This window comes from Streptomyces sp. NPDC020489 (assembly GCF_044386545.1).
GTDB lineage: Bacteria > Actinomycetota > Actinomycetes > Streptomycetales > Streptomycetaceae > Streptomyces.
This window is the reverse complement of record NZ_JBIRUZ010000005.1, coordinates 622,700-679,784: the sequence shown is the minus strand read 5'-3', so window position 1 is coordinate 679,784 and position 57,085 is coordinate 622,700. Positions and strand designations below refer to the sequence as shown.

The 57,085-nt window shown below is 72.4% G+C and carries 48 protein-coding genes (2 of these 48 cut by a window edge); 28 read left to right on the top strand and 20 right to left on the bottom strand.

The genetic code is table 11. From position 1 onward, the window contains the following. A protein-coding gene (locus ACH41F_RS17010) for an SDR family oxidoreductase (RefSeq protein WP_391230644.1) crosses the window boundary here: on the top strand, positions 1 to 647 show its 3' portion. The gene continues 142 nt to the left of window position 1, outside the view; the window shows 647 of its 789 coding nt (coding positions 143-789); the start codon falls outside the window, past its left edge; the stop codon is at positions 645 to 647. 87 nt (positions 648 to 734) lie between these two features. Next, positions 735 to 869, top strand: coding sequence for a hypothetical protein (locus ACH41F_RS17005; protein ID WP_391230645.1), 135 nt, complete (start codon positions 735 to 737; stop codon positions 867 to 869). Here the strand turns inward: ACH41F_RS17005 and ACH41F_RS17000 are convergent. After that, positions 841 to 2,226 carry a pyridoxal phosphate-dependent decarboxylase family protein gene (locus tag ACH41F_RS17000; protein ID WP_398836318.1) on the bottom strand — a complete coding sequence of 462 codons (1,386 nt, stop codon included), beginning with the start codon at positions 2,224 to 2,226 and terminating at the stop codon, positions 841 to 843. The two genes, ACH41F_RS17005 and ACH41F_RS17000, sit on opposite strands and share 29 nt — an antisense overlap. Positions 2,227 to 2,288: 62 nt before the next feature. Here ACH41F_RS17000 and ACH41F_RS16995 point away from each other — a divergent pair, with 62 nt between their 5' ends. The 3 genes from ACH41F_RS16995 to ACH41F_RS16985 all read left to right on the top strand — a co-directional run bounded on the left by ACH41F_RS16995 (position 2,289) and on the right by ACH41F_RS16985 (position 4,865). Continuing rightward, positions 2,289 to 3,686 (top strand): PLP-dependent aminotransferase family protein, encoded by a 1,398-nt coding sequence (locus ACH41F_RS16995; RefSeq protein ID WP_398836315.1) that lies wholly within the window; start codon positions 2,289 to 2,291, stop codon positions 3,684 to 3,686. A gap of 83 nt (positions 3,687 to 3,769) precedes the next feature. Continuing rightward, positions 3,770 to 4,465: a L,D-transpeptidase family protein gene (locus ACH41F_RS16990; RefSeq protein ID WP_391230650.1), complete on the top strand. Its 696-nt coding sequence runs from the start codon at positions 3,770 to 3,772 to the stop codon at positions 4,463 to 4,465. A 244-nt stretch (positions 4,466 to 4,709) separates the two neighbouring features. After that, positions 4,710 to 4,865 (top strand): hypothetical protein, encoded by a 156-nt coding sequence (locus ACH41F_RS16985; protein WP_398836413.1) that lies wholly within the window; start codon positions 4,710 to 4,712, stop codon positions 4,863 to 4,865. A gap of 204 nt (positions 4,866 to 5,069) precedes the next feature. On the opposite strand, the gene ACH41F_RS16980 is transcribed toward ACH41F_RS16985, so the two are convergent. Further along, entirely contained in the window at positions 5,070 to 6,458 is a 1,389-nt protein-coding gene (locus ACH41F_RS16980; protein ID WP_398836311.1) for a S1 family peptidase, read from the bottom strand. Positions 6,459 to 6,730: 272 nt separating this feature from the next. On the opposite strand from ACH41F_RS16980, the gene ACH41F_RS16975 reads away from it, so the two are divergent. Next, positions 6,731 to 7,120 (top strand): PPOX class F420-dependent oxidoreductase, encoded by a 390-nt coding sequence (locus tag ACH41F_RS16975; protein ID WP_391230654.1) that lies wholly within the window; start codon positions 6,731 to 6,733, stop codon positions 7,118 to 7,120. A gap of 146 nt (positions 7,121 to 7,266) precedes the next feature. On the opposite strand, the gene ACH41F_RS16970 is transcribed toward ACH41F_RS16975, so the two are convergent. The 3 genes from ACH41F_RS16970 to ACH41F_RS16960 all read right to left on the bottom strand — a co-directional run bounded on the left by ACH41F_RS16970 (position 7,267) and on the right by ACH41F_RS16960 (position 11,937). Next, positions 7,267 to 10,035, bottom strand: coding sequence for a hypothetical protein (locus tag ACH41F_RS16970; RefSeq protein WP_398836308.1), 2,769 nt, complete (start codon positions 10,033 to 10,035; stop codon positions 7,267 to 7,269). Between the two features lie 566 nt (positions 10,036 to 10,601). Next, positions 10,602 to 11,012: a zinc ribbon domain-containing protein gene (locus tag ACH41F_RS16965; protein ID WP_391230658.1), complete on the bottom strand. Its 411-nt coding sequence runs from the start codon at positions 11,010 to 11,012 to the stop codon at positions 10,602 to 10,604. A 178-nt stretch (positions 11,013 to 11,190) separates the two neighbouring features. Next, positions 11,191 to 11,937 carry a TetR family transcriptional regulator gene (locus tag ACH41F_RS16960; protein ID WP_391230660.1) on the bottom strand — a complete coding sequence of 249 codons (747 nt, stop codon included), beginning with the start codon at positions 11,935 to 11,937 and terminating at the stop codon, positions 11,191 to 11,193. 220 nt (positions 11,938 to 12,157) lie between these two features. Between ACH41F_RS16960 and ACH41F_RS16955 the strand changes: the two genes are divergently transcribed. The 7 genes from ACH41F_RS16955 to ACH41F_RS16925 all read left to right on the top strand — a co-directional run bounded on the left by ACH41F_RS16955 (position 12,158) and on the right by ACH41F_RS16925 (position 20,676). Then, entirely contained in the window at positions 12,158 to 13,249 is a 1,092-nt protein-coding gene (locus ACH41F_RS16955) for a substrate-binding domain-containing protein (protein ID WP_398836304.1), read from the top strand. Positions 13,250 to 13,384: 135 nt separating this feature from the next. Continuing rightward, positions 13,385 to 14,692, top strand: a complete 1,308-nt coding sequence (locus ACH41F_RS16950) for an ABC transporter substrate-binding protein (protein ID WP_398836301.1) — start codon at positions 13,385 to 13,387, stop codon at positions 14,690 to 14,692. An 800-nt stretch (positions 14,693 to 15,492) separates the two neighbouring features. Continuing rightward, entirely contained in the window at positions 15,493 to 16,317 is an 825-nt protein-coding gene (locus ACH41F_RS16945) for an ABC transporter permease subunit (RefSeq protein ID WP_391231518.1), read from the top strand. Continuing rightward, positions 16,314 to 17,237, top strand: a complete 924-nt coding sequence (locus ACH41F_RS16940; protein ID WP_398836298.1) for a carbohydrate ABC transporter permease — start codon at positions 16,314 to 16,316, stop codon at positions 17,235 to 17,237. The genes ACH41F_RS16945 and ACH41F_RS16940 overlap by 4 nt, the downstream gene beginning before the upstream one ends. A 62-nt stretch (positions 17,238 to 17,299) precedes the next feature. Beyond that, positions 17,300 to 18,277, top strand: a complete 978-nt coding sequence (locus tag ACH41F_RS16935) for an NAD(P)-dependent oxidoreductase (RefSeq protein ID WP_391231519.1) — start codon at positions 17,300 to 17,302, stop codon at positions 18,275 to 18,277. A 48-nt stretch (positions 18,278 to 18,325) separates the two neighbouring features. Further along, entirely contained in the window at positions 18,326 to 19,771 is a 1,446-nt protein-coding gene (locus tag ACH41F_RS16930; RefSeq protein ID WP_398836295.1) for an HAD-IA family hydrolase, read from the top strand. A gap of 74 nt (positions 19,772 to 19,845) precedes the next feature. After that, positions 19,846 to 20,676, top strand: a complete 831-nt coding sequence (locus tag ACH41F_RS16925; protein ID WP_398836293.1) for a hypothetical protein — start codon at positions 19,846 to 19,848, stop codon at positions 20,674 to 20,676. On the opposite strand, the gene ACH41F_RS16920 is transcribed toward ACH41F_RS16925, so the two are convergent. Further along, positions 20,657 to 23,104, bottom strand: a complete 2,448-nt coding sequence (locus ACH41F_RS16920) for a polysaccharide lyase 8 family protein (protein WP_398836291.1) — start codon at positions 23,102 to 23,104, stop codon at positions 20,657 to 20,659. The two genes, ACH41F_RS16925 and ACH41F_RS16920, sit on opposite strands and share 20 nt — an antisense overlap. Positions 23,105 to 23,281: 177 nt before the next feature. Here ACH41F_RS16920 and ACH41F_RS16915 point away from each other — a divergent pair, with 177 nt between their 5' ends. Further along, positions 23,282 to 23,938 carry a peptidoglycan-binding protein gene (locus ACH41F_RS16915; RefSeq protein ID WP_398836288.1) on the top strand — a complete coding sequence of 219 codons (657 nt, stop codon included), beginning with the start codon at positions 23,282 to 23,284 and terminating at the stop codon, positions 23,936 to 23,938. Positions 23,939 to 24,038: 100 nt separating this feature from the next. Here ACH41F_RS16915 and ACH41F_RS16910 read toward each other — a convergent pair whose 3' ends face one another. The 6 genes from ACH41F_RS16910 to ACH41F_RS16885 all read right to left on the bottom strand — a co-directional run bounded on the left by ACH41F_RS16910 (position 24,039) and on the right by ACH41F_RS16885 (position 33,099). Further along, a complete protein-coding gene (locus ACH41F_RS16910) occupies positions 24,039 to 26,411 on the bottom strand; it encodes a SpoIIE family protein phosphatase (RefSeq protein WP_398836285.1) in 2,373 nt (790 codons plus the stop codon). Between the two features lie 76 nt (positions 26,412 to 26,487). Next, positions 26,488 to 26,868, bottom strand: coding sequence for a hypothetical protein (locus tag ACH41F_RS16905; protein ID WP_391230680.1), 381 nt, complete (start codon positions 26,866 to 26,868; stop codon positions 26,488 to 26,490). A gap of 457 nt (positions 26,869 to 27,325) precedes the next feature. After that, positions 27,326 to 28,249, bottom strand: a complete 924-nt coding sequence (locus ACH41F_RS16900) for an SIS domain-containing protein (protein WP_391230682.1) — start codon at positions 28,247 to 28,249, stop codon at positions 27,326 to 27,328. 71 nt (positions 28,250 to 28,320) lie between these two features. Next, positions 28,321 to 29,994: a phospholipid carrier-dependent glycosyltransferase gene (locus ACH41F_RS16895; protein ID WP_398836280.1), complete on the bottom strand. Its 1,674-nt coding sequence runs from the start codon at positions 29,992 to 29,994 to the stop codon at positions 28,321 to 28,323. Between the two features lie 92 nt (positions 29,995 to 30,086). Next, complete coding sequence (locus ACH41F_RS16890) at positions 30,087 to 32,021, bottom strand: phosphatase PAP2 family protein (RefSeq protein ID WP_398836277.1); 1,935 nt, start codon at positions 32,019 to 32,021, stop codon at positions 30,087 to 30,089. A 178-nt stretch (positions 32,022 to 32,199) separates the two neighbouring features. Next, on the bottom strand, positions 32,200 to 33,099 hold the full coding sequence (locus tag ACH41F_RS16885; protein ID WP_398836274.1) for an N-acetylglucosamine kinase: 900 nt from the start codon (positions 33,097 to 33,099) through the stop codon (positions 32,200 to 32,202). Positions 33,100 to 33,395: 296 nt separating this feature from the next. Between ACH41F_RS16885 and ACH41F_RS16880 the strand changes: the two genes are divergently transcribed. The 6 genes from ACH41F_RS16880 (at position 33,396) to ACH41F_RS16855 (ending at position 41,667) form a co-directional block, all read left to right on the top strand. Beyond that, on the top strand, positions 33,396 to 34,529 hold the full coding sequence (locus ACH41F_RS16880; protein ID WP_398836271.1) for an ROK family protein: 1,134 nt from the start codon (positions 33,396 to 33,398) through the stop codon (positions 34,527 to 34,529). A gap of 274 nt (positions 34,530 to 34,803) precedes the next feature. Next, positions 34,804 to 36,126, top strand: coding sequence for an extracellular solute-binding protein (locus tag ACH41F_RS16875; RefSeq protein ID WP_391230687.1), 1,323 nt, complete (start codon positions 34,804 to 34,806; stop codon positions 36,124 to 36,126). A gap of 125 nt (positions 36,127 to 36,251) precedes the next feature. Beyond that, positions 36,252 to 37,172, top strand: a complete 921-nt coding sequence (locus ACH41F_RS16870; RefSeq protein ID WP_398836268.1) for a carbohydrate ABC transporter permease — start codon at positions 36,252 to 36,254, stop codon at positions 37,170 to 37,172. Next, complete coding sequence (locus ACH41F_RS16865) at positions 37,169 to 38,071, top strand: ABC transporter permease subunit (RefSeq protein ID WP_391230689.1); 903 nt, start codon at positions 37,169 to 37,171, stop codon at positions 38,069 to 38,071. The genes ACH41F_RS16870 and ACH41F_RS16865 overlap by 4 nt, the downstream gene beginning before the upstream one ends. A 2-nt stretch (positions 38,072 to 38,073) precedes the next feature. Then, complete coding sequence (locus tag ACH41F_RS16860) at positions 38,074 to 39,792, top strand: hypothetical protein (protein WP_391230690.1); 1,719 nt, start codon at positions 38,074 to 38,076, stop codon at positions 39,790 to 39,792. Between the two features lie 45 nt (positions 39,793 to 39,837). Beyond that, a complete protein-coding gene (locus ACH41F_RS16855) occupies positions 39,838 to 41,667 on the top strand; it encodes a hypothetical protein (protein ID WP_391230691.1) in 1,830 nt (609 codons plus the stop codon). 36 nt (positions 41,668 to 41,703) lie between these two features. On the opposite strand, the gene ACH41F_RS16850 is transcribed toward ACH41F_RS16855, so the two are convergent. Then, complete coding sequence (locus tag ACH41F_RS16850) at positions 41,704 to 42,549, bottom strand: NAD(P)H-binding protein (protein WP_391230692.1); 846 nt, start codon at positions 42,547 to 42,549, stop codon at positions 41,704 to 41,706. A 102-nt stretch (positions 42,550 to 42,651) separates the two neighbouring features. Between ACH41F_RS16850 and ACH41F_RS16845 the strand changes: the two genes are divergently transcribed. Then, a complete protein-coding gene (locus ACH41F_RS16845) occupies positions 42,652 to 43,020 on the top strand; it encodes a winged helix-turn-helix transcriptional regulator (RefSeq protein ID WP_391230693.1) in 369 nt (122 codons plus the stop codon). On the opposite strand, the gene ACH41F_RS16840 is transcribed toward ACH41F_RS16845, so the two are convergent. After that, positions 43,005 to 43,673: a nucleoside/nucleotide kinase family protein gene (locus ACH41F_RS16840; protein WP_398836263.1), complete on the bottom strand. Its 669-nt coding sequence runs from the start codon at positions 43,671 to 43,673 to the stop codon at positions 43,005 to 43,007. The genes ACH41F_RS16845 and ACH41F_RS16840 overlap by 16 nt on opposite strands. Before the next feature lie 259 nt (positions 43,674 to 43,932). Between ACH41F_RS16840 and ACH41F_RS16835 the strand changes: the two genes are divergently transcribed. The 3 genes from ACH41F_RS16835 (at position 43,933) to prcB (ending at position 47,265) form a co-directional block, all read left to right on the top strand. Further along, entirely contained in the window at positions 43,933 to 45,393 is a 1,461-nt protein-coding gene (locus ACH41F_RS16835; RefSeq protein ID WP_391230695.1) for a hypothetical protein, read from the top strand. A gap of 5 nt (positions 45,394 to 45,398) precedes the next feature. Next, positions 45,399 to 46,334 carry a lysylphosphatidylglycerol synthase domain-containing protein gene (locus tag ACH41F_RS16830; protein ID WP_391230696.1) on the top strand — a complete coding sequence of 312 codons (936 nt, stop codon included), beginning with the start codon at positions 45,399 to 45,401 and terminating at the stop codon, positions 46,332 to 46,334. Between the two features lie 76 nt (positions 46,335 to 46,410). Beyond that, positions 46,411 to 47,265 carry a proteasome subunit beta gene (gene prcB, locus ACH41F_RS16825; RefSeq protein WP_391230697.1) on the top strand — a complete coding sequence of 285 codons (855 nt, stop codon included), beginning with the start codon at positions 46,411 to 46,413 and terminating at the stop codon, positions 47,263 to 47,265. A gap of 199 nt (positions 47,266 to 47,464) precedes the next feature. Here prcB and ACH41F_RS16820 read toward each other — a convergent pair whose 3' ends face one another. The 5 genes from ACH41F_RS16820 to ACH41F_RS16800 all read right to left on the bottom strand — a co-directional run bounded on the left by ACH41F_RS16820 (position 47,465) and on the right by ACH41F_RS16800 (position 53,578). Then, a complete protein-coding gene (locus ACH41F_RS16820; RefSeq protein ID WP_391230698.1) occupies positions 47,465 to 48,424 on the bottom strand; it encodes a hypothetical protein in 960 nt (319 codons plus the stop codon). An 11-nt stretch (positions 48,425 to 48,435) separates the two neighbouring features. Then, on the bottom strand, positions 48,436 to 49,908 hold the full coding sequence (locus tag ACH41F_RS16815; RefSeq protein WP_398836259.1) for an APC family permease: 1,473 nt from the start codon (positions 49,906 to 49,908) through the stop codon (positions 48,436 to 48,438). A gap of 342 nt (positions 49,909 to 50,250) precedes the next feature. Beyond that, positions 50,251 to 51,654, bottom strand: coding sequence for a Si-specific NAD(P)(+) transhydrogenase (gene sthA / locus ACH41F_RS16810; RefSeq protein ID WP_398836256.1), 1,404 nt, complete (start codon positions 51,652 to 51,654; stop codon positions 50,251 to 50,253). Positions 51,655 to 52,045: 391 nt separating this feature from the next. After that, positions 52,046 to 52,252, bottom strand: coding sequence for a hypothetical protein (locus ACH41F_RS16805; protein WP_391230701.1), 207 nt, complete (start codon positions 52,250 to 52,252; stop codon positions 52,046 to 52,048). A gap of 237 nt (positions 52,253 to 52,489) precedes the next feature. Further along, positions 52,490 to 53,578, bottom strand: a complete 1,089-nt coding sequence (locus tag ACH41F_RS16800) for a PP2C family protein-serine/threonine phosphatase (RefSeq protein WP_398836254.1) — start codon at positions 53,576 to 53,578, stop codon at positions 52,490 to 52,492. 220 nt (positions 53,579 to 53,798) lie between these two features. Here ACH41F_RS16800 and ACH41F_RS16795 point away from each other — a divergent pair, with 220 nt between their 5' ends. The 3 genes from ACH41F_RS16795 to ACH41F_RS16785 all read left to right on the top strand — a co-directional run bounded on the left by ACH41F_RS16795 (position 53,799) and on the right by ACH41F_RS16785 (position 55,468). Continuing rightward, on the top strand, positions 53,799 to 54,698 hold the full coding sequence (locus ACH41F_RS16795; RefSeq protein WP_391230703.1) for a GNAT family N-acetyltransferase: 900 nt from the start codon (positions 53,799 to 53,801) through the stop codon (positions 54,696 to 54,698). 90 nt (positions 54,699 to 54,788) lie between these two features. Then, the gene (locus ACH41F_RS16790; protein ID WP_391230704.1) at positions 54,789 to 55,109 is read left to right on the top strand and encodes a hypothetical protein; all 321 of its coding nucleotides are present in this window, start codon (positions 54,789 to 54,791) and stop codon (positions 55,107 to 55,109) included. A 47-nt stretch (positions 55,110 to 55,156) separates the two neighbouring features. Next, positions 55,157 to 55,468: a hypothetical protein gene (locus ACH41F_RS16785; RefSeq protein ID WP_398836252.1), complete on the top strand. Its 312-nt coding sequence runs from the start codon at positions 55,157 to 55,159 to the stop codon at positions 55,466 to 55,468. 6 nt (positions 55,469 to 55,474) lie between these two features. On the opposite strand, the gene ACH41F_RS16780 is transcribed toward ACH41F_RS16785, so the two are convergent. Next, positions 55,475 to 56,368, bottom strand: coding sequence for a Gfo/Idh/MocA family protein (locus tag ACH41F_RS16780; RefSeq protein ID WP_398836250.1), 894 nt, complete (start codon positions 56,366 to 56,368; stop codon positions 55,475 to 55,477). Positions 56,369 to 56,691: 323 nt separating this feature from the next. Between ACH41F_RS16780 and ACH41F_RS16775 the strand changes: the two genes are divergently transcribed. Then, positions 56,692 to 57,085 carry the 5' portion of an aldo/keto reductase gene (locus tag ACH41F_RS16775; RefSeq protein WP_391230707.1) on the top strand. It continues 464 nt past the right edge of the window, so only the first 394 of its 858 coding nucleotides appear in the window; the start codon lies at positions 56,692 to 56,694; its stop codon lies beyond the right edge, outside the window.

Genomic DNA, 57,085 nt, shown 5'->3' with positions numbered 1-57,085 from the left:
GGACCGCCGGGGCTCTGCGTGAACGGGGCCTCATGGTACGGGCGTTCGGGTGTGACGTGGGGGACCGGGCGTCCGTCGAGGCGGCGGTCGGGCATGCCGTGGAGACCCTCGGCTCCCTCGACGTCCTCGTCAACAACGCCTGCCACTGCACCCCGGACGCCCCCCTCTTCGAGGACGAACCGGACGACGAGTGGGCCGCCGACCTCGACATCACCCTGACCGGCGCGTACCGCTGCTGCCGTGCTGCCCTCCCGCACCTGGCCGCCTCCGGTCACGGCGCCGTCGTCAACGTCGGTTCCGTCAACGGTCTCGCCGACTTCGGCAACCACGCCTACAGCGCCGCGAAGGCCGGTCTCGGCTCCCTGACCCGCACGCTAGCCGGGCACGCCGCCGCGCGTGGCGTCCGCGTCAACCTGGTGGCGCCCGGCACGGTCCGCACCACCGCCTGGGAGGGCCGCGAGGACCAACTCGCCACGATCCGCGGGCTCTACCCCCTGGGCCGGGTGGGCGAACCCGAGGACATCGCCGCGGCGATCACCTTCCTCGCCTCGCGCGACGCGTCCTGGATCACCGGCACGACCCTCGTCGTCGACGGCGGGATCACGGCGGTCGACACCGGCTTCCGTCAACTGCGCGGCAACGCCTGACCGGACGCCTGCCCTGGACAGCTCGGTGCGCCGGCCACCCTCAGCACGCCGGCGTTCCTGCGGCTCGGGCTGCCCGCCGGGTCCCGGGTGGACCGGGCGCTGATCGTGGTGGACCTGGCGCGCGCGGTCCTGTACGCCTTGGTCTTCCTCACCCCGGCCCGCACCCGGCGTGAACTGCCGCGGTACGCCCAGGTCACAGCGCCCGCGTCACTGCCCCGCTGATCCGGTCCACGTCGGCCGCGGACGTACGCCAGTTGCTGAAGGCGGCACGCAGACCGGGCGTCCCGCCGTACACGGTCGGCGTCACGAACGCCTCGCCGGTGGCCGCCACCGCCCGCGCGAGCGCGTCGACCCGTTCCTGCGTCGGATCGTCGGCCAGGGTGAAGCAGACGACGTTCAGCCGGACCGGGGTGAGCAGTCGCAACCCGGCCGTCGCGGCGAGACGCTCACCGAGCTCCCGGGCCAGCGCCACGTTCCGCTCGACGATCTCGCGATGTCCGTCACGGCCGTACGCCATGAGGGAGAACCACGCCGGAAGGGCCCGCAACCGCCGGGAGTTCTCGGGTGTCAGATGCACGAAGTCGGGTTCTCCGACCGGCAGTCCGAGGTACGGGGAAGCGTTGTGGAAGACCGCCACCTGAAGATCCCGGCGGCGAGTGAACTGGACGGCCGCGTCATAGGGCACGTTGAGCCACTTGTGCAGGTCCACACACACCGAGTCGGCGGCGTCAAGGCCATCGACGTAGGAGGCGTACGAGGGGGAGAGCGCGGCGAAGGCGCCGAACGCGGCGTCCACGTGCAGCCAGAAATCGTGCCGCTCCCGGAGCGCCGCGATCGCGCGCAGATCGTCGAAGTCGACCGTGTTCACGGTGCCGGCGTTCGCCACCACGATCGCCGGCCGGCCGTCCAGCGCGGTGAGCGCGGCGTCGAGCGCGGCGACGTCCACGGCCTCCCGGTTGCCGGGCAGCAGCGGCACCGCCCGCAGCCGGTCGCGGCCGATGCCGAGCACGGACAGGGCCTTGCCGATGCTGGAGTGCGGGCTGCCGGAGAGCACGGGCACCTCACCGAGCGCGGCGGCGCCGTCCCGTGACACGGACACGCCGAGCCGTTCGCCCAGCCACTCGCGGGCGACGGCGAGCCCCACGGTGTTGGACGCCGTCGCCCCGGTGACGAACGCCCCGCTGTGCGCCCCGCTCAGCCCGAACAACTCGCGCAGCCAGCCCACCGTCTCCCGCTCCAGCGCGGTCGCCCAGGACCCGACCGCCCCCGAGCCGTTCTGGTCGTAGGCGCTGGTCAGCCAGTCCCCGGCGACGGCGGCGGGCGTGGCGCCGCCGGTGACGAAGCCGAGGTAGCGCGGCCCGGCCGAGCCGGAGAACCCGGGCGCCCACCGCTCGGCGAACCGCGCGAGGGCTCCCTGCGCCCCGGCGCCCCCGCTCGGCAGGCCCTCGCGGTCGGGGGCCCGGTCGAGGCGGACGACCGGCCGCTCGGCCAACCCCGCCAGTTCACGGGCGGCCAGGTCGCGGGCGGACTGGAGGAGGTCGGGAAGCCGGGAGAGATCGTCGGCGAGAGAACGGTGCATGAGCCGCAGGGTAGGCGCGGACCGCCGTCCACGGCCTGGTCCACTTGAGCGAAACTGGATCGATGAGCACCGGATTCGCCGCCGCCCTCGGCCCCTGGCGCGAGCGGCGCGGGCCCCTGGCACGGACCCTGGCCGCGGCCGTCCGCGAGGCGGTCGTCGACGGCCGACTGCCCGCCGGGACCAGACTGCCGTCCGAGCGGGAGCTCGCCCGAGTCCTGGGCGTCAGCCGCGGCACGGTGGTCGCCGCCCTGACCCTGCTGCGGGACGACGGCTGGCTGCACACCCGGCACGGCAGCGGCAGTCTCGTACGGCTGCCTACCCGCCTCACCGAACGCACCACACCCTGGTCCCTGGACCGCGGCGGAGCCGGTGACGCGGACCTCGACCTCACCCTCGCCCTCACCGCCGCGCCCCACGAGGCCTACCTCGCCGCCCTCGCCCGCGCCGCCGGACGCAGCGCCGCCCTCCTCCTCGACTCCGGCACCGCCACGGCGGGCCTGCCGCGACTGCGGGAACTCCTGGCGGACCGGTACACACGCGCGGGCCTCGCGACCCGCCCGGAGCAGATCCTCGTCACCTCCGGCGCCCAGGCCGCCCTCACCCTGCTCCTCGACCACCTCCACACCGAGCGCGGCCGCCCCGTGGTGGTGGAGAGCCCCTGCTATCCGGGCGCCCTGGCGGTCCTGCGAGCCCGCAAGGCCCGTCTCCTACCCGTCCCCGTGACCTCGGACGCCGGCTGGGACACCGACCGCCTCACCACCGCCCTACGCACCCACGCTCCCCAACTGGCCTACCTCGTCCCGGACTTCCACAACCCCACCGGCGCCCACATGACCGCGCGGACCCGTGCCGGGATCGCCCGCCTCCCGCTCACCGTCATCGCCGACGAGACGATGCGCGACCTCGACCTGCGGACACCGCCCACCCCCGAGCCGCATCTGTCCGGACCCCGGGTGATCCAGATCGGTTCGGCGAGCAAGACCCTGTGGAGCGGACTGCGGGTCGGCTGGATCCGGGGCACCGCCGACCTCGTACGACAGCTGCGCCGGCGCCCGCTCCAGGCGCAGCTGTCGCCCCCGCCCCTGGAACAGCTCATCGCCGCCGAACTGCTCGGCGACGGTCTCGCGGAGGTGCTCGCGGACCGCCGGGCCAGGCTGCGCGCCCAGCGCGACCACCTCGCGAGCCTCCTCGACGGCACGGGATGGACGTACACCGTCCCGGCCGGCGGCCTGTCGCTGTGGCTGCACCTCGGCGCGACCACCTCGGCCACGGATCTCGCCGCCCGCGCGGCCCGCCTCGGCCTGGCGGTCACACCCGGCCCGCACTTCGCCGCCGACCGCACCACCCTCACCCACCACCTGCGGCTGCCGTTCACCGCGACACCGGATGTGCTGAGCCGCGCGACGCAGCTGCTGCGGCGCTGCGCCGGAACGGAAGTTCACCGTTTCGTCACAGCCTGATCCGGCGTACAACCGCAACCCCCGCGTACAGGTCTAGGAGGGCAGACCATAAAAGACATCATGTGCAAGGGGAAGGGCCGACCATGGGGGACATCCGCAGACGAGGGGCCATCGCCCTCGGAATCACCGGGCTGATCGCACCGCTCACCCTGACGCTGGGCGCCGCGCCCGCCCAGGCGGCCACCTGCACCACGCAGACCGGGCCGTACCAGAAGCAGGTCGAGAAGTTCCTCGGCCGCCCGGTCGACGGCAAGCAGTCCAGCGCCGACTGCAAGGCCATCCAAGCCTTCCAGACCAAGCACGGCATCAAGCCGAACGCCGGCTACGCGGGCTCCGTCACCTGGGGCGTGATGGACCTGATGAACAAGCAGAAGGCCGTCGGGAACAACCCCAACAAGGCCGGCAAGTGCCCGACGAACAAGGGCCGTATCGCCTGCGTCAACCTCACCCTCCAGCTGAGCTGGATCCAGGACGGCAAGGACCTCGTGTACGGCCCGGTGCCGGTCCGCACGGGCCGCGACGGCTACGAGACCCGCACCGGCCTGAAGAAGATCTACTGGCGCGACATCGACCACGTGTCGTCCATCTACAACGTCCCCATGCCTTACAGCCAGTTCTTCGACGGCGGCCAGGCCTTCCACTCCGTCGGCGTCAGCATGTGGAACCCGCCGGGCTCGCACGGCTGCACCAACATGACCACCAAGGACGCCAAGAAGTACTGGTCGCTGCTGAAGAAGGGCGACGACGTCTTCGTGTACGGCCGCAAGCCGGGCACGTGATCGGCGGCACCCGGCATCCGGCTCGTGGCGCGCGGTCAGCGCGTCACTTCCCGGTCCCGGTCCCGGTGTCGATGGCGGGGCTGGTGCCGGGCGTGGCGGAAGCGTGAGTTCCGCCACGGTCGGGGTGTCCGAACTGCCCCACCTGCCTTTACAGATGGACGTGATCAGCAACACGGTCCTTAATGTCCGAATTGCTCGTACTTACTCACGCGGCCTTCACCACTGCCGCCGTATGCTTCACATCATGTCCACCACTGTTGAACCCACCGTCAGAACGGCTGACGAGGTCAACGAGGAGATCCGGGCCCTGTGGCTCCGGTCGGGCGGGACACTGAGCGGCGAGCAGCGCGAGGAGTACCAGCGGCTCGTCCTGGAGTGGGCCGCCGCGGCCCCGCAGTAGGTCTGATCGCCCCGCACCTCGAAGGCTCCACCCATGGCACCCGCCCGCACGGGTGCCTTTTTCATGCCCGGACCGCCGCCCCCCGGCGGGTCCGACCACGCAGCTCGGGGGCACCGGCCGCCGCGCGGGGCTGCCGCGTCCGCAGCCGGACGTCGCCTCGCCCGCCCGCCGTCTCGGCCCCCCGCCGTCTCTGCGCGGCTCCCCTCAGCCCCAGGTCGCCGAGTAGTGCCGCTGGTACGCCTTGCGGTCCTGCTCGGCGCGGATGTACCGGGTCGCCACCAGCGCGATCAGGCTGCCCCCGATCACCAGCAGCCCCGGTCCGATGTTCCGGGTGTCCGTGAGCCGGGCCAGCAGCGTCCCGGCGGTCGTGCTGACGCCGCCCGCGGGAGCCGAGGACCCCGGCGAGGCCGCACCGGGGGCGACCGCGCCCTGTGTCGCCGCCGCGGACGGCGCCGGCGAGGCGCTCTGCTGCCCCGCCCCGGAACCCGCCTGCTGCCGCGCGACGATCATCTGGACCCCGAGGTCGGTCATCGCCTTGGTCACCGGCTGGAAGTACGTCGTCCCCCCGACCGTGCAGTCCCCGCTGCCGCCGGACGTCACCCCGAGCGCGATCCCCTCGGAGAACATCGGCCCCCCGCTGTCCCCGGGCTCGGCACACACGTTGGTCTCGATCAGCCCCGTGACCGTGCCCTCCGGGTAGTTGACCGTGGCGTTCAGCGCCGTGACGGTGCCGTCGCGCAGTCCGCTCGTGCTGCCGCTGCGGAACACCCGCTGCCCCACGGTGGGATCGGCGACGCCCGTGATCCGCACACCGTTGCCGTTCCCGATGGCGACGACCTCGGCACCGTCACCGGCCCGTCCGCTGTCGTAGCGCACCAGGGAGAAGTCGGCGCCGGGGAAGTTCTGTTCGACGGTCTTGCCGATCTGTGTCCGGCCCCGGTTGTCCGCGAACCAGACCGAACCGGTGGGACCGCAGTGACCGGCGGTGAGGATGAAGTCGGTCTGTCCGTCGGTGACGTTGAAGCCGGCCGAGCAGCGTCCGCCGGTCGAGAGGATCGGCTGCGCGCCGTTGACGCGCGTCGTGAAGGTGCCCTCGGTGCGCTCCATGCGGACGAAGCCGCCGATGCGCTCGGCCAGTTCGGTCATCCGGGACCAGTCGGCGGCCGAGACGGTGCTGTCGGCCCGTACCACCACCTCGTTGGTCCGGTAGTCCATGGCCCAGGACGTGCCCGCCACCCGGGGCGCCGAACGCAGCGTGCCCGTGGCCGACTTGAGGTCCTTCATGCTGTGCTCGACCATCTTCGCGGTGGCCCCCGCACGCTTCACCTGGGCGGCCGCCTTCTCGTCGGTGACGGCGACCACCGGACGTCCGTCGGCGCCGATCCAGGAGCCCGCCGTGCGGGCCGTGCCGAGGCGGGAGACCAGGTCGGAGCCGGTGTCGGCGGCCGACTGCGCGGTGGTGCGGGGCAGGGCGGAGGGGGCCGCGGGCTCGCTCGCCACGGCCTGCGTGACCATCGCCCCGCCCAGAAGGAGTCCGCCGACCGCGGCCAGCCGTGTCACTCGCCGGACCATCCGTCGTCGTGCGTGCCTCATGCATGGCTCCCGAACCCCGAACAGCACGGCATCAACACCGCGAGGCACTCCGGTAGTCGAGCACCCCCTTGTCATACGCGGCCAGCGGCGCCTTTGTTCACCACGCCGCCGTGTAGGGCCACCTTCCGTGGCTCGGCGCGGTGTTGGTGCCCGGGACGCCGGCGCGAGCAGGACACCACCCCCGGCTCCAGGAGGCCGAGCCCGTCGAAGAAGTGGGCCACCGCGAGGTGAGAGCCGCAAGGGACACACTCCCGCGGCACTAGACTCCCCGCATGGACGACACGGCACTGGACCGGCTCGGTGCCGGCAAATACCTGCTGATCACCAGCTACCGCAAGGACGGCTCTCCGGTGCCCACGCCGGTGTGGGTGGTGCGCGACGGGGACACCCTGGGGGTGTGGACCGTCGCCGACTCCTGGAAGGTCAAGCGGATCCGGGCCCGCGCCGACGTCCTCGTCGCCCCCTGCGACCTGCGCGGCAACCCGACCGGCGCCCCGGTCCCGGCGACCGCCGAGATCTGCGACCAACAGACCACCGCCCGCTACCGGCGCCTCCTCGCCCGCAAATACGGCCTGACAGGCCGCCTCACCCTCCTCGGCAGCCGGCTGCGGCGCGGCCTGGAGGGCACGGTGGGCATCCGCGTGACGTTGCGCGCGAGCTGAGGCGTTTCCTGCGCAGGAACTGAGACGCCCCCTTGCCGCGCGCAGTGACGTGTCACCTCGCGCGCGTTGGGCGCCTTGCGCCACGAGAAGGGGCACGAACCGGCCGGTCCGTGCCCCCTCGTTTGCGTACGCCTCACACGGGTCGGCTACGAGGCGTCCAGCACCGTCCCGGTCAACACCGGCCGGTCGGGCAGGGGTTCGGCCTCGTCGTCGGTGAGCGCGAGGCGCATCGACTCGGTCGGCTCGGCCAGTTGGTCCCGGATCGTCACGACGTCGAAGTCGACGCTCGTGCTTCCGGCGGGGACGTTGAGCCACACCCACAGGTTCGCCCGCGACAACGGCCGCTCCGGGTCCGGCACGTCACCGGCGTAGTCCATCAGCCACCGCGGGTCCACGTCCTTCGTGGACAGTTCGCGGCCCTGCGTCACCGGCAGCACCCGGACGGGCTGCCAGAGGTCCACGGCCGCCGGTTCGGCCAGCGACAGCCGCCACTTGAGCGTCTCGCCCTCGCTGACCCGATCGGTGACCGGCGCCAGCGTGACAACCGGCGCGGGGTCGTCGTTCTGCACGGTGATCCCGCCTCGGTGGGCTCCCACGACGGCGCCTCGCACCGCCTTCACCGCGATGTCCTGCTGCACGTCGTAGCCGAAGGCGGTGTCTCCCTTGACGACGACCGGCACGTCGATCGTGTCGCTGCCGGGCCGCACGGTGACCAGCTTCTGGGTGCCGGCACCGGTGTCCGGGTCGAGGACGTACACGCGGACCTGTCCGCTGCCCTGCCCGGAGACCCGTACCGGGACCCGGTAGGTGACGGTCCCGGAGTCGCCCTCCTTGACGATCGTGCGGCCCACGTCGACGCGCGGCAGTGCCGCCGCCTTGACGGCCGGGGTGCCCGGCGCCCAGCCCCAGGCATCCATCAGCCAGGCCTGTCCCGAGCCGGAACGCGGGGTCAGGGCAAGGGACTTGACGTGCCGGAGGTCGAGTCCTGCACGGGTGGCCGCGGTGAGCGGGACCCGTACCTCGCGCGCCCAGTAGGAGGCGGTGCGGTCGGTGCCCGGCAGACCGTCGACGGTGACACGGCCGAGGCCGACCCGGCGGCCCGAGGTGTCGGTGACGGACACGTCGAGCTTGGTGCCGCTGGTGTTCGGCGGGACGAAGACCCGCAACGCGAGTTTCTGCGCCCCGGCCAGCGAGAGCGGCTCGGCCGGGGTGATCCGGGCGGCCGAACCCGGCGCCGACCACTTCAGGTGCACCGCGCGGCGCCCGGTCTCCCGCTCGGTCTCCCACCAGGCGAAGTGCGGAGAGGAGCCGGGCGTCTCGGGCTTGAGGCAGGACACGGCGCGGTCGGGATCGATCGCCTCGCACAGCCGGGCGCCGGTCACCTTGACCGGGCCGTCCGGCAGGAAGCCGCCCGTGCGCCGGCCACCGACCGCGTGGGTCAGCACCCGGGCCGGGTCTGCGGACGGGGCCCGCTTGCCGGAGCCGTCGAGCAGCGGACGGACCCGGTCGTCACCGGCCAGGAACAGCCGGGCCGCGGCAGCGATGTAGGTGGCGCCCGCCCTGTGCTGCCGGTCGGCGGTCAGCCTGGTCGCGGTGCCCGGGTCGCACACCCGGTCGGGGCGCTCCTCGTCGGTGCCGAAGTCGTCCCAGGCGGGCGCCACGGCCTGGCCCGGGGTCCACTGGCTGTTGAAGTAGTTGTGGTTGGCGCCGACCATGTAGACCGCGCTGTGCAGGGCGCCGCCCTGGCTGATCCCGCGCGTCCCGTCGGCGTACACCTCGCCCTGGAGGTCCGACACGTCACCGTCGCAGCCCGGCAGGAGGGTCACGGACGGCACGTCCGCCACCGGGTTCTGGCCGAAGATCGTCGGTCCGATGAGCACGGTGCCCCGCACCTTCCAGCGCACCGGCCCTCGGTAGCCGTCCTGGTCGGCGGGCGGTGCGTAGAGGCTGTCCATCGCGGCCCGGTTGACGCCCTCGCCGCCGCGCGAGTGCCCGACGAGCAGAACCTTGGAGAGGTCGACCTTCGCCGTCTTGCGGACGACGGCCGGGGCGGTGCTCGGCCGGGCGCCCCAGGCGGCCCAGCGGGCGAGGTGCTGTCGCACCAGCGAGGAGCGCGCCTGGGCGCCCGCGTCGTCGGCGTCCGCGTCCTGGGCGTTGATGCCGTTCGCGGAGATGGACACCGTCACATAGCCCTGGGAGGCCAGCAGCCGCTGGTCGCGCTCGTACCCTCGGTGGCTGGGGATCGGCTTGTACCCGTTCGCGCAGGGCCAGTCGCCGGTCACGTCGTCCGCGGAGCCCGGCTTGTAGCAGGTGGCGTGACGGCCGTGCAGGAACAGCGCGAGCGGACGGGCACCGGTGGCGCCCTTGGGGGCGATGACCTCGGCCCGCATCTCGATGGGCTCCTTGTAGCCGGGCAGCCGCACCGGAGCCAGGTCGTACTCCCCGCTGACCGTGCGGTACGCACCGGGCTTGCCCGGGTCGACGGAGTTCGCCGGCAGCGCGGCCGACTGCTGCGGCGCGACCAGGGAGGGCTTGCCCTTCTCGTCGTCCCCGGCATCCAACCGGCGTCCTGCGGCAGTGACTTGAAGGTCCGTCAGCTCGTTGGTGGCGGTCTCCGACAGGTCCAGTCGGAAGGTCCTCCCGTCCTTGGCCGGCTGTGGTACGCCGAGCAGCCGCCCCCCGGTCCGGAACTCCACGCGCGCGTCACCCATGGGCACGGGCCTCGGAGCGCGCCAGATCAGCGCGCGCTCCGCCCCTTCCCCGTCGACCCGCCAGCCCGGCGGCAGTCCGTTTTCGTCGCCTGCGCTCAACACCCCCGCATCAGGCGGCTGTTGGGCTTGGACAGGTCCGGGCGAGCCCGCCAGGGCGGCCAGCACCACCACGGCGGTCACACCTATTCGCCGGGCACGGATCAAGGTTCTCTCCTCAAAACCCAAAACGCAGGCGTCCCGTCCGTCCCGGGAGCCTCTCGCGTCACAGAGGACGGGACGACAGGCCTGTGGGTTGTCTGTGAGCAGGAACGAATCGTGACCGCACGACACGATCAGGCCAGCCGGGCCCGCGCGGGAGTGGTACATCGTGCGAAGGGAAGGCCCCCACGATGAGCCGCCAACGAGCCCGCTCAACGAGCCGCTCAACGAGTCGCTCAACGTGCCTTGCGACGTACAGCGGACGAGCGGCCCGATGACCGGTCCGATGAGCCGAACTCCCCTTCACCGGACTGCCGTTGTGGGCACCGGTCAGCGTGCCCAGATGTACACCCGGGCCCGACCTGGTCAACTGGTGGCTCGCCGACCTGCCCCGCGAGGTCGGATCGCCGCCAACCGGTGCTTCGAGACAGGGCGGCCGGTGGCGGGGCGGGCGCTGGTCCGCGGGGTGTGGGACTGAGGGAGTGGGGGAGTGAAGGGCTTGGGGGGTGTGGGAGTGCGGGGTGAGCGAGGGGCGTACGAGTGCCCGGACGGGCGGGCTCGTGGTCCGGTCGTCAGGTCCAGGCGCGGTACTCGTCGAGCAGCTGGAAGACGGGCTCGCCGCGTACCGGGTCCTTGGCCGCGGACAGCCGCACCCGGTCGCCGCTGTGGATGCCGATGAGCGGGCCCATGACCCGGCCGCGCACGACGAAGCCCTCGGCCATCTCGATCATCGACACATTGCGCGCGGCGGGAGTGTTGCGGTGCACGACCGTGGAGTGGCGGATGACGCCCATGCCCTCACTGCGTTCCGTGCGCAGGTCGCTGCCCTGGCAGACCGGACACAGCAGCCGGTGGTACATCGCGGTGCCGCACCAGGTGCAGCGCTGGAAGAGCAGGGCGTCGGAGACGGGCGCCGACGGTTCGAGCAGGCCCGCTCCGGAGCCGAACCCCTGACGGGCAACGCTTGCTGAGTGGTGGTACACGCTGGTCAACTCCCTGCGCTCGGCCGGAATCCCACGTGCGCGGTCAGCTGTGCCACCGCGCACGGGCTCAGCGTATGGCACTCAGTGTCACTCGTAAAGGTACTGCGTACCCTCAATTTTTGCCGAGGGTTATAGGGGTCAGGGGGCATGAGGGGCGGGTGCTGAGCAGGCTGGCGTGCTACGAGGGCCGCTCGTCGCCGAGTGTGGCCTCGATCTCCTGCACTACCCGCCACAGCGGTGCCCCGCGCCGGGACACGAGGACCACCACGTCCTCGGGCTCCTCGGACCGGCCGGGATGGGCGCGGGAGGGGTCGAACGCGGACTGCACGTATCCGAGCGCGTGGTCCATCTCGGTGCCCACGTCGCCCTTGCCGTCCGATCGCAGCCAGGAGCGCAGCGCGTTGTTGTGCGCCGCCGCGACGGCCGCCGCGACCACATCGGCCCGCAGAGCCCCGTCGCGCCGCCCGTCGAGACGGCCGCGGAGGTACTCGGCGAAGGCGCGTTCGTAGCGCCACACCACCGACAGCTCGTAGGCGCGCAGCCCCGGGACCTGCTTGGTGAGCCGGTAGCGCTGCACCGAGAAGGCCGGGTTCTCGGTGTACATCCGCAGCACCAGCCGGACCGCCTCGCAGACCCGCCGCACCGGCTCGTCCGTGTCGTCGCCGGCGGCGAGGAACGCCGTCACGTCGGCCAGGCAGCCCTCGTGGTCGGGGAAGACCACGTCCTCCTTGGAGGGGAAGTAGCGGAAGAAGGACCGTCGTCCGACCCCGGCGAGCGCCACGATGTCGTCGACCGTGGTCTGCTCGTACCCCCGCTCCGTGAACAGCTGGAAAGCGGCCGCGATCAGGGCGTCCCGCATGGGCGGTTTGGCGGCCGCCGCTTCCGTCTTCTCGCCGCGACGGGGCGCCGCGTTGCTGGAGCTCATGGACGGGAACGTAGCACCGGAGCGGTACGGATGGCACTCAGTGCGTTCTCCTAGGGGACTGAGTGCTGCTACGGGTGGCCAGTGTTCCCGACGGGCTCAGGCCTCGATCGTATTGAGCGAAAGTGATCGATACGATGGTGGGCGTAGAGTGAGCGCTTCGGGATCACGCTCCGCGTCGGCCCGCAGATCGTTCGTCCGGACCTCGCCCCAGGGGGATTCCATGCGGCTCCATGTCGACCAGCGTCATGAGCGGGTGCTCGAACTAGTCCGGGAGCGGGGCAGCCTCCGGGTCGCCGAACTCGCCGCCGAACTCGGCGTCTCGGCGGTCACGCTGCGCCGCGACGTGGAGGCGCTGGCGGCACAGGGCCGGGTGCAGCGGCTGCACGGTGCGGTGGTGTGGCCGGGGGAGCGGGCGGTGGAGGCGCGGGAGCGGCCGGACGACTCCGAGGGTGTGGTGATCGGGATGATCGTCCCGACCACGAACTACATCTTCGCCGACATCGTCCGGGGTGCCCGGGAAGCCGTCGCCGCCCAGGGGGCCCGGCTCGTCCTCGGGGTGAGCGGATACGTGGACGCCGAGGACGCGGTGCAGGCCGAGCACCTGGTGGCCGGGGGTGCCGAGGGGCTGATCGTCGCGCCCAGCTGGTTCGGTGGCGTACCCGTGGACGGACAGGAGAAGTGGCTGCTGGCGCACGACGTGCCCGCCGTCCTGGTGGAGCGCTCGGCACCGCCCGCGAACCCGGCGGCGGTCCTGGACCGGGTGCGCACCGACCGGGCCCACGGGGGCGCGGTCGCGGTGAGCCACTTCGCCTCCCTCGGGCACCGCAAGGTCACCGCGGTGCTCCAGGAAGGGCCGCACGCCCTGCAGATCTCGGAGGGTTTCCGCGAAGCCGTACGGTCGCTGGGTCTGGAGGCCGACACGGCCGCCCCGAACGTACGCGAGCACGGTGACTACGAGGCGAGCGTCGACTACCTGGTCGAGGCGGTGCGCAAGCGTGGCGTCACGGCGGCGCTGGTCCACAGCGACGAGGACGCGATCGTGCTGGTGCCCCGGTTGCAGGCCTGCGGCATCCGAATCCCCGACGACCTCGCGTTGGTCGCCTACGACGACGAGGTGGCCGGCCTGTCCGACGTCCCGCTCACCGCCGTGGCGCCGCCCAAGCGTGCGGTCGGGGAGCTGGCCGCGGGGCTGCTGCTCCAGCGGCTCGCCGAGCGCAGGAGCGGACGGCGGCCCGGGGCGCGTCAACACCTGGACCTGCTCCCGGAGTTGAGGATTCGGTCGTCCTGCGGAGGACGGCCCTCGGCGGACTGACCGCCATCGATCGCTCGATGAGCGTTTGGCGATCGTGTTGATTGTATTGCGCGAACGCTCTTGACTCCGATCGTGTGCGCACAAAGGATGTCCTGCGACCGCCTCTTTCCGTACGAGGTCTCGTAGGAGCCGTACATGACGCGCACTTCACGATCGTTCCGCACCGCAGCCGTCGCCGCCGTCGCAGCGCTGGGCCTGTTCGCCACCGCCTGCGGCGGCGACGGCGACACGTCCGACTCCGCGTCCGACGGCAAGCCGGTCACCCTGGAGTACTGGACCTGGACCCTGGGCGCCAAGTCGACCGTCGAGGCGTTCAACAGGACGCACAAGGACATCAAGGTCGAGTTCACCGAGATACCGAGCGGCACCGAGGGCTATAGCAAGCTCGCCAACGCCGTGAAGGCCGGCAATGCGCCCGACGTGGCCACGATCGAGTACCAGATGGTCCCCGAGTTCGCGAGTCAGGGAAACCTGATCGATCTGACCGAGTACGCCGGTGACACGGTCAAGTCGAAGTTCCCGGAGTCCATCCAGAGCCTCGTGACCTTCGGCGGAAAGACCTGGACGGTCCCGTACGACGTCGCACCGCAGCTCTACTACTACCGCACCGACCTGTTCAAGAAGTACGGCATCCAAGTCCCCAAGACCTGGGACGAGTTCAGGACGGCTGCCAGCAAGGTCAAGAAGGAGGACGACGACGTCCGCCTGGCCTCGATGCCGAAGAGCGACCCGGCGCTGCTGGCCGCGCTGTCCTGGCAGGCCGGCGGCACCTGGTTCGCCACCGAGGGCGACGCCTGGAAGCCCGGTGTGAACGACGCCGAGACCAAGAAGGTCGCCGCCTACTGGGACGGCCTGATCAAGGACGACCTCGTGCAGACCTTCACCGGCTGGAGCCCCGAGGAGACCAAGGCCCGCGCCTCCGGCAAGACCTTGTCCTTCCTCGGCGCCTCCTGGTCCGCGGGCGGCATGAAGACCTCCATGCCCGACCTCTCCGGCAAGTGGGCCGCGGCCCCCATGCCCAACTGGGGCACCGCCGCGAGCGGCAACTACGGCGGCACCTCCTACGGCGTCCTCAAGGGCAGCGACCACGCCGAGGCCGCGGCCGAGTTCATCACCTGGCTCACCACGGACAAGGCCGGCGTCGAGGCCCGGCTCGCCGACCTGGAGTCGCCCAGCAGCGCGCTTCCGGCCAACCCCGAGATGCGTGAGGTCGCGGCCGCCAGGTTCGACACCGCGTACCTGAACGGCCAGGACCTCTACGCCCTCGCCTCCGAGCAGGTCGACACCATCGTGCCCGGCTGGACCTGGGGCCCGAACCAGATGGACGTCTACACCGCCGTCCAGGACGCCACCGCCAAGTCCGGCTTCGCGGCGGGCGTCGAGGCAGGCCAGGAGAAGGCGGAGTCCGGCATCACCCAACGCGGCCTGAAGCTCGCGAAGTAACGGCGGGACCCGCCCGCAACCGCCCCCGGACGCGCACGGCACGGGGCCGTGTCCCACCGCGCGGGCCGGCCGCACGGCCCTCGATGAACGGCCATCCGCACCCGACAGGGTCCCGCGGCCTCCGGTCAACGGCCCGCTCGCGGCACGGCCCCGCGGTCTCCGGTGAACGACGGCCCGCTCGCGGCACGGCCCCGCGGTCTCCGGTGAACGACGGCCCGCTCGCGGCACGGCCCCGCGGTCTCCGGTGAACGACGGCCCGCTCACGGCACGGTCCCGCCGCTCCCCGTGAACGGCCCACCGGCCCCCGACACGGCCGCCGTCTCCGGTGAACGACCCACCCGCCCAAGGCACGGCCGCGCCGCGCCCGGTGAACGGCCCGCCGGCCCGCGACATAACCCCGTCACCTCCGGTGAACAACCGCCCGCGAATAACCCCGCCGCCTCCGCCGAACAACGGCCCGCGACACTGCCCGCCGCCTCCGGTGAACGGAGCCCGACCCCGACACAGCCCGCCACCTCCGCGAACGCCCCGCCCGTTCCCCTCGCCCCGCCGCCCGCCAAGGAGCCCCCGTGGCACTCTCCTCCGCCCGGCCCCCCGGCCGACCCCCCTCCCGCAGCGCGCCCCACCCCGCGCCCCACCCGGCCGACAGCCGCCCCCCGGCCCCAGACCCGTACCGGGGCCCGTCCCCGGCCCCGTCCCCGAACCGGCCCCCAGCCCCCCGCCTCTCACCGCTCCGGCGCAGCCAGCGCCGTACCGCCGCGCTCTTCATCGTCCCCTTCTTCGTCCTGTTCGCCCTGGTCATGGCGGCGCCCATCGGCTACGCGGTGTGGATGAGCCTGTTCCAGGAGCGGTCCTCAGGACTGGGCTTCGGCGGCACCGAACGGGTCTTCGCGGGCTTCGCCAATTACGCCAACGCGCTCGGAGACGCCGGATTCCGCAGCTCGTTCGCGCACATCGCGGTCTACTGCGCCCTGTACATCCCGGTCATGATCGGCGGCTCGCTCGCCCTCGCGCTGCTCGTCGACTCCACGCTCGCCCGCGCCAAGCGCTTCTTCCAACTCGCCCTGTTCCTGCCGCACGCGATCCCCGGACTGATCGCCTCGATCATCTGGATCTACCTCTACACCCCCGGCCTGAGCCCGGTGATCGACTGGATCGGCGCGCTCGGCGGCTCCTGGAACTTCTACCGCGACGACCATGTGCTCGCGTCGATGGTCAACCTGTGCGCCTGGCAGTGGATGGGCTACAACATGGTCATCTTCTACGCCGCTCTCCAGGCCGTGCCGCGCGAGGTGATCGAGGCGGCCGTCGTGGACGGCGCCGGCGCCTTCCGTACGGCTTTGCAGATCAAGGTGCCCATGATCGCCTCCGCGGTCGTCATGACCGTTCTGTTCACCTGCGTCGGTGCGATCCAGATCTTCACCGAGCCGAAACTGCTCAACCAGCGGGGCGCGCCCTCCATCGACACCGAGTGGTCGCCCACGCTCTTCATCTGGAAGGCCGGTTTCGTGCAGCACGACTACGGTCTGGCCGCCGCCGCGTCGCTGCTGCTCGCCGCGCTCGGCGTGGCCCTCTCCTACCTCGTGACCCGGTTCGGCAACCGGTGGAAGGCGGCCACGTCATGAGCACCCTCACCCACGACACCGCCCCCGCCACCCGTCACGAGCCGGTTCCCGGCACCACCGCGCGCCCCCGCCGCGGCACCTCGGCGGGCACCCTGCTGTCCAAGGGCGCCGTCAACGGCCTCCTCCTCGTCGCGGCGTTCTACACCCTGATGCCGGTCAGCTGGCTGCTGTTCGCCGCCACCAAGGACCACCGCGACCTCTTCGCCACCTCCGGGTTCGCCTTCGGCGACTTCAACCTGTTCGCGAACCTCCGGGACGTCTTCACCTTCAACGACGGCATCTACCTGCGCTGGTTCGGCAACAGCGTCCTGTACTCCGTGATCGGCTCCGCCGCCTCCACGCTGCTGTGCGTCGCCACCGGTTACGCCTTCGACAAGTACGACTTCAAGGGGAAGGAGAAGCTCTTCGGCCTGGTGCTGGGCGGCGTCCTCGTCCCCACCACCGTCATCCAGCTGCCGATGTACCTCCTCGCCACCAAGGCGGGGGTCGTCAACACCTACTGGGCGCTGCTGCTGCCCGCTCTGGTCAACCCCTTCGGCGTCTACCTCGCGCGGGTCTTCTCGGAGGGCTATGTGCCGAACGAGGTCCTGGAGGCGGCCCGGGTCGACGGCGCCGGTGAACTGGGCATGTTCGCGCGGATCTCGCTGCCCATGCTGGCCCCCGGCTTCATGACGATCTTCCTGTTCTCGTTCACCGCGAGCTGGAACAATTTCTTCGGCGCCCTCGTCATGCTCAACGACGACACGCTGTACCCGGTCAACCTGGGGCTGTTCATGTGGAACAGCAACACCGTCCAGCAGCCGGAGTTCTACTCGCTCGTGATCACGGGCTCCCTCGTCGCGGTCGTCCCGCTGATCGTGGCGTTCGTCTGCCTCCAGCGCTTCTGGCGCTCCGGCCTGACCGCCGGTGCCGTCAAGTGACGCCGCCCGCCCCGGAAGGCACCCTCCTGAACAGCGTCCACACTCCGCCGACCCTCCTCGCGATGGGCGCCGGCATCCACCAGCGGCTGCTGGCCGAGGGCACCCTCGACCGGCTGCGGTCCGTCGCCCGCGTCGACACGGCCACCGTCGTCACCGACCTCGGCACCGCCGACCCCCGTCAACTCGCCGACGCCGAGGTTCTCTTCACCCACTGGGGGGCACCGGAACTCACCGAGGAGGCGTTGCACCGGCTGCCCCGGCTGCGCGCGGTCGTCCACGCGGCCGGCTCGGTCAAGCACCATGTCACCGACGCCGTCTGGCGGCGCGGCATCGCGGTCTCCTCCGCGGCCGCCGCCAACGCCGTCCCGGTCGCCGAATTCACCCTGGCCGCCATCCTGTTCGCGAACAAGCGTGTCCTCGACGCCGCCCGCGTCTACGCCACCGCCCGCACCCGCCCCGACCTGCTCCCGTACTACAGCGGCCACGGCAACTACCACCGCACGGTCGGCGTCGTCGGCGCCTCCCGCATCGGCCGCCGCGTCCTGGAGCTGCTGCGCCCGCACGACCTCGACGTGCTCCTGTACGACCCGTACGTGGACGCCCGGCAGGCCCGCGCCCTCGGTGCGGAACCGGCGGGTCTGGACGAACTCGTCCGCCGCAGCGACGTGGTCTCCGTCCACGCGCCCCAACTCCCCGAGACCCGCCACATGTTCGACGCCCGTCGCATCGGTCTCCTCAGGGACGGCGCGACGCTGATCAACACCGCGCGCGGCTCGCTCGTCGACACCGCCGCCCTCACCGAGCACCTTCTCGCCGGCCGGATCCACGCCGTCCTCGACGTCACGGAACCAGACGTGCCGCCGGTCGACTCACCGCTCTACACCCTACCCAACGTGCTGCTCACCCCGCACATCGCCGGCTCCCTCGGCAACGAACTGCACCGGATGACCGACTGGGCCATCGACGAGGTCGCCCGGTACGCGCGCGGCCTGCCGTTCGCCCACGAGGTCGGCTCCGAGGACCTGTCCCGCTCGGCCTGAACACCCCACACCCCCCCGCCCCAACCCCGCATCCGAAAGAGAGATCCCGTGCAGGATCGTGTCCTGGTCGTCGGCATCGACGGCGTACGCCTCGACGTACTGCGCCGTCTGCCCACCCCGCATCTCGACGCGCTGGCCGCCGACGGCTTCCTCGCACCCGTCGAGGTGGACGCGGACACTCCCACCATGTCGGGCCCGTGCTGGGCCACCGTCGTCACCGGGGTGTCCGTGGCCAAGCACGGCGTGTGGAGCAACGACTTCACCGGCCACCGTCTCGACGTCTTCCCCGACTTCGCCACCCGCCTCGCCGAACAGGACGGCCGCCGCACCTTCGTCGCCGCGGGATGGGAGCCCCTGATGCAGGTCCGCGGCGGCGGTCCGCTCTTCCGCGTCCCGTCCCGGTCGGTGTACCTCGCGCCGACCGAGGACACCCCCGAGGCCTGGGAGGAGTGCGACGAGCAGATCACCGCGGCGGCCGCGCGCGTGCTCGCCGCGGACGACGTCGCGGCGTCCTTCGTCTACCTCGGCGCGCCCGACGAGACGGCGCACTTCCTGGGCTGCGGCGAGGCGTACGACACCTCCGTCCGGCAGGCCGACGCCCGGCTCGGCCGGCTGCTGGCCGCGGTCCGCTCCCGGCCCTCCTACGCCGGTGAGCGGTGGACCGTCCTCGTCCTCACCGACCACGGCCACGTTGACGCGGGCGGTCACGGCGGTCGTACGACCGAGGAGCGCACGGCATGGCTGGCCGCGACGGGTCCGGGCATCGGCGCGGCGCCGGCCGTCGTCCGCCACGCCGACGTCGCCGCCCAGGTGTTCGCCTCCCTGGGCCGCCTGCCCGACCGGCACTGGACGCTGGACGGCCGCCCCTTCGCGGCCGCGCCGCACGCGGTGCTGCTCGACATGGACGGCACCCTTGTCGACACCGAGTCGCTGTGGCTGCGCACGGTCCGCGAGAGCGTGCCCGACGCCGACCTGGCCCAGGTCCTCGGCCGCTCGGTCGCCGCCGCCGCCGCCCACCTGCACACCCGCGCCGGCACGGACCCCCGGGACCTCGCCGCGGAGTGGGAGGCGCGCTTCCTGGCGGCCGTCCAGCAGGAGGCCACCGTGCTGCCGGGCGCGCTCGACCTCCTGGACCTCCTGGAGGAGTCCGGCATTCCGGCGGCCCTGGTCTCGGCGTCCCCGCGGCCCGTCGTGGACGCCGTCCTCGGGATCCTCGGCGCCCACCGGTTCCGTACGACCGTCGCCGAGGGCGAGACGCCCCGCACCAAGCCCGCCGCCGACCCCTACCTCGCGGCGGCCCGCGCGCTCGGCGTCGACCCGGCGGCCTGCCTGGCGGTGGAGGACTCGCCCACCGGCGTCCGCGCGGCCGAGGCGGCGGGCTGCCGGGTGCTCGCCGTCCCGTCGTACGCGCCGATCGAGCCCGGGCCCCGCCGGACCGTGCGGCCCGGCCTGAAGGCGATCGGGCTCCGGGACCTGTGGAGCGCGGGGCTGTGACCTCGTAGAAAGGCGTTTGTCCGGGGAACGTCTGGCGCATACGATCGCTGCTCGCCGCCGCCGAGGAGTTCCGCATGCCCCGCATCCTGTACGTCACCGACCTGGCCTACGAGGCACGCGGGCGGCGGTACTGCGACGAGGACATCTTCCTCACCGCACGCCTGCGCGAGGACTTCGACCTCGCCCTGTGCGGCCCGCGGGACGCGGCGGCGCTGATGGACGCCTTCGACGCCGTCGTCGTCCGCAACAGCGGGCCCGTCCTCGCCTACCAGGACGCCTACGACGACTTCCGCGACCGGGCGCTCGCGGCGGGCACGCGCGTCTACAACCCGCTGTCCGGCAAGGCCGACATGGCGGGCAAGCAGTATCTGCTCGACCTCGGCGCGGCGGGCTGCCCCGTGATCCCCACCGTCGACAGCGCCGAGGACCTGCACCGGCTGCCCAGGACGGACCGGTACGTCGTCAAGCCCAGGCTCGGCGCGGACTCGACGGGGCTGCGGATCGTCTCCGCCGACGCCGTGCGCGACCTCGTCACCGGCGACGTACTCGTCCAGCCGTGCGTCGACTTCGCCTACGAGGTGTCCTTCTACTTCGTCGACGAGGACTTCCAGTACGCCCTGTACGCACCGCACCCCGACCGCCGCTGGCAGCTCGAACCGTACGAACCCGACCGGGAGGACCTGGAGTTCGCCCGCCGGTTCATCGACTGGAACGGGCTCGGTCACGGCATCCAGCGCGTCGACGCCTGCCGCGCGCCCGGCGGGGAACTGCTGCTGGTGGAGCTGGAGGACCTCAACCCCTACCTGTCCCTGGACGCGTTGGACGACGACACGAGGGACGCCTTCGTCGCCGCGATGAAGGCGTCCCTGCACCGGTTCCTGGAGGTCACCCCAGCCGGACGGTGATCTTCTGGGTGGCGCCGGCCGTCGCGGTCAGGTCGCCGAAGGTCAGCCGGAGCGCGGAACCCGTGCTCGCCGCGGTCACGGTGGACGGCTTCGACACCACCGAGGTCACCGCCCGGTTCCAGGTGAGGGTCAGGCTCGTGTTCATCCGCTTCGGGTCGCTGACGCAGACCACCGCCGTCCCGTCGCTCCTCTCGCTGACGGTCACGGAGCAGGGGGCGCTCGCGGTGAGGGTGCCGACCGTGCCCCCGAACCAGAAGTTGACCCCGGTGAAGCCGAGTGAGGGCACCGACACGCCCTGCTGGTCGTCGGTGTTGGCGAGGACGGTCAGCCAGGTCGTGGCGGCGGCCCGCGCCTGGGTCTGCGCGGCCGTGGCGCCCGGCATGAGCACAAAGGCGTAGGTGCCGTTCGTCGGGTCCGTGCCGTGGTCGACGTACAGGGTCAGGTACCTGCGGGTGAGGACGGTCGTGGCACCGCCCTTGTTGATGTCGCTCCACCTGCCCTCGCGCGCCTCCCGCAGCGCGCGGACGGGGGCCCCGCCGGGAAAGACGTAGCCGCCCATGCCGCCGATGTGCGCCCACCGCGCGCCGGTGAACGTCTCGGACCAGGGATGGGCGACCGGCTTGATCGTCCCGTCGACGGTGAGGGAATGGCCGCCGGTGGGGCCGAGGTTGCGGTTGTCGATGGTCGTCTCCACGGTCGTGCCGTCCGTGCACCTGATGCCGGCGCCGAGACAGACGATCGCGTCGTCCAGACAGAACCACGACTTCTTCGCCACGAGCGTGGACTGAAGTCCCTTGAGGTACTGCCCGATCGCGGCCCGCTGACCGTCGCTCGCCCCGCCCACCCAGTGCACGTCCGGCAGTGAGGCGCCCCAGTCACCGCCGGCCGCGTCCGCGAGGACCGCGCGCGAAGCGGTGGTGCCGGGCAGCCGGTAGGGGTCGACGGTGGGCCAGAAGGCGTCGCTGTACTGGCCGTTGGCGAACGTGTCGCCCCACCAGTAGAGCATTCCGGACCCGGTGTGCCAGCCGCGCAGGTTCTCGCCGTTGCCCGTCTCGTAGTACGTGATGCGCCGGTCGGCCATGCTGATCGACGCGGCCCAGCCGGGTCTGCGGTGGGTGGCACGCGCCATGTCGGTGAACAGCCGGTGGCCGGTCGGTTCGGGAAGCGCGGTGACCGTCGGGTCGTCCAGGACGCTCTTGACGCGGGCCAGCGCCGTCAGGCCGAGCGCCGGGTCGCTCATCGGCGGGCTGTAGTAGTCGCGTTGCGCCCAGCCCTTGACCAGGCCACGCCATCGGGCGTTCTCCGTGGCGCTCGCGCCCTGTCCGAGCAGGACGATCGACGCGAGGATCGGATGGCCGCGCAGGTGATCGTCCTGCTGGATCTGCTGCGGGTCGGTCGCGGACAGGCCCCGGCTGATCGCGCGGCCCGACACCCCGTCCATCACGAGCCCGTTGTAGAGAAACGGCGCCCACGCCTTCTCCACGGCGTCGAACACGATCTGCCGGTTCGTGTCCGTCACCGCCCAACTCGACCCGGCGAGCAGGGCGAACAGCATGCCGAGCCCGCCGAGCATGACGGAACCGTAGGAACCGGTGTACGGCACGGTCGTGTGCTGGATGAACGACCCGTCCGCGTGCAGTCCGTCACCGCTGCTCACGTACGGGAAGACCGGGGAGAGGGCGTCCCTGGCCAGCGCGAGCTTCGCGGAGGAGCCGCCGACGATCCCGCGCAGCGCCAGCACCCGGCACAGGTCCACCCGGTTGGCGCCCGTGCTGGTGCCGGTGTAGTTCGCGACGGCCGAGTCGGGTACGAAGTGGTCGACGGCGGCGAGATGGTCGGCCAGCCGGGTCGCCGACAGGTGGTCGTACATCAGCACGCACACGTCCAGCAGGGCTTGCGGGGCGCCGATCTGCCAGCTGTACCAGTTGCCGTAGCGGGTCTGCGTGGCGTTGTAGACCTCGGTGTGCAGATGGTCGAGGCCGGTGAGGATCGAGGCCTTCAGGCCCGCGTCGCCGGTCAGCCCCGTGCCCGGCCGGCAGTACGCCTGGGCGAGGGTGGTGAGCCGGTTGAAGCTCGCGTTCATGTTGCCTGAGTGACCGTAGGACTCCTGGTCGGTGTCGGGCTCCGGATCCGCGTACACCAGGTCCGGCCACAGCGAGCCGGAAGCCGGTGCCATGGAGGACTGCAACTGGACGGCGGTGGCGCCGAGTTCGGCGAGCCGGCTCTTGAACGGCTCGGCGGTGGGACTGAACCCCTCACCGAGGATCAGGGTGCGCCACCTCGCGCGCAGCGTGGCGAACTCGTCCGCTTCGGCGGCCTGGAGGGAGGACGGCGTTGCGGCACTGGCCGTCCGCGCGGGAAGACCGGCAGCCACAGCGGCGCCGGAGCCGGCGGCCAGAAAGCCGCGACGTGACCAACGAGTCGTCATGACGGCGGTTTGTAGCATACGTTCGATCAAACGCTCAATAGTTCAATCATAGATGATCGTATCGATCGTTCACTGTCGAGGGGGTCGGCTGAACCCGCCGGGCCGCGGCCGCGTATCACTCCGCGAGCGGCGGGGCCACGGCAAACGGCCCCGCGCACGGGACGGAAGGAGCGCGAGATGCCCGTACGGCCGCCCGGGCGCGGGCAGCGTCAGGACCCCCTGCCCCTGGAACCGATCCGGGTCCTGCGCCCCCGCCGCACCGACGCGCTGGCGGAACTGTTCAGGGAACCACCGCCGGAGGATGGCGCCCACCAGGAGGGCGCCGACTACGAGTCCTTCGTGCTGCCACGACGGCCGGCCGACTGGGAGGACGAGACCCAGGAACTGCCACCCGTCCCCGCCCACGACGGGCAGGGCCGGCGCCCCTTCGGCTTCGGCTCCGGTCTGCGCCGGGCCGCGATCGCGGTCGGCGTGAGCGCGGCGGCGCTCGTCGGCTTCGGCTGCGCCCTGCTGCTGCCCGGCCGCGGCGACACCGCCGCCACGCCCCCGCCCTCCGCCGCTCCCACCGCCGCCACGACACCGACCCCCTCCGCCGCCACCGATCCGGACGGCCCCGGCACCCTGCGCGAGGGCGACAGCGGTCCCGAGGTGAGCGAGCTCCAGCACCGACTGCTGCGCGTCCCGAACGTCTACGACAACGGCCCCACCGGCGGCACCTACGACCCCGTGCTCACCGAGGCCGTGGCCCGCTTCCAACTCTGGTACGGCATCCGGGGCGACGAGACCGGCGTCTACGGCAACGACACCCGGGCCGCCCTGGAATCCCGGACCTGACGACGGGGGCTGACGCGGGGGCTGACGACGGGGGCTGACGACGGGGGCTGGCGACGGGGCCTGACAGGGCATCCCCGTGGCGCGGCAGGCGCTGGAACAGCTAGAGCTCGTCGAGCGGCACCCGGATGTCGACGATGCACACGTCGTCCCGCCGTTCGCCGTCGAGCAGCTCCGCCAGCATCGGCCCCAGCGAGCCCGGCTCGTCGGTGTGGTGGGCGAGGGCGGCCTCGGCCAGTCGCTTCAGGCCCCGGTCGATGCCCTCCGCGGGCCGTTCCACCAGCCCGTCCGTGTACAGCAGGAGCCGGTCGCCGGGTTCGAGACGGCACTCCGCCTCGGTGAAGTGGGGCGTGGCGCTCGCCCCGAGGAGCATGCCGCTCGGCCGCTCCAGATAGCTCGCCTCCCCGTCGCGCAGCAGTAGCGGTGGCGGATGTCCGGCCTGCGCCCACACCATGCGGTGCTCGTACTGGTCGTAGCGGGCCAGGACCATGGTGGCGGTGCCGTGCGAGTCGCGGGAGTGCAGCAGCAGCGTGTTGAGACGGGCGAGCGCACCGGTCAGGGACGAGCCGGTGATGACCATGCCCTTGGCGGTGAAGCGGAGCTGGGCCATGGTGGCGACCGCGTCGATGCCGTGCCCGGCGACGTCGCCGACCACGAACAGGGCGTCGCCGTCCGGTAGTTCGATCGCGCTGAACCAGTCGCCGCCGACGTGGATCCCGGACTGCGCGGGCAGATACGTGATCTCGACCCGCAGCCCGGCCAGTTGCTGGGGCTTGGTGGGCAGCGGCAGCAGCGCGTGCTGGAGCCGTGCGGCCAGCGTCCGTTCGGCCCGCAGGATGTCGTGCTGCGTCACGATGGCCTGCTCGCTCTCCACGAGGGCGAGTTCGGCGCTGCGTTGCGCGGTCAGGTCCTGGAGGAAGCCGTGCACCTCGACGGGCGTGCCGTGGATGTCCGTGACCGCCTCGGCGACGAACCGCAGGTGCCGCACCCCGTCGGCCGTCCGGATCCGGAACGGCAGGGCGCAGGGCAGCCCTCGGCTCACCAGGTCCCCGACCGCCCGGGCCAGCAGGGGCACGTCCTCGGGCAGGGTGAGGTCCGGGAGCGCGGTGATCCGGACCGGGCCGTGCGCCGGATCGCGGTCCAGGACGGCGTAGACCTGGGACGACCAGGTGACCTCGTGCGTGATCAGGTTCCAGTTGGCCCAGCCGAGGTTGCCCAGGCGCTGGACGTCCGCCAGCCGTTGTTCCTGCCGGTCGGAGGGGTCGTGCCGGATCCAGGTGAGGGCGAGCCGCTCGCCGAGCCGGGCCACGCGTACGGAGTACAGGGACAGTTCCTCGACCCCGCCGACCATCGCCTGCTGGGCGAAGGGTTCGCCCTCGTACGGCTCCCCGGTCGTCAGGGTGTGCCGGCATCCGTGCCACAGAGGCTGCTCGTCCGACAGCGTCGGAAAGCACTCCAGGAGCCGCAGGCCGACGAGGTCACGGCCGGAGCGGCCGAGCAGGTCGAAGGCGGTCTCGGTGGCGGCGGAGATGCGGTAGTCCTCGATGTCCCCGGTGGGGGTGAGCAAGGGGCTGAGCAGCATGGTGGCGCCGGGCAGCGTGTCCAGCACCTTCTGCACGCTGTGCACGGCGTCGTCGAGGTCCGGCTCCTGCCGCGGGTCGAAGGCGCGCAGCCGGCCGGCGCAGAGCTGGGCCACGGCCAGCAGGTGTTCCCGGGTCTGCGGGGAGAACGGGCCGCCCTCGGTGCGCAGCACGCCGATGCAGACGTCGGCCGAGTCCTGGACGACGACGGGAAGCCAGGCGCGGGACCGCCAGCGCTCGGGGGGATCGCCGATCAGCAGATACCGTTCGCGGTCCGCGTCGATGTCCTCCAGCCAGCGCGGCTCGCGCTCCTGGAGGGCTTCCAGCGCGGCCACCCCGCTCAGAGGCGGTACCTGGCGCCACTGGGTGGCCAGGGTGTCCCCGATGCCGGCGTGCCCGACCAGTTCGAGGCCCCCGGCGGGCAGCCGAGCGAAGATCATGATCGCGTCGGCCGCAGCCTCCGACGACAGATGCTCCAGCAGGCACCGGGCGAGGTCCCGGGGTGTGCCGACGCGGACCAGCGCCTTGCCGAGGCGGCCCAGGCCGGTTGAGCGGTCCTCGGCGGCGGCCCGGGCGGTTCGGGCGGTCGCGCCCCGGTCCGAGGCGGGCTGCTCGCCCTCCCGGAGCGGCCGGGCCAGGCCGCCGAGGGTGATCCAGCACTCCTCCAGCAGCGTGTGGTGCGCGGCCTTGGCGCGCTGGAGCAGTTCCTCCCCGGCGGCGTCCGGGGAGCAGCCGGTCTGTGCCATCACGGCGCCCTTGGCCCGCTCCACGACGGCGGAGGTCGCCGCCTGGTCGCGCAGCCGGTCCAGTTCGGCGCGCTGGCGTGCGACGATCTTGGCCAGTGCGACCGTATCGGGGGCACCGGACTCAGCGGGGCTGGCGGGCTCGCTCGTCACGCGATGAGCATCGCATACCGGGAGTGCCTCGATCGCTGCCTTGTCAGGAGTGGTTTCACTCGAAAGTGCGGTGTGCTCAGCGTCCCGCGTTGTGATCGATGAGGGCCTGCGAAACCGCCCGCACGCTGCGGGCGATGTGCTGGAGCTGGCGGACCTCGGCCGCGTACAGCTTGATGGTGTGCTCGATGACCGACTCGGGCAGTCCGAGGCCCGGGAGGTCGGCACGCGCCGTCTGCAGCGCGGTGCGGGCGACCCGGATCTCCTGCTGGACCTGGATGTGCGCGTGCCGGGCCAGCAGCACGGGGTGGCGGATCAGCGCGGGGTAGCTGGCGTAGCGCGCGGGCACCAGCTCGCGCAGCCACTTGGCCGCCGAGCGCTCCCAGTCGTAGCTGCCGGGCGTCTTGACCTGGCAGGGCCAGTCCGGGCTGAGGCGCGTGGTCGTCAGAGTCATGGCCATCTCTTCCGGGTGTGCGGCGTCAGGAGGGGTGGTCCGACGGGTGGGGGCGGCCCCGGCCTAGGGGATGACCGGGGCCGCCACGGGCGCTCGCGCAGGCGATGCCCGATCGAACACCCGCAACGCCGACGCGGGTAGGTGACGGCGGCTACGGATGTCCGCGCAGGGGCCCGGGGCGGCAGACGGCGGATGCGCGGCGGATGGTGCGGCGTGCGCATGGGCGGACCGTCGGCTTTCTGCGGGCGATTGCGAGGGGGTTGCGAGGGGTGGGGACGGGGGTGCGGAGCGGGGCCCCGGAGCGGTCGGGGGCGATCCGTGAGCAGTATTTATATATGCCGTCCGGTTTGCAAGACGTATGAAAACATTCATGCGTGACTTGAGCGGAATGGTCCCCGTGTGATGCGGTTCGTCGGATGTGGCCGCAGGGGGCCGGAAGCGACCGGTGGCAGCCGCGCAGGTGTCAGTCGCGCAGGAAGAACTGGTGCTGGTCGGAGATCTGCTCGTACTCCTCCAGGCGGGCCTGGGTCCGCTCGGGATCGGCGTCCGTCATGGCCTGGAGCAGGGCCGCGGCCATCACGCCCGGGGCCGCGTAGGAGTCGAAGACCAGGCGGGAGCCGGTGCCGGTGGCGAAGACGACGTCCGCCTCGTCGGCGATCGCGCCGAGTGCCAGGTCGGTGATGAGCGCGACGCGCAGCCCCGCGCTGCGCGCGACCCGCACGGCCGTGAGGGTCTCCTGCGCGTGCCGGGGCATCGAGAACGCCAGCACCCAGGTGCCCCCCGCCTCGCGCGACTGCAGAAGCGCGTCGTAGGCGACGCTGCCGCCCAGGGTCACCAGGCGTACGTCGGGGTGGACGCGGCGCGCGGCGTACGCGAAGTACTCCGCCAGCGACACCGAGATGCGCAGCCCGAGCACGGTCAGCGGGGTCGACTCGGACAGCTTGCGCCCGATGTCGATGAGCTGGTCGGGGTCGGCGAAGTCGCGGCGCAGGTTCTCCAGGTTCTCGATCTCGGCGTCGACGGCGGCCTGGAGTTCGTTGCCGCTGTTGTCGTCGGCCGCCGCCGGTCCGCCCGCCAGGGTGCCCAGGGCGATCGACTGGAGCTTCTCGCGCAGCGCGGGGTAGCCGCTGAAGCCCACCGCCGCCGCGAACCGGGTCACCGAGGGCTGGCTCACGCCGACCCGCTCGGCGAGATCGGTGATCGACAGGAAGGCCGCCTCGGTGATGTGCTCGATCAGGTACTGGGCGATGCGGCGCTGCCCGGGGGAGAGTCGGGGGCGGTCGAAAAGGGTCCTGAGCTGGGAGGTCGGTGAGACCTCGGCCTCCGGTACCGACTTGCCCGAGGTGATCGCGGATGCCTGTGCGCGTGCCTGCTGCGGCGATGGCACCGGTGCGCCTCCTTTGTCTTCCACAGTGCCTCAACATAGCCCACACACTGTTGTGACCAGGGGTTGTGCGGTCACCGTCGGTAGATCGTGATCGAATGACCGACTTGATCGATCGGGCGGCTGCTGTCGATCAACTCGGCCAGTCGGCCGGTCGCCTTGGCGACCGAGGAGTCCGACACCACCAGCAGACCCCGCACCTCGCCCGCCGGAACCCGGCGCGGATCCGCTGCCTCGATGCCGTAGTACGAGGGCACACCGCTGCCCTTGTACACGAGCCAGACCCGCTCGCCCGGGTAGCGCTCACGCAGCCGGTCGGCGAGGCGCCCGAGGTCCTGTCCCCAGTCCACGTTGGAGTCGTGCAGCCGCAGATGCGTCCTGGCCGGACCGCCGAACGCCTCGTTGGAGTACGGCAGATAGAAGGGGAACGTGCGCACCGAGCTGACCGCGACGAACAGCACCAGCGCTCCCGCCGCGGCACCGGCCCAGCGCCACCGCACCGCGAGCAGCGAGCCCGCGGCGACCGCCAGGAACATCGGCACGAACACGGCGTACCGGGTGCCGAAGTCCCGCGAGCCGGTCATCGCCGCGCCGAGCAGCACGGCGGTGGGGACCAGCAGATAGGGCGCCGCCGGCCGCAGCCGCCGCACCGCCACGACCGCGACCGCCCCGGCGGCCCACAGCGCGAGCATTCCCAGCGGCGTCTTCACCACCAAGGCGGCCGGCAGGTAGTACCAGAGGGAGCCGGTGTAGAGCCGCCCGAACAGGAACCCCTGCCACGGGTGGTTCTCGAAGCCGAACTGCACCCGCATCCCGTCCCGGTACGACTCCGGGAACGGCATCAGATCGACGAGCACCGCCCGCAGCCCGTGCACGACGGGCACGTGCTGGCGCGGAGTCCAGCGCAATCGTGGGTCCACCACGAGATACGACACCCAGACCACGGCGATCGCGCACACCGCCACGACGGCCGCCGCCGCGACCGCCCGGGTCAGCGCCCGCCGCCGGTCGCGGGAGCCGTGACACCACACCGACCAGGCGGCCAGCGCCAGCAGGACCGGGACCGCCGCCAGCGCGCTCATCTTCGTGGCGAGCGCCGCCCCGGCGGCCAGTCCGGCGAGCGGCACGTACAGGTGGGGCCGCCGTCGGGCCCGCCACAGCAGCCACACCGAGGTCAGCAGGAAGCCGGCCGTGGGCACGTCGAGGGTGGCCAGGGAGCCGTGCGCGATGACGTCGGGGGAGAAGGCGTACAGGGCGAGGGCGACCAGTCCGCCCGCGGGGCCGACGAGTTCCCGCGCGAAGGCGAGGACGACCAGCCCGAACGCCAGGGTCAGCGCGATGACCGGGAGCCGGGCCCACAGCATCACCCGCCAGGGGTCGTTGCCGGACTCGTACAGCAGATGCCGGCCCACCCGCCCCTGGTCGCCGGCGAAGGAGGGGTCGTGGTGCGGGTCGGCGACGGCCACCCCGGCGGCGATGACCAGCTTGCCCAGCGGCGGGTGTTCGGGGTTGAGGCGGACCTCGTGCACGCGCAGGTAGTCGGTCGCGGTGGCCACGTACACCGGCTCGTCGATGGTGGGGGTCTGCCGCACGGCGGTGGTCACCATCGCCACGGCCATCTGGGCGAGCAGCACGACGGCGAGGAGCGGCACGAGCCACCGCCCGCCCGGCCTCCCCGTCGCGCGGGCAGCGGGTGCCTCGGGCAGCGCCCGCGGGAGCAGGACCGGGTGCAGTTCGCGCGTCATCATCCGCCCCGCGACGACAGGGCCCGGGCGGGAGCGGGAGCGATGCGGGGACGCCTCATGCGCCTACTGTGCATCAGCTCCCGCCCCCGGGGGTGTCATCGCCTCAGGAGTCGTACCGACAGACCTTCCGCCGTGTAGACGGGTACGGCCCGCAGGGTGTCGGAGTTCAGCTCCACCCGGTCGAACCGGCCGCGCAGCCCCGCGGCGCCGATCACCCGGACCACGCTGCCGGGCGTCGGCGGCCGGTCGGTGTCGAGCCGCAGGGTCAGCACGCTGCCCGCCCCCAGCACCACGCGCCGGGTGACCTCGAGGGCGGGACCGCGTCCCGCGCGCAGCGTCACGTCGAGCGTCGCGGACTCCTGGGCGTAACCGCCGTGGATCTGGACCGACTTGCCCGTCACGATCCGCAGGGTGCCGCCGCTGACGCGCACCGGGCCGTGGCCGAGGGCGTGGGCCGAGGCGGCGGTCAGCACGCCCTCACGGATCACGGTGCCGCCGGTGTAGCGGTTGTGGCCGGTCAGGGTGAGGGCACCGGTGCCGCGCTTGGTCAGACCGCCGTCGCCGTCGATGTCGTTGCGCCAGGTGTCGGCGGCCGCGAACCCGCCGGCCGACGCGTCGAGGGTGACCGTCACGTCGGAGTCGAAGGAGCCGTAACCGTCCGCGGCGGCGAAGAGGTTGAGGCGCCCCCACTGCTCGAAGCCGTCCAGCAGGACGTATCCCGAGGGCAGCGCGGTGGTGCGCAGCACCTCGCGACGCTGCTCGGCGCTCAGGTAGGGCTGTCGGGTCTCCAGGAGCACTTCGGCGCCCTTGGGCACGGTCAGCGGCTTGCTGCGGCCGTGGCGGGTGAGGACGTACGTCAACTTGGGCTCGACCAGGCAGGCGTTGGCCTCGCGGTCGGCGTACGGGTCGGAGGCGTCGGAGTGGGCGTAGGCGAAGAGGGTGTCCGCCGTCGTGCCGGTCCGCGCCTCGAAGTAGGCGAGGGCCTGGGCGCGTGCCGCCGCCTTGAGGTCGGCGTTCGCCGGGTCGGCGAGGGCGGCGGCGGCCAGGGCGGTGGCCATGACCCGGCCGCCGAGCACGTCGACCGTGGAGTGCATGCCGGACATGATCCGGGTGTGGCTGAGTTCGAAGGCGCGGGTCACCAGCTCCTGGAACCGCTCGGGGACGGCGTAGGCGAAGGCCAGGGCGGCCAGGTGGAAGGCGTTGGTGTGACCGCTGGGGAAGCCGCCGTCGTCGGCCGCGTTGGTGCCGCGCTGGCGCAGGAGTTGGGTGACGACGACCACGTCGGAGTCGTACACCGGGAAGCCGAGGGCGTCGGTCCTGCCGGTGTCGACGACCTCGCTGTCCTCGTTCATGCGCCACGGACGCGGGTACTGGAAGGTGAACTTGGCCGGGTTGCCGGAGGCGAACGGGCCGCGCACGGTGTCCACCAGCCTGGCCACCTGGCCGAGGTCCGAGGTGTACGAACCGGCGCCGAGCGCGGATCCGGCGGGGGCGTCGGCCGGGACGGCGTCGCTGATCGTGGTCGCCGGGGTGGTGTCCGGCGCGGAGGTGATCGACGTGACCGCCTTGGCGCCCGACCTGTACAGGTCGGCGAGCGGACCGAGCGCGGCGATCATCGCGTAGCTCTGGTGCTGGCGGTCGTAGACGAACGCCTCCTTGGCCTGCTCCTCCGTGCGTGCCTGGGTGATCCGGGCGCAGTACCGCATGTTGGCGCGCAGGATCTCGGGCATCAGGGGGGTGCCGGTGTTCCAGGCGTCGCCGGTCTTCCAGATCTCGGCGAAGCCGCCGAGGATCCGGACGACCGCGTTGGTCTCGGGCGTCCGGTTCGCGACGATGTTGGTCCGGTAGTCGTCGACGAACGCGGCATAGCCGGTGGCAGCCTTGGCGTCGGCGGCGCCCAGCCAGGAAGCGACGGTCGGCGCGGCCAGCACACCGGCCGAGACACCGAGGGAAGTCCGGAGGAATCCCCTTCGGTTCACGGCGAGTTCACTGACCGGCGAGTCGGAGCGGGGCCCGGCGGGTGACGGCATGCGTCTGCCTCTCATGAGTTCTTGGGCCGTGAGGGCCTGGGGGATTCGGGGGAGTTGGTGCGCTGACAGCCGTGGGGCGCGCGGGGACGGACGAGCCGTATGCGCTTTCTACGGTGTACGAGCGAAGATCTACGGGCGAGTTGTGTCGGACGGGCGTGGGGCCGGGGTCCGGCGGGTGTCATACGAGTGAACGCGCCAGCGCCACCGCCCCCTCGACCGGTGCCGCCCGCAGAGCCCGGGGCCGCGCAGTCGGCACCCGGTCGGCGAGGGCGGCGGTGAAGGCGTCGTACAGGACGGGCTGGGCGAGGATCGTGCCGCCCGCCACCACGACGTCGTCGACGGGGACGTCGCGTGCGGCGAGCCGTTCGACCAGTGACGCCAGGAAGTCGCCGGCCTCGGCTATCACCCGGCGGGCGAGCACCGAACCGGCCTCGGCGGCCGCGAACACGGCCGGGGCGTGCCTGCCCCACTCGGCGGAGATGTCCTTGGCGCGTTCGAGCGCGGCGCCGAGGGCGGGTACCTCGGAGACCTCGAAGGAGGCGACGAGCCCGCTCGCGAGGGCGTCGGGCTCCTCCCCGTGGTCATGGGCCGCCCACACGGCACGCGCGGCCTCGCGGACGAGTCCGGCCGCACCGCCCTCGTCGCCGAGGACCGCGCCCCAGCCGCCCACCTGCACCGGGCGGCCGTCGGGAAGCCGGCCCACCGCGACGGAACCGGTGCCGGCGACCAGGCCCACCCCCTTGTCCAGGCCTGCGGCGGGGACGAGGAGTTCGGCGTCGCCCACGACCAGTGCGGGCGCGTCGAAGTGGAGTTGCAGGGCGGTGCGGATCTGGGCGCACTGGCGAGGGGTCTCACAGGCGTGGCCGCCCACGGCCAGCGCGGCCGGGCGGGCGCCCGCCGGCAGGGCGTCGGCGGCCAGGGCGGCGAGCCAGCCGGCCGCGGCCACGGGGTCGTGCGGCCGCCAGCCGCTGCTGGAGCGGACGTGATCGGCGACCGGGGTGTCGCCCGCGACGGCACGCAGATGGGTCTTGGTGCCGCCCACGTCGATACCGACCACCAGGGGTACGGAGTCCTGCACGGGTCCTCTTTCGTCGGTGCGCTGTGCATGCGACGGCGGGCGAAACCGTGCCAGGAGGAAGGCGGTCGAAGAACTAGGGAAGCCCCGGGACGGGCCTCTGACGGACCACGGCAGGCGAGTACCGTGACGTTCGTTAGGAAGTTAACTAACGAAGTACAGTGCGTGTCAATAGGCGTCGCCCACCCGGCTTCCCCGGCCTGCCGTCCGGGCCCGCAACGCGCGACGCCAGGGCAACCCGTCGCCGCCTCCCGCCGAGCCGACCGGCTCCGGAGAGCGGCCTGTGAGCTGGGGGAAGTGTGGAAGACGACGTGGTAGCAACCCCCCGTCTGACCGATAGCGCAAACGCTGTATTCACCGTCCTCGCCCAGGTGGGCACCGCGACGCGGCCGCAGCTCGCGAGCCTTGCGCGGCTGTCGAAGCCGACGGTCTCCTCCGCCGTCGCCGAGCTGGAGGGCGTGCACCTGGCCGCCCACTCCGGCACCTCCTCCGGCGGTACGGGCCGCAGCGCCGCCGTGTACCGACTGGGCCCCGCGGCGGGCGCCGTGCTCGCCGTCGACCTCGGTCCCGCCCTCACCCGGGTGCGCGCCTGCGCCCTGGACGGCAGCCTGCTCGCCGAGGCCACGGGGTCCCGCAAGGACGCCGCCGACGTCGTACGGCAGGCGCTGTCCGCGCTGCCCGTGGACGCCCCGCTGCGCACGATCGTCGTGGCCGTCGGTGACGTCACGCCGCCGCAGCGGATGCGCCCGGCCACCGCCAAGGCCGGTCCCGTCTTCGACGCGGTGACCGTCGCGCTGCCGCCCGGAGTGCCCGTGCACCTGGAGAACAACGTCAACTGCGCGGCCCTCGCCGAACTGCACGAGGGCGCGGCCCGGGGCCGGGACACCTTCGGCTATCTGCGGATCGGCGTCGGCATCGGTCTCGGCATCGTCGTGGGCGGACAGGTGCTGGCCGGGGCGAACGGAGCCGCCGGTGAGCTGGCCCGGCTGCCCTACCCCTGGGACGACGACCGGGAGCCCCGCCACGAGGCCCTGGAGGAGTACATCGGGGCCCGCTCCCTGCTGCGCCGGGCCGCCGAGGCCTGGCCGGACACCGACGGCGACTGCCCGCGCACGGTCGAGCGGCTCTTCGCCCTGGCCGGGCAGGGCAACGCCGCCGCCCGCGCGGTCGTCGACCGGCACGCCGTGGACGTGGGCCGGCTGGCGGCCGCCGTGACGGCCGTACTGGACCCGGGGCTGCTGGTGCTGGGCGGCAGCACCGGGGCGTCCGCGCAGCTCCTGCCCGGGGTGCGGGCCGAGCTGGAGCGGCTGAGCTGGCCCACTGAGGTGGTCAGCAGCCAGGTCGGCGATCTCGGCACCGTCGTGGGCGCCGCCCGCCTCGCGGTCGCCCGAGGAGTCCAAACCGTGACCGAGGTGGCGCGGGTGAAGGATTGACGGGTTCGGACTCGGTCTGCCAATGTCCGGACAAGCGCTTTCTAAGTCGGTCGGGACACCGGCTTGGGCGAGCGTCCCGCCCGTACTCGACGTACGGCAACCGCACCAGGGCGTGCTGGTGCGGCGACGGCCACAGCGGCCGGGGACCCTCGCTCGTCAGGATGACGCGGCCGGGCGAGGCCGCGCCCTCGGAAAGCGACCTTTCTTGAACAATGCACCCGTGCCGCCTCTGTCGGCGCCGTGCTGTGTCCCCAACCACGAAAAGGGATCGAAGATGACCACTGTGGGTGTGCGGCGCTCCCGCCGACTCGGCCGCGGCGGCGTGCGCCGCCTGGTTCCTCTCGCTGCCGTGGCCTCGGCAGGTGCCCTGCTGCTCTCCGCGTGCGGTGGGGGCTCCGACTCGGGCGGCACCTCCAAGTCGCTGACGTTCTGGATCTCCACGGTTCCGGGGCAGGACGCGGGCTGGAAGAAGATGGTCGCGCAGTACAAGAAGGAAACCGGCGTCGCCGTCAAGCTCGTCAACATCCCCTACGACGGCTACGACGCGAAGCTGCGCAACGCCGCGCAGGCGAACTCCCTGCCCGACGTGGCGGCGGTGCCGAAGCTGGACCCGATCTGGTCGAACAAGCTGATCGACCTCAAGGACATCGCCAACAACAAGTCCAACAAGATCAACGCCAACTTCGTCGCCAAGGACTCCTCCGGGAAGGTGCTGTCCATCCCCTCGGACGTCACCGCCTCCGGCCTGTTCATCAACAAGTCGCTCTTCGAGAAGGCCGGCGTCTCCTACCCGACCTCGCCCGCGAAGACCTGGACCTGGACGGACTTCATCAAGGCGGCGAACAAGGTCCGCGAGAAGACCGACGCCAAGTACTCCCTGACGTTCGACCAGTCGCCGTCGCGGCTGCGCGCCATGGTGTACGAGATGGGCGGCAAGTACGTCCACGCCGACTCCTCGGGCAAGTTCTCGGTGGACGCGGCCACCAAGAAGGCCGTGAACACCTTCGTCGGTTGGAACGACGACAAGACCATGCCGAAGTCGGTGTGGACCAGCGGCGCCGACCCGTCGGCCATGTTCCAGAGCGGTGACGTCGTCGCCTACTGGTCCGGCGTGTGGCAGGTCCCCGCCTTCGCCGAGAGCATCAGCAAGTTCGAGTGGGCGAGCGTCCCGACCCCGGCCCAGCCGGTGCAGGCCAGTGACGTCAACAGCGGCGGCATGACGGTCGGCTTCAACAACAACGCCGACGCGGCGAAGGCCGCGACGAAGTTCCTGTCCTGGCTGTACGAGCCCGCCCACTACCAGGCGCTGTGCGAGGCCTCCGGGTTCCTGCCGGTGGAGACCGGTCTGAACCCGAAGTACCCCTTCAAGTCCGAGGCGGCGCAGGCGGCGTTCAAGCTCTACAACGAGTCGATCCCGCTCTACGCCCCTATCTCCGGCTACTTCAACAGCGCGCAGACGAACTGGGTGCTGAAGGGCAAGAGCCTCACCGAGGACCCGACCAAGACGGAGCTCGGCAAGGCGATCAACGGCCAGCAGTCGGCCGACAAGGCCCTGCAGAACATCGTGGACGGCTACAACCAGCAGGTCGGCGGCTGAGCCCAGGCCCGCAGGTCCGGGCGGCGGGGTCGAGAACACCGCCGCCCGGCCTCGGACCCCACGCGATGCCCGGGCTCACGGCCTGAGCCCACAGCAACCCATACCACCAGCACGGAGTCAGGAAGATGACAAAACGCGCCCCGGACGTGTCCGCCGTGTCCGCGAGCCCGCCCAGGAGACGCAGCAAGTACACCCTTGCGCCGCTCGTCCTCGTCGCGGCCAACGTCGTGCTCTTCGCGCTGTTCTTCCTCTGGCCGGCGGTGATCGGGCTCGTCTACTCCTTCACGAACTACACGGGGGTGGGGGCGTTCCAGTTCGTCGGACTGGACAACTACCAGAAGCTGGCCGGGGACTCGGTCTTCTTCGACGCGCTGACCCGGACGCTGCTGTACACCGTGCTCTTCGTCCCGCTCAACTTCGTGTTCTCGCTGCTCATCGCCAACCTGCTGGTGAGCAAGCACGCCAAGGGTGTCTCGGTCGCCCGCGTCTTCTTCTTCATCCCGTGGCTGCTGTCGCCCATCGTCGTGGGTGTCCTGTGGCGCTGGCTGTTCGGTGAGAACTTCGGACTGGTCAACTACTTCATCGAGAAGTTCGGCGGAAGCGCCGTCCCGTGGCAGTCGAACGCGGACCTGTCACTGCTGGTGGTCGTGGTGGCGGCGTCCTGGGCCTGGACGGGCTTCTCCATGCTGCTGTTCATCGCGGCGATCAAGAACGTGCCGCAGTCGTACTACGAGGCGGCCGCACTCGACGGCGCCGGTCCGTGGCGCCAGTTCATCAGCATCACCCTGCCGAGCATCGCGCCCACGTCCTTCATCGTCATCCTGCTCAACACGATCCACGCGATGAAGGAGTATCCGCTGTTCGCCTCCCTCAACAACGGCGGCCCCGGAACGACGAACAACCTGCTCGTCCAGTACATCTACCAGACCGGCTTCAAATCGGGCCAGATCGGCTACGCGAGCGCCGCGTCGTTCGTGCTCATGCTCATCCTGATGGTCGTCGCGATCGTCCAGATGATGGTCAACCGGCGGGTGGAGAACCGATGACAACCACAGACATGCCGCGCAAGGTCGACGCCGACTCCGCACCGCGCGTCTCCAAGAAGGGGCCCCGCGGCGGGCAGAGCGGCGGGCTTCGGCGCGCGGTGCCCGCGACGACACTGCTGTGGGTCCTGGCGGCCGTCTACGCGGTGCCGGTGCTGTGGTTCGTCCTCAGCTCCTTCAAGCCCGCGGGAGACCTCTTCTCCCTGCCGCTGACGCTCTTCCCGAACAACCCCACCGTCTCGGGATACAAGGCGGCGTGGGACAGCGCCAACTTCTCCCAGTACTTCATCAACACGACCATCGTGTGTGTGATCGCGACGATCCTCACGGTCGGAGTCAGCTGCTGCACCGGGTACGCGCTGGCCAAGTACGACAACAAGTGGCTCAAGGTCTTCTTCGTCGGCATCCTGGCCACCACGATGCTGCCCGGCGAGGTCATGCTCGCCCCGCAGTTCCTGGTGGTCCGCGACCTCGGCCTCTACAACTCGCTCGCCGGCATCATCCTCCCGGCCGTGCTCACCGCGACCGGCTGCTTCATGTTCCGCCAGTTCTTCCTGACGGTCCCCGACGAGCTCATCGAGGCCGCCCGCATCGACGGCGCCCGCGAACTGTCCATCTTCCTGCGGATCATGGTGCCGATCTCCCGGCCCATCATGCTGACGCTCGCGATCCTGTCGTTCCAGTGGCGGTGGAACGACTACATCTGGCCGCTGCTGATGCTCAACGACCCCGAGAAGTTCACCGTGCAGATCGGCATCCAGAGCCTCGTCGGGGCGCAGAACATCAACTGGTCGGTGGTGCTCGGCGGATCGGTCATCTCCATGATCCCGCTGATCGTCGTCTTCCTGGTGTTCCAGCGTTACGTCATGAACGCCGACATCAACGCCGGACTGAAGGACTGACCTTGCCCGCCCCGCTCGACCACGAGTTCGTCCGCGCGGCGGCGCGCGCCGCCGACCGGGCGGCCGCCCCGCTCGCGGCCGGCCCGGACGAGGAACCCGCCGGTGTGCCGCACCGTGACCTGGCGCGGCGGGTACGGACCCTGGTCGCGGCCTACCGGTCCCCGGACTCGGCCCTGCACGGCAGCGGGCAGGCCGTCGCCACCGCCCTGACCCACCTGCGCGCCCTCCGGGCCGTGCAGACCGGCAGCGGCCTCTTCGCCGGCGGCGACAACGTGCAGTCGCCGCCGGACTCCGCCTTCACCGTCAACGACGTGTGCGACGCGCACGTCCTCGCCGCCGGGGCGGGGCCCGAGCTGCACGAGGTCACGGCGGCACTGGCCGAGATCGCCGGAGCCGCCACCGGCGCCCTCCTGACCGGGGGCGCGCACACCCCGAACCACCGCTGGGAGCTGTGCGCGGCGCTGGCCCGCCTGCACCGCTCGTTCCCCGACGAACGGCTCCTCGACCGCGTCGGGCAGTGGCTCGCCGAGGGCGTCGACATCGACGCGGACGGCCTGTACTCGGAACGCAGCGCCGTCTACGCGGCCCACGTCTCCAACCCCTCGCTGCTCCTGCTGGCCGACGTCCTGGGCCGCCCCGACCTGCACGGCGCCGTCGAACGCAACCTCGCCGCCACCCTGGACCTCATCCGGCCGGACGGCACCGTGGAGACCGTCCACTCGCGACGCCAGGACCAGAACCACCGCTTCCCGCTGGCGCCCTACCTGCCGCACTACCGGCTGCTCGCGATCCGCACCGGCCGGGGCGACTTCAGCCGCGCGGCACGGCTGGCGGCCGCCGCCGGCATCCACGACCCCGACCTGCTCGCCGAGACCCTCCTCACCCCGGACCTGTGCGGCCCCCTGCCCGCACCCACGCCGGAGACGCTGCCCCGCGCGCGGTACCTCACCACCGCGCGCCTCGCGGCACACGCCTCGGCCACCGCGCACACGGTCCTCTACGGCGGCTCCGACGTGCCCGAGCACCGGCACATCCGCTCGGGCCTCGCCTGCAACCCCACCTTCCTGCGCCTGTTCGCCGGCGACGCCGTGCTCGACGCGGTCCGGCTGTCGCGGGGGTTCTTCGACCTGGGCCCGTTCCGCGCCGCCGACATGCGGCAACTCGCCGACGGCCGCTACCGGCTCACCCAGACCCTCACGGCCGCCTACTATCAGCCGCTCCCGCCGGAGCGCAGGCGGGACGACGCCGCCTACCGGCTCGCGGACGAGGGCCGCTTCTCGGCCGCGATGGCCTTCTCGGACCGGCCCCGCGACGAGGTCACGCACACCACCCGTGTCGAGGCCGACCTACGGCAGGTCGGCGCCGACCTGCGCGTCGACATCAGCGGACCACCGGTGCCCTGGGCGCTCGAACTCACCTTCCGGCCGGGTGGCGCGCTCGTGGGGGCCGAACCGATCGGCGACGGGCGCTGGTGCCTGACGAGCGGGTCGATGACCTACCGGGTCGGCGACGACGAGATCGAGGTCGAGGTCGACGTCGAGGCGGGCGAACCGCTCGCCGGGCCGGACCGGAGCGGCGTCCTGCGCTACGACCCGGGTCAGGACTACACGGTGACGGGCGGCACCGACGCCACGACCGGGGACCGCGTCCTCGTCGGCGGACAGGGCCCGCATACCCTGACCGTCGCACTGCGCGCCCGCCGGCCCGCCCCCGCGGTGTGACCCCGACGCACACATGGCCACCCCAGGCATGAAGGACTGATCCCCGTGCACCTCACGCACCAGCGCGGCCCGCTGCACGACCTTCCGGACACCCCGGAGGCGTACGACGCCGTCCTCGCGGACGTCGTCGAGCAGGCCCTCGCGCGCATGACGGACGAGGGCAACCTCGAACACCCCGACTGCGTCGACGACATCGGCGACACCTCGCTCGGCATCACCTCGCTCCTCGCGCTCGCCTGGCAGCGCACCAAGGACCCGCGGCTGCCGGACGCGGTCCGCCGCAGCCTCGCCTTCCATCTGCGCGAGCGGGTCTACACCGAGGACAACCCCGGCTACCCCAACCTCAAGGTCCGCAACAGCGGCCTGCCGTACGCCCGTTACACCCTGGCGGCGGGCGCGCACCCCATCGGGGACTGGCCCAGCACGGTGTGGGCACTGCTCCAGGCGGTCAACGTGCTGGACGCGGCCGACGGGCTGGTCGAGGACCGGCAACGAGCCGAACTCGTCGAGGTGGCGCGCGGCTACTGGCGCTGGCTGACCGAGGCGACCTTCTTCAACCCGCAGGAGGCCGGCAACCAGGCGATCGGCTGCGTCGTCGGCGGCCTGATGCTGGCCGCCCATCTGCCGTCCCCCGAACGGGAGTCGGTCCGAGGACGCGCCCTGGAGCTGTACACCGACGAGATCCGCGCCCACCGGGTCCACGACCGGGGCGCGTCGCTGCCGCCCGAGCACGGCGGCGCCTACGACAACAACTACGGCCCGATCTCCCTGTCCTTCCTCGCCCAGGCCCACCGGGTCAGCGGCGAGGACGTCTTCGCCGAGGACGGTGAGGCGCTGGCCCGCTACCTCGACGCCCGGCTGACGGGCGGCGGCTTCGACAACGGCGGCCCGCGTTACAGCGAGCAGCACTCCGCCTTCGAGTCCGTCCTGGGCCTGCGCTACTTCGGTGCCCGGATCGGCGCCGACCTGGGCCGCTACCGGGGCGACAGCCGCTGGGCCCGGCACGCGGTGAAGGCGGACGGCGGGGTCGACGGGCACTTCGCGTGGATGCTGGTCTGGCAGATCCAGGACCCCACGCGCTGGCACCGCACGCCGTCGACGGAGCCGGTGCGCCACCAACTCCGGCACGGCACCGTGTCGGTGGCCTTCGACGACCACATGACACCCTCGGTCGTCGAGGCGGGCGGCACCTACTACCTGCCCGCCGCCGTGAACCGCCAGCACGGCCACGGGCCGGTCGTCGACGGCTTCCTGCTCTGCCGCCCCATGGGCCGGGTCCGCGTCCGCGACGTCCGCGCCGGAGGGCTCGCGGCCAAGCTGGTCACCAAGCCGGTCGTCGGGCGCGACCACGTCCTGCGGCACGTGCGGTCCCTGTACGTCACCGACGGCACCCGCCTGTGGGTGACGGTCGCGGTGGAACGCCTCCCCGAAACGCCGTATCTGCTCGCCGGGATGCCGTACGCCGCCGACGACGGCGACCAGGTCCTCAGGACGTCGCGCGCCGAGGTCGTCTCCGCCGGTGAACTGCGCCTGACCCACCCGGAGTCGGAGGGCGCCGACCACTTCGACGCCCGCTCCGAGACCACACAGGAGCAGGCGGCCTTCGCCCTCGCGGAGGACCCGCGCGGGTACGGCAACCCCGACCTGGGCTGGAGCCGTCTGGTCTCCTCGACGGCCCTGGAGGCGGAGCCGGTGCCGGGCGCACCCGAGGGCCTGACCGTCTTCGCGGTGCGGTACGGCCCCGGCGGGGTGCTCCGGGCGGACCTCGCGGACGGGCCCGAGGGGCTGACCGTCCGGACCGAGGCCTTCACCGCGGTGATCGGCGACACCAGCGGCGACGCGTTCGGAGAGCCACGGCTGACCCTCCACCCCTGAACGCGCCCCCCGGGGCAGGCCTTCTGCGGCGCCTTCCTACCGGAAGGCCGTCGCGTGCCGCCGCGCCCAGTCGCTGAACGTGCCCGGCGCGCGGCCGGTGACGCGCTCGACGGCCGGGCTGATCCGCTGCTCCGCCGGGGTCGGGGCGCCGAGGACCTCCAGCGTGGTGTCGGCGACCGGCTCGGGCAGGAACCGCAGCAGGCCCGCGCGTGCCTCCTCCCGGCTCAGCTCCACGAACCGGACCGGCTCGCCCACCGCCTCGCCGATCGCCGCGGCCTGCTCGCGGGGCGTGACGAGGGCGGGCCCGGTCAACTCGTGGACCTGCCCGGAGTGTCCGTCCCCGCCGAGGGTCACCGCGGCGACCGCGGCGATGTCGGCGGGGTCGACCGTGGGCAGGCCGACGTCCCCGAACGGCGCGGCCACACTGCGGTGTTGGCGCACGGACTCGGCCCAGAAGAACGCGTTGGAGTGGAAGCCGCCCGGCCGCAGCAGCGTCCAGTCCAGGCCGGACTGCCGCACGGCCTCCTCGATGGCCCGCGCCGTGCCGCCGTGCGAGGGCGAGTCGGGTCGGGTGACGACGCCGATCGACGACAGCAGGACGACCCGCCGGATGCCGCCCGCCTTGGCGACGTCCAGCAGATGCGCGGCGTCGAGCAGATGCGCGCTGGGCCCGCCGTCGTGCAGGAACAGCGCCTGCGCACCGTCGAACACCGGGCGCAGGCTCTCCGCGTCGGTCAGGTCCGCCCGGTGGTGCCGTACCCCCGCCGGCACGTCCGCGGCGGAGATCCCCCGGGACACCGCGGCCACCTCCGCGCCGGACTCCGTGAGCGTCCGGACCAGTTCACGGCCGACGTTCCCGGTCGCCCCCGTCACCACGATCATGTGCAACTCCCTTGTGACTCGGCCTTGTTGCCGATGAAGGGACGCTAACACCGTGGATATAGTAGGTACCTAGAGGAAAGTGACTACCCCGGAGGGATGTGCGTGGAGGCTCAGACGGACACGACCGATCCGCAACTCGCCTGTCCGATCGGCCCGGTGGTGGACATCGTGTTCAGCCGCTGGACCACCCCGATCCTGTGGAGCCTGCACACCCACGGCCGGCAGCGGTTCGTCGAGCTGGAGCGGCGGATCGCGAAGATCACGCCGAAGGTGCTGACGCAGCGGCTGCGACAGCTGGAACGCGACGGTCTCGTGGTGCGCACCTACCACCCCGAGGTGCCGCCCCGGGTCGAGTACGAGATCAGCGAGCTGGGCCGCAGCCTCGCCCCGCTCTTCGCGCACCTCGCCGAATGGTCCGCAGACCACCTCGACGCGGTCGAACAGGCGCGGCGCGCCTACGACACCGCCTGACGGCCCTGCCCCTCCAGCGCCGCGACCGGCACGACCAGGTCCGCCCGGTCCCTGCTCGCCGCGACCAGCTCGGCGTTGGGCTGGTCCGAGCGCATCACCCACGCCACCGCCTCGTCGTGGCCCTTGCCGAACCGCTCGTGCCGGGCGACCAGCCGCCGGATCCGCTCGGACTCCGCCAGCTCGCAGAACCACACCTCGTCCAACTCCCGCCGCACCCGCGCCCACGCGCCCGTGTCCAGCAGCAGGTAGTTGCCCTCGGTCACCACGAGCCGGGCCGCGGGCGGCACCGGCACCGCACCCGCGATCGGCTGCTCCAGCTCCCGCTCGAAACCGGGGGCGTACACCACGTCGTCGTCCTCCGTGGCGCGCAGCCGCCGCAGCAGCGCCGCGTACCCCGCCGCGTCGAAGGTGCCGGGCGCGCCCTTGCGGTCGCGCAGGCCGAGCCGGTCCAGCTCCACGTCGGCCAGATGGAAGCCGTCCATCGGCACATGCGCCACCCACGGCTCCCCGTCGCCGTTCAGCTCCCGTACCAGGGCCCGCGCCAGAGTCGTCTTGCCGGCGCCGGGGCTGCCCGCGATGCCGAGGATCGCGCGCCGCCCGCCGCGGACGAGGGAACGGGCACGCACGGCCAGGTCGTCGAATGTCAGAGGCACACGCACGAGTGTGTCACCCGCCGCCGCGCGGGGACTCCCTCGACGTCACCGCCGACGCATCGCCCACGAGCACCGCGTGTTCCCGCACTACTGACGGACCGGTTGCGCAGATAATCGGACGAAATATCAGACGACTGGCCGAACTGTGCGCTGCGTAACGATCGACGGCAGGTTACTTTGTCCGTGTTTTTTCCGTTTCCCCAGCTCGTGATCATGGGGTCCAAGGAACCCTGCGACACGTAGGGGTAAGGGGTGGATGATGACGCACGGCACGAACGCCCTGCTCGTCGAGGGGCGGCGGCAGGGCACGGCGACCGCGCCCGGCGCTTTCCGGCGCCGGCGCGGGGACGCCCTGCTCGCCGTGGTGGCCGGTGTCTTCGTCCTCGCGCAACTGCTGCTCGTCCGCCCCGGGATGGGCCTCGGCTGGGACGAGAGCGTGTACGTCAGCCAGGTCGGCGAGCAGGCCCCCGCCTCCTTCTTCAGCGCCCCACGCGCGCGTGGCATCTCGTTCCTGGTGGCCCCCGTCGCCTCCTGGTCCACCTCCACCCCGCTGCTGCGCGTCTACCTCGCCGTCCTGTCGGGCATCGGCCTCTACCTCGCACTCCGCCTGTGGCGCGGACTGTTCCCCGCCCGCGTCCTCGCCGGCGCCGGTGCCCTCTTCGCCTCCCTGTGGGTGACGCTTTTCTACGGTCCGCAGGCCATGCCCAACTACTGGGTGGCCATCGGCACCCTGGTCGCCGTCGCCTGCTTCCTGAAGGACCGGGCGTGGGGCGTCGTGGCCGGCGCCGCCCTCATGGCGCTGATGCGTCCCACCGACGCGGTGTGGGTGACCGTGCCCCTCCTCGTCCTAGCGGTGGCCACCCGCCGCGTACGGATGCTCGCCGCCCTCCTCGCGGGACTCGTCCTCGGCGCCGCCCAGTGGGTGATCGAGGCGTACGTCAACTACGGCGGCCTGGCCCAGCGCCTGCACCAGGGCTCCGAGATCCAGGGCGGCCTCGGCTGGAACTGGGCCGTCGACGACCAGATGCGCAGCCTCGTCGGACGCGCCCTGTGCCGGCCCTGCACCGGTTCGATGCCCCACCCCGCGATCACCGCCTGGTGGTACGCCCTCCCGCTGCTCGTCGCCCTCGGCGTGGCCGTCGCCGTCCGGGCCGGACGCCCCGCACGCACCCTCGTCCCCCTGGCCTGCGCCGCCTCGGCCGCCTTCCCCTACCTGTTCCTCATCGGCTACGCCGCGCCCCGCTTCCTGCTGCCGGCCTACGCGCTGCTGGCCATCCCGGTCGCCGACGGGCTGCTCCACCTGGTCACCGCCCCGGGCGGCCGGTGGCGGCCGCTGGCCACGACCCTGGTCGCGCTCGGCCTGACCGCACATCTCGCCGTCCAGTACGACGTGCTCGACCGCACCGTCACCCGCAGCACCGCCGACCGCCAGGCCTGGGCCCGGACCGCCGCCGATCTGCACCGGCTGGGCGTCCGGCCGCCCTGTCTGGTCACCGGGTACGAGGCGCTCCCCATCGCCTTCTACGCCGGCTGCTCCTCGGCCGCCGTCAGCGGACCCAACGCCAACTCCACGCCGGCGCGGATCCGCGAGACCGCCCGCCGCATCCCGGTCGCCCACCTCGTCGCGGACGACGGCAGCCCCGCCGGGTACGCCCGCGACTGGAGGCCCTACCGGCTCGACGGGAAGGACATCCGCATCGGGCCGGCGGGGGAGGGCTGAGAGGCATGACGACCGAGCGGGTCCTCCTTGCCCCCGGCCGAAGACGCCTCTACTGGCACACCGCGTTCACCCTCGCCGTCCTGGTCGGCGCGGCCTGCCTCGCCCACCGGCACTGGCCGGTGCTGGAACGCGGTGCCGTGCGCCTCGCCGTCGCCGACCAGGGCTGGCTGCTGGTGGGCGCCACGGCCGCCGCGGCGACCTGGGTCTGCGCGGCACTCGCCCAACAGGGCGCGGTCGTGCGCCGGTTGCCCCAAGGGCGGCTCGTGGCCACGCAGTTCGCCGCGAGCGCCGCCAACCACCTGCTGCCCGCCGGACTCGGCGCCGGCGCGGTGAACCTCCGCTTCCTGATGCGCTGCGGACTTTCCGCCGGCCGGGCCGCGAGCGCCCTCGCCGTCAAGGGCACCGCCGCCGGGGTCGTCAGGACCGTCCTGACCGTGGCGCTCGCGGTGGTCTGCCCCGGGGTGCTGCGGTTCCCGCGCCCCTCCGCCGGCATCCTGGCCGCCGTGCTCGCCGCCGCCGTATGCCTGGCTGTACTGCTGACCCGGTCCCGGTGCCGGCGCGCCCTCACGATCGTGGTCGCCGACATCAGGGCCGTACACGCCAACCCGCCCCGAGCCGCTGCCCTCTGGGGCGGTTCGCTGGCCTTCACCGCCCTGCACGCCGTGGTCCTGATCGCCGTCGCCCAGGCCGTGGCCCTGCCGCTGCCCCCGGTCCGGGTGGCGCTGCTCTACCTCGCCGCCAGCAGCGCCGCCGCCCTGCTGCCCACCCCCGGCGGGCTCGGCTCCCTCGACGCGGCCCTGGCTCTCGCCCTCACCGTCTCGGGCACCCCGGCGTCCGCCGCCGCCTCCGCGGTCCTCGGCTACCGGCTGCTGACGGTGTGGCTGCCGCTGGTGCCGGGCCTGGTGGTGCTCGCGGTCCTGGTGCGGCGCAAGGCCCTGTGACGGTACGCGTGTGTTTCCCGTCCCGTCGCGTCAGGTAGGACTCGGGTGTCGGAACCGGACCCGAGGGGGGAACGCCATGACGGACAGCGAGTGGGGCGGACGGCTGGGGGCGGAGTTCTTCACTCCCGGGACCTCGTCCTTCACCGAGTTCCTCACCGCCCACCGACCCGCCCTGCTGCCCACCCGCAGACCCTTCCCGGACGGCGTGCGCGCGGCCCCCGACCGGTTCCCGCACGGCACCACCGTGCTGGCGCTCACCTTCCGCGACGGCGTGCTGATCGCCGGCGACCGCAGGGCGACGATGGGCAACCTCATCGCCCAGCGCGACCTGGAGAAGGTGCACCCGGCCGACGACCACACCGCCGTCGCCTTCGCGGGCACCGTCGGTCTCGCGCTGGACATGGTCAAGCTGTACCAGGTCGAGCTCAAGCACTTCGAGAAGATCGAGGGCATCCCGATGACCCTCGACGCCAAGGCCCGGCGCCTGTCGGGCATGATCCGGCAGAACCTGGGCCAGGCCATGCAGGGACTTGCCGTCGTCCCCCTCCTCACCGGCTACGACCACACGGCCGACGACGGAGAGAAGGGCCGCATCTTCAGCTTCGACGTCGTCGGCGGGCTGTACGAGAAGACGGACTTCCACGCCGAGGGCTCCGGATCGCCCTACGCCCGGGGCGCGCTGAAGAAGCTGTTCCGCCGGGGGATGTCCCGCCGCGAGGCGGCGCTCGCCGCCCTCCAGGCCCTGTACGACGCGGCGGACGACGACTCCGCGACGGGCGGCCCGGACCTCAACCGCCGGATCTTCCCGATCATCTCCGTCATCACGGAGGACGGCTTCGAGCGCCTGCCCGAACCGGAGACGGCGGACCTCACCCGCGAGATGGTCGAGCAGCGCCGCTCCCGACCGGACGGCCCGACGGCCACGCCCTGACCGACGGGGCGCGGGGTCCGTCGAGCGGATCGTCCGGGGCCTCGGTGGACGCCCGGTCGAAGGGCCGACGCCGGACCGCCAGGGCCCGTAGAAGCCCGGCCGGAGGGCTCGTCGCCGGATCGCCAGGGCCCGTGGAAGCCCGGTCGAAGGGCTCGTCGCCGGATCGCCGGAACCCGTAGAAGCCCGGCCGGAGGGCACGTCAGCTCCGCCGTCCCACCTCCTTGCGCCACCTGGCGATCTGCTTGTCCGGATCGCCGGTGTACGACCAGGGGGTCCGGGTCGCCCGCCGCCCCAGCATCAGGAACAGCGGTCCCGCGATGTCCGGCAGACCCGCGAGACAGGCCGCGTGCGTCAGGTGGTTGAGGTCGCGCAGCTCCGCGGGGGCGACCTCGCCCGGAGGCCGGTCCTCGAGCCAGCGCTCCCAGGTGCGGCGTACGTCGCTCACGGCGCCGTCGTTGCTCCAGTGCTGGGCGAGCCCCACCGCGGACTGCCGCCCCTGGGCCGCGTCGAGTGCGAACCGGTACTCCTCGACCCGGGCGTACTGCACCAGCACCGGCAGCGCGCAGCCCGGCGGTGCCACCCCGGCCGCGTCGCGCGCGAAGTCGTACATCAGACCGTGGGTGCCGTGCCAGCGGGCCGAGTAGTAGTGCAGCACCTGGAGATGGCCCTCCACGCTGTACGGGTCGCGCCGGTGCAACTCGTCCCACCAGCGCGCCAGTTCCTGCCTGCGGACCCCGGCCGGGTAGAGCCGGGCCACCGAGATCAGCGAGATCCACGGGGTCGGGTCGTCCGGGGCGGCCTCGGCCGCCCGCAGACTCGCCAGCACCGCGGTGTCGACGCGGTGCTGGTCGATCGGCACCCCGCGGCCCGCGGCGATCGCCAGGTTGAACGCCCGGGCCGTCTCGGTTGCCGCCCGCAGCACCAGCGCGTCGGGGCTGTGCGGTTCGGCCGCCAGCCATGACTCCACCGTCGAACTGCCCGCGCAGGCCTGGGCGAGCAACCGGACCCGGTGCCCGCGCACCGGCCAGTCGGACCCGGTCGCCCGCAGCAGTTCCCGCAGTCCCTGCCAGCGCCCGATGACGACGTCCTGACGGGCCGTGGTGAGGGGAAGGTCCCCGCAGTCGGGGTCGAAGTCGGGGACGAAGCGGTCTCGCGCCATCGTGATCCCCCTCAGAAGTCGGTCGGGAGACCCTCGTGGACACGCGACTGCGTGGGCACGACGCCGCCGGGGACGTAGTCCGCCTCGACCGTGCGGGTGGCGTCGAGCCTGGCGGGCCGGTAGTAGTCGCTGCCCTTCCTCCAGTACCAGAGCATCGGGAACAGACCGACGGCCAGCCCGCCGAGGCCGATGGTGACCGCCGCGGAGCTGAGTGAGCCGAGCGACTCCACGAAGACCCAGAACATGAACAGCGAGCCCAGCAGCGGCCACAGCCCGCCGAGGACGAAGTCGGCCGCGGACCTCAGCAGCATCTTGCGGTAGGCGACGACGGCCGCGAGACCCGCCAGACCGTAGTAGACGGCGATCTGCAAACCGATCGCCGAGATCGCGTCGGAGAGGATGTCGCCCACCGTGCCCAGGGCGTTGGAGGCGACGAACATCACCAGCGCCACCCCGCCGACCACGGCGATGGCGACCCAGGGCGTGTTCCACTCGCGGTGCACCCGGCCGAGCGCCGACGGCATCGTCCGGTCGCGGCCCATCGCGAACAGCGAGCGGGTGACCTGGATGAGCGTGGTCTCCAGGGTGGCGATGGTGGACAACATCACGGCGACGACGAGCAGTCGGCCACCCCAGCCTGGCCAGATCTCCTCGCCGAGCACCGCCAGCACATTGGCCTCGTTCTCATGGACCTGCGTCGAGGACAGCACGACGTTCACGGTGACGGTGAACACCTCGAACAGCAGGAAGACGATGCCGACCCCGATCAGGCCCGCCAGTCCGGTCGTACGGCGACTGTCGCGGGTCTCCTCGCTGAGGTTGCTGGTGACGTCCCAGCCCCAGAAGTAGAACGCGGCGATCAGCGCGCCGGAGGCGAACTCGGACATGCCGTCGAACTGGCCGAGACCGAGCCAGGACCAGTCGAGGGCACGGGCGTTGTCGGTGTGGAAGAAGGCCAAGGCCGCGAAGAGGGCGAGTACCGCGAGTTCGACGCCGGACATCAGCAACTGCGCGCGGACGGTGAGCCGGGCGCCGCCGAGCACCACCAGGATCATGATCACGAACCAGACCGCGCCGACCAGGGTGGACAACGCCGTGTCGTCGGCGAGCCCTTCGTCGAACAGGGCCAGCGTCATCGCCCCGGCGGGCAGCGAGCCGGCCACCATGAAGATGGTCGCCGACACCACCAGCGCCCAGCCGCTGAGGAAGCCGAGGAAGGGGTGGAGCGTGCGGCCCACCCACGAGTAACTGGCGCCCGCGTTCACGTCGATACGGCTGAGACGGCTGAACGCCAGCGCGATGCCCAGCATCGGGATCGCGCAATACAGGAGCGCGGCCGGACCGGCGAGGCCCACCGCGCCGACCAGGACCGCGGTGGTCGCGGCGATCGAGTAGGCCGGGGCGCTGCCCGCGACCGCCATCACGACTGTGTCGAACATGCCGAGGGCGTTGGCCTGCAGCCCTCTGCCCCTGCTGTTGCTCATGCTCAAGCTGCTTTCCGTCATGCACGACGCGGGGACGACCAGGCCCCGACGGCGTAGGGGGGTGGGGGGTGGAGCCCGCCTCGGACGGAAGAGGGATGGCCTCGGTCAGAAGCGGCACATGGGGGGCGGCGGACACCGTTCAGCACAGCGTCGGCAGACGGTCACACCGTGTGTGCGAGTGATGATAGCCCTACCGGATCTCCTTTCAAGATTGACCGGAGGGAAACTCCCGCAGCCAACTGCGCCGCAGCTCAGGGACATTGACGAGGCACCGAGAGCGAAGACCGTGCTGCGCCGGACGCGCGACGGCACCCTCGACCAGGGGGACCGAGGGCCGGCCCCTCAGTCGCCGATGCGGTCGATCTGCCGGAGCCGGTTCGTGGCGTCCAGGGCGGCGACCTTGTAGGACTCCGCGAGGGTCGGGTAGTTGAAGACGGCGTCGACCAGATAGTCGACCGTGCCGCCGCAGCCCATCACGGACTGGCCGATGTGGATCAGCTCGGTGGCACCGGTGCCGAAGCAGTGCACGCCCAGCAGGGTGCGGTCCGTGGGAGACACCAGCAGCTTCAGCATGCCGTGCGAGTCGCCGATGATCTGCCCCCGGGCCAGCTCCCGGTAGCGCGAGATGCCGACCTCGAACGGCACGCTGTCCTCGGTGAGTTGATCCTCCGTCCGGCCCACGAAACTGATCTCGGGAATCGTGTAGATGCCGATCGGCTGGAGCTGGTGCATCCGCCCGACGGGCTCCCCGAAGGCGTGGTAGGCCGCCGCACGGCCCTGCTCCATCGAGGTCGCGGCGAGCGCGGGGAAGCCGATGACGTCGCCGACGGCGTAGATGTGCGGTACCTGGGTGCGATAGTGCTCGTCGACCGTGATCCGGCCGCGCCGGTCCGCGGTCAGTCCCGCCTTGTCGAGGTCGAGGTCGTCGGTGAGGCCCTGTCGGCCCGCCGAGTACATCACCGCGTCAGCGGGGATCTTCTTGCCGCTCTCCAGGATCGTCAGCGTGCCCCGGGAGTGCCGCTCCACCGCGGCCACCGTCTCCCCGAAGCGGAAGGTCACGGCGAGGTCCCGCAGGTGGTACTTGAGCGACTCGATCACCTCGACGTCGCACAGGTCGAGCATGCCGGCACGCTTCTCCACGACGGTGACCTTGCTGCCGAGCGCGGCGAACATGGAGGCGTACTCCATGCCGATGACCCCGGCGCCGACGATCACCATCGACCGCGGCACCCGCTCCAGGGCGAGGACGTTGTCCGAGTCCATGATGGTCCGGCCGTCGAACTCGACACTGTCCGGGCGCGCGGGCCGGGTGCCCGTGGCGATGACGATGTGCTCGGCGCTGAGCAGCCGTTCGTGGCCGCTCGGCTCGCGCAGGGCGACGGTGTGGGGGTCGACGAACCGGCCGGTGCCGGCGTACAGGGCGATGTGGTTGCGGGAGAGCTGGCTGCGGATGACGTCGACCTCGCGGTTGACCACGTGCTGGGTGCGGGCGGTCAGGTCGGCGACGGTGATGTCCTCCTTGAGCCGGTAGCTCTGGCCGTAGAGGTCGCGCTGGGTGAGACCGGTGAGGTACAGCACCGCCTCGCGCAGGGTCTTGGAGGGGATGGTGCCGGTGTGGATGGAGACCCCGCCGACCATGTCGGGGCGGTCGACGACGGCCACGCGGCGGCCCAGCTTGGCCGCGGCGATGGCGGCTTTCTGGCCACCCGGACCGGATCCGATGACGAGCATGTCGAAGTCGGGCACCCTCCGCAGTCTGACAGCCCGGGTGCCCGGTTCGAAAGGGGAACCGGCAGGCACGCCGTGTCCGCCGCCGGCCGCGTCCGGACCTGGACGGTCCGCGGGGCGTTCCCACCTCGGGCTTGGCGTCGGCAGCTGTGTCGCGTCCGCCCGGACCGGACGCGGCCTTCCCGCGGCCACGGGGGTGGAGCGCGGCGTCCAGCAGGACTGCGGGCGCGCGACTGACCTGCACGGCGACACCGGCGAGCAGGTGGGGCGGGCGCGCAGACAGCCTGGTCCAGCGGATGCCGGTGCCGTGCCTGGCGCCGCGTGCCCGTGCGAGGGCGCGACGAAGTGACGGCACCCGGCGGGACGGGCGCCGCCCGGCGGGCCCGGCCGGGACCGGGCCCGACAGGGCTCAGGGCAGCAGCTTCTCCAGAGCGGCCGGTCCCTCGGTCTCCAGCTTGCGCCGGGCCCATTCCAGGTTCTGGGGCGTGAGGTCGCGGCCTGCGGCGAGGACCACGTCCTCGGGCGACACCTCGGTGCCGGTACGGGTGTGGAGCAGGGCGTCCGGGGTCGCGTGGTCCTCGGACGGCCCGGACGCGTCGGGCTGTGACGTCGGCATGATCTCTGCTCCTCGGGTCGTCAGCGGGTCCGCTATCACCATTCACCCCGGAAGCGCCGTGTGCATCCCGAGGGGCCCGTCGAGGTGCCCGGGCGATCCACCGGAGACCGCGGCGCCTGGGACGGTGTGGTGCGCACGCCCTCCTCCTGAGGGGCGTCGTCGGAGCGACGCGACCGTCGTACGGCTGCTCAGGGCCCGGCCGCTCCGACCGTCGCGACGCTGCTTCGAAGGACACGGTCACCCGGGACTGAGGACCAGCATCGTCACGTCGTCCAGGACGGTCCCGCAGTACCCCGCCAGATCGCGCCACACCCGCTCCACCAGGTCCGCGGGCTCGGCGCCGGCGAAGCCGGGGAGCCGGTCCGCCAGGGGGTAGAAGGCGCCGTCCGCCCCGCGGGCCTCGGAGACCCCGTCGGAGGCGAGGAAGAGCCGGTCACCCGGCCGGAGCGGCACCGTGACCCCCACCGGGGCACCGGTCCCGGACAGCCCCAGCCCCAGCGGTACCCCCGCCGGCACCGCGAGCTCCCGCACCCGGCCCTCGCGCAGCAGCAGCGGCGCCGGATGCCCGCACACCACGATCCGCACCTCCCGTGCGTCGGCGGCGAACTCCAGCACCACCGCCGTGGCGAACAACTCGGCGTGCGGCACGTCCGCGGAGTCCACCCCCAGCCGGCGGTCGAGCCGCGCCACCACCGCCTCCGGGCCCGGCTCGTCCAGCACCGCCTCCCGGAACGCCCCCAGCAGTGAGGCGACCGTCGCCACCGCCGACAACCCGTGTCCCTGCACGTCCCCCATCACCGCGCGCACACCGCCCGGCCCCTGGCGCACGTCGAAGAAGTCCCCGCCCACCAGCGTCCCGCTCTGCGCCGCCCGGTACAGCCCCGTGCACCCCACCGGCCCCACCCGCTCCGGCAGCGGCGGCACCACGGCACGCTGGGCGGCCTCGGCGACCGCCCGCTCGGTGTCCAGCTGCGCGTCCCGGTGACTGCGGACGAAGGACACCAGCACGCTCAGCGCGGCGACGAAGGCGACGGTCAGCAGATCGGTGGTCCCGGGGTCGTTGAGCCGGAACGCCGGGACGACCAGCACGGTCACCACCAGGCCGCCGAGGAGCGCGGTCGCCACCGGGCCGTACGACAGCACGGCCAGCGGCGGGATGGCGCCCAGTACGAAGCCGATGTCCAGGGGATCGGGGCTGGCCAGGGTCGCCGCGCAGACCGCCGCGAGCAGGGCCGGCGGCAGCACCCGTACCCAGCCCGGCGGCGGTGCCCCGCGCAGCCAGCCACGCCGCTCCCGGCGGTCCCGTGCGACCCGCGCCTCTCCCACGTCTCCACGGTCCACCGACCGGGGGCGCGCCGCACGCCGGAAAAGCGCTGGACGCCCGCGCGGACGGGCCCTTAACGTGAGCGCGTCACGCCCCGAGACGACGGAAGGAGGCGAGTGCCGTGCAGTACACCGACATCCAGCGCTCCCTTCTCGTCGCCCCCGGCGTGCGTCATTGAGCTTCCCGGGAGCGCTACCCGCCGTACGCATCCCGGAGGAATCCATGACCGCACTGGTCATCCGCCAGCTCGACGACAGCACCGCCCATGAGTTCGACTCTCTGCCCGACCCGCTCGGTGTCCGCGCCGCGCACCCGCTGACCCGGCACCGGCCCGACTGGCAGCGGGTGGCGCTGCGCGACGGCCGGATCGTCGCCCGTGCCGCCTGGTGGGGCGGGCCCGAGGACACCGAACCGCTGACCGTGGACCGGTTCGACTTCGCCGAGGGCGAGGAGGAGGCCGGTACCGAACTCCTGCGGACGGCCCCCTGGCAGGTCGGCATCGACTTCAGCCTGCCGCCCGGCTGGCGCGAGGACCCCGTCCTGCGCAGCGCGGTGGAGGCCCGCTTCTCCGCCGCGCGGGCGGCCGGGTACGAGCTTCTCGTCGAGCGCTTCACCTACCGTTGGACCCCCGAGTGCGGGCTGCCCGAGCGGCCGGGGCGCCTGGTCTTCGGTCCGGAACCCGACGACTCGGTGTTCTTCGACGCGCTGCGCCGCATCCACTCCGCCACCCTGGACGCCCACGCGCGCAAGGCCGCCGCCGAGGGCGGCGCCGACCGGGCCGCCCAGGAGGAGCTGGACTTCTTCCACTGGTGCCCGTCACCGCGCGAGTGGTGGCAGACCGCCCGGACACCGGACGGAGAGCTGGTCGGGATCCACATCCCCGCACGCAACCACCAGTCCCCGATCGTGGGGTTCATCGGCGTGGTGCCCGAACAGCGCGGCCACGGCTACGCCTACGACCTGCTGACCGAGTGCACGCACTACCTGGTCGCCCAGGGCGCCGAGGCGGTCGTCGGCGCGACCGACCAGGGCAACTTCCCCATGGCCGCGCACTTCACGAAGGCCGGCTACCCCGTGACACGGGAACGGGTCAACTTCCACCTCCCGGCGCACGCGGGGTAGCCGAAGCAGGTCGCGCGGTGCGCACGCCGCCGCTGTCAGTGCCGGATGGCAGGGTGTCCGGAACAGTCGGCAACGGGTGACGGAGGCGGAGTGGGCGGGTTCGAGGGCCAGGTCTGGCGACTGCACAGCGGCGGCGAGCCGATCGGGGAGATCCTGATCGACGGCGCCGACTTCCCCTGGCTCTCGGGCCGCTTCCGCGCCACCCCCGCCTTCACGCCGCTGCGCGAGCTGTTCGCCCGCGAACTCGCCCTGATGGAAGGGGAGGAGATCGAGAAGTGGGAGCGGGTCTACGACGAGGTGCGCCGCCGGGTGTCACTGACCTCGCCCGACGGCCCGGTCCCCGAGTTCCTGCTGCACATCGAGGGCGACGCCGCCTGGTTCCGGTGGAGCGAGGAACCGTTCGACGACTAGCCGCCGCCCCTGCGCGCTTGGCTGCCGGGGACGTCGAAAGGACCTTGATGCAGAGCCACTTGACCGCCCACGCGCTCGGCGCCGGACCATGGACGATGACACGCGAGACCCCGGACGACTGGTACGAGACGTGCCCGGCGGAGGCCGACTGGGCCGTCCTGCGCCGGCGCATCTGCCAGGCCGGGGTGTCCTGGCCGGACGAACTGGGCCGGTTCATCGACGGTCCAGCCGGAGTGCGCGATCGACCCGGACTGACCGCGGCGCAGCGCGAGTTCGCCGCCGCCAAGGTCGTCGGCAGGCCGGCCACCCCGCCGGATCCGGCCGCGGTCGCGCGGCTCGCGGACGTCCGCGTCGGCTGAGCGGGTTCAGCCGAGGTCGTCGTCGCCGCCGAGCAGGCTCTCGGCCGCCGCGAGGATCTCCGTGACCCGCAGCCCGAACGCGGCGTCACACGGGTGCGGGCGGCCGGTGCGCGCCGCGGCGAGCAGGGCGTCCGCGGCCCGTCCCAGCGCGGGGACCGCCCCGTCCGGGCTGCGCGGCAGCAGCGTCATCCCGGACTCGCCCCGCAGTTCGACGGCGGCCCCCGCCGCCGCGGGCGGAGCGGTCAGGCTCAGGGTCAGGGTGCTCGACGCGCCCCCGGTGTGCTCCAGGACCAGGTGCACGGTGTCCGCGGGCCCGTGCGCGGCCGCCGCCACCTGTCGTACGTCGCCGAGGACCGGCAGCAGCACCGACAGCGCGTGTGGCCCGACGTCCCACAGGGCGCCCTTCTCCCGCCGCCACGGCGAGGCCCCGAAGGGGCTGTCCGTGGTGAACACCGCGCCGAGCCACTCGGCCCGCGCGGTGAACCAGCCGTCGGCGGCGGCCTGTTCGGTGATCCACGCCTCGGTCACGCTCTGGAAGCGGGTGGTGAAGAACACGACCGAGGCGACGCCGGCCTCCCGCACGGACGCCACCACGGCCCGGCCCTGCTCGACCGTCGGCGCGAGCGGCTTGTCCAGCAGCAGATGGCGGCCCGCGCGCGCCGCCCGTACCGCCAACTCGGCCTGCACGGCGGGCGGCAGCGCCACCGCGACGGCGTCCACGTCGGCGATCAGCTCGTCGACGTCGTCGTAGGCCCGCGTGCCGAACCGGTCCGCCAGCTCCTTGGCGGCCTCCGTACGGCGGCCCCACACCCCGGCGAACTCCAGCTCGCCGTGTGCGCTCAGGGCGGGCGCGTGCGCCCCCTCGGCCCATGGTCCGGTGCCGAGCAGTCCGATACGCATACCCCCGCCTTTCCGTGCCCCGAAGGTCCAGGGTGAGCGTGCGCCACGGACCGCGGGCCGCGCAACCGGAATGCCCGCACAGGTCGCTGAGCTGCCGGGGCACGCACCCGAGCGTCCGGTCGCGTGCCGGCGGGCGCGGTTGGCGAGCGGTGCCCCGGACGGCGGGCGATTCAGTCCTCCCGCTGCTGAATGCGTTCGCGTTCTTCTATTGGACCTCGGGGGTGCCGCGGGTTCAGGCTGGGGTGCGTCCCGTGCGGTGAAACCGCTTGCCGCGCGCGGGCACCCCACCGTCCCGCGCGACCGCCGGAAAGAGGGCACGAGGCATGCACACGCGACGCATCGGTGACGTGGAGGTCAGTGCGATCGGACTGGGCGGGATGCCCATGTCGATCGAGGGGCGGCCGGACGAGGCACGTTCGCTCGCCACGCTGCACGCCGCCCTGGACGCCGGAGTGACGCTGATCGACACCGCGGACGCCTACCACCGGGACGCCGACGAGGTCGGGCACAACGAGTCCCTGATCGCCAAGGCCCTCGCCTCCCACGGCCGGGGCGCCGAGGTCCTGGTCGCCACCAAGGGCGGCCATCTGCGCCCCGGCGACGGCAGCTGGACCCTCGACGGCAGCCCGGAGCACCTGAAGGCGGCCTGCGAGGCGTCGCTGCGGCGGCTCGGGGTGGAGGCCATCGGGCTGTACCAGTTCCACCGCCCCGACCCGC

Excerpts from the sequence above, each read along its gene's own strand:
- ACH41F_RS16830 (WP_391230696.1), top strand. The coding sequence starts at position 45,399 with ATGACGACCGAGCGGGTCCTCCTTGCCCCCGGCCGAAGACGCCTCTAC.
- ACH41F_RS16990 (WP_391230650.1), top strand. The coding sequence starts at position 3,770 with ATGGGGGACATCCGCAGACGAGGGGCCATCGCCCTCGGAATCACCGGG.
- ACH41F_RS16995 (WP_398836315.1), top strand. The coding sequence starts at position 2,289 with ATGAGCACCGGATTCGCCGCCGCCCTCGGCCCCTGGCGCGAGCGGCGC.
- ACH41F_RS16895 (WP_398836280.1), bottom strand. The coding sequence starts at position 29,994 with ATGATGACGCGCGAACTGCACCCGGTCCTGCTCCCGCGGGCGCTGCCC.
- ACH41F_RS16805 (WP_391230701.1), bottom strand. The coding sequence starts at position 52,252 with ATGCCGACGTCACAGCCCGACGCGTCCGGGCCGTCCGAGGACCACGCG.
- ACH41F_RS16890 (WP_398836277.1), bottom strand. The coding sequence starts at position 32,021 with ATGCCGTCACCCGCCGGGCCCCGCTCCGACTCGCCGGTCAGTGAACTC.
- ACH41F_RS16785 (WP_398836252.1), top strand. The coding sequence starts at position 55,157 with ATGCAGAGCCACTTGACCGCCCACGCGCTCGGCGCCGGACCATGGACG.
- ACH41F_RS16875 (WP_391230687.1), top strand. The coding sequence starts at position 34,804 with ATGACCACTGTGGGTGTGCGGCGCTCCCGCCGACTCGGCCGCGGCGGC.
- ACH41F_RS16945 (WP_391231518.1), top strand. The coding sequence starts at position 15,493 with ATGGCGGCGCCCATCGGCTACGCGGTGTGGATGAGCCTGTTCCAGGAG.
- ACH41F_RS16815 (WP_398836259.1), bottom strand. The coding sequence starts at position 49,908 with ATGAGCAACAGCAGGGGCAGAGGGCTGCAGGCCAACGCCCTCGGCATG.
- ACH41F_RS16935 (WP_391231519.1), top strand. The coding sequence starts at position 17,300 with ATGGGCGCCGGCATCCACCAGCGGCTGCTGGCCGAGGGCACCCTCGAC.
- prcB (WP_391230697.1), top strand. The coding sequence starts at position 46,411 with ATGACGGACAGCGAGTGGGGCGGACGGCTGGGGGCGGAGTTCTTCACT.
- ACH41F_RS16975 (WP_391230654.1), top strand. The coding sequence starts at position 6,731 with ATGGACGACACGGCACTGGACCGGCTCGGTGCCGGCAAATACCTGCTG.
- ACH41F_RS16835 (WP_391230695.1), top strand. The coding sequence starts at position 43,933 with ATGACGCACGGCACGAACGCCCTGCTCGTCGAGGGGCGGCGGCAGGGC.
- ACH41F_RS16950 (WP_398836301.1), top strand. The coding sequence starts at position 13,385 with ATGACGCGCACTTCACGATCGTTCCGCACCGCAGCCGTCGCCGCCGTC.
- ACH41F_RS16865 (WP_391230689.1), top strand. The coding sequence starts at position 37,169 with ATGACAACCACAGACATGCCGCGCAAGGTCGACGCCGACTCCGCACCG.
- ACH41F_RS16985 (WP_398836413.1), top strand. The coding sequence starts at position 4,710 with ATGTCCACCACTGTTGAACCCACCGTCAGAACGGCTGACGAGGTCAAC.
- ACH41F_RS16780 (WP_398836250.1), bottom strand. The coding sequence starts at position 56,368 with ATGCGTATCGGACTGCTCGGCACCGGACCATGGGCCGAGGGGGCGCAC.
- ACH41F_RS16795 (WP_391230703.1), top strand. The coding sequence starts at position 53,799 with ATGACCGCACTGGTCATCCGCCAGCTCGACGACAGCACCGCCCATGAG.
- ACH41F_RS16915 (WP_398836288.1), top strand. The coding sequence starts at position 23,282 with ATGCCCGTACGGCCGCCCGGGCGCGGGCAGCGTCAGGACCCCCTGCCC.
- ACH41F_RS16820 (WP_391230698.1), bottom strand. The coding sequence starts at position 48,424 with ATGGCGCGAGACCGCTTCGTCCCCGACTTCGACCCCGACTGCGGGGAC.
- ACH41F_RS16850 (WP_391230692.1), bottom strand. The coding sequence starts at position 42,549 with ATGATCGTGGTGACGGGGGCGACCGGGAACGTCGGCCGTGAACTGGTC.
- ACH41F_RS16905 (WP_391230680.1), bottom strand. The coding sequence starts at position 26,868 with ATGGCCATGACTCTGACGACCACGCGCCTCAGCCCGGACTGGCCCTGC.
- ACH41F_RS16940 (WP_398836298.1), top strand. The coding sequence starts at position 16,314 with ATGAGCACCCTCACCCACGACACCGCCCCCGCCACCCGTCACGAGCCG.
- ACH41F_RS16870 (WP_398836268.1), top strand. The coding sequence starts at position 36,252 with ATGACAAAACGCGCCCCGGACGTGTCCGCCGTGTCCGCGAGCCCGCCC.
- ACH41F_RS16960 (WP_391230660.1), bottom strand. The coding sequence starts at position 11,937 with ATGAGCTCCAGCAACGCGGCGCCCCGTCGCGGCGAGAAGACGGAAGCG.
- ACH41F_RS16955 (WP_398836304.1), top strand. The coding sequence starts at position 12,158 with ATGCGGCTCCATGTCGACCAGCGTCATGAGCGGGTGCTCGAACTAGTC.
- ACH41F_RS16925 (WP_398836293.1), top strand. The coding sequence starts at position 19,846 with ATGCCCCGCATCCTGTACGTCACCGACCTGGCCTACGAGGCACGCGGG.
- ACH41F_RS16980 (WP_398836311.1), bottom strand. The coding sequence starts at position 6,458 with ATGAGGCACGCACGACGACGGATGGTCCGGCGAGTGACACGGCTGGCC.
- ACH41F_RS17000 (WP_398836318.1), bottom strand. The coding sequence starts at position 2,226 with ATGCACCGTTCTCTCGCCGACGATCTCTCCCGGCTTCCCGACCTCCTC.
- ACH41F_RS16920 (WP_398836291.1), bottom strand. The coding sequence starts at position 23,104 with ATGACGACTCGTTGGTCACGTCGCGGCTTTCTGGCCGCCGGCTCCGGC.